Annotated in this window: 56 protein-coding genes, 1 other RNA gene and 1 pseudogene (2 of these 58 cut by a window edge); 37 read left to right on the plus strand and 21 right to left on the minus strand. The window is 42.2% G+C overall.

The window, feature by feature from the left end; genetic code table 11:
• From G511_RS0109210 to G511_RS0109235, 6 genes are all read left to right on the plus strand, one after another.
• Positions 1 to 1549, plus strand: partial view of a nitrite/sulfite reductase gene (locus G511_RS0109210; protein WP_028469378.1) — the 3' portion only. 110 nt of this gene lie to the left of the window's left edge; 1549 of the gene's 1659 nt are visible here — the last part of the coding sequence; its start codon lies off the left edge, out of view; it ends in the stop codon at positions 1547 to 1549.
• Complete coding sequence (locus G511_RS0109215; RefSeq protein ID WP_028469379.1) at positions 1533 to 2024, plus strand: DUF934 domain-containing protein; 492 nt, start codon at positions 1533 to 1535, stop codon at positions 2022 to 2024. The genes G511_RS0109210 and G511_RS0109215 overlap by 17 nt, the downstream gene beginning before the upstream one ends.
• 57 nt (positions 2025 to 2081) lie before the next feature.
• Positions 2082 to 2705, plus strand: a complete 624-nt coding sequence (locus G511_RS0109220) for a phosphoadenosine phosphosulfate reductase domain-containing protein (protein WP_028469380.1) — start codon at positions 2082 to 2084, stop codon at positions 2703 to 2705.
• 103 nt (positions 2706 to 2808) lie between these two features.
• Positions 2809 to 4245, plus strand: a complete 1437-nt coding sequence (gene cysG, locus G511_RS0109225) for a siroheme synthase CysG (protein ID WP_028469381.1) — start codon at positions 2809 to 2811, stop codon at positions 4243 to 4245.
• 258 nt (positions 4246 to 4503) lie between these two features.
• Positions 4504 to 4746, plus strand: coding sequence for a CDGSH iron-sulfur domain-containing protein (locus tag G511_RS0109230; RefSeq protein WP_028469382.1), 243 nt, complete (start codon positions 4504 to 4506; stop codon positions 4744 to 4746).
• A 71-nt stretch (positions 4747 to 4817) separates the two neighbouring features.
• Positions 4818 to 6029, plus strand: a complete 1212-nt coding sequence (locus G511_RS0109235; protein WP_028469383.1) for a bifunctional alpha/beta hydrolase/OsmC family protein — start codon at positions 4818 to 4820, stop codon at positions 6027 to 6029.
• An 89-nt stretch (positions 6030 to 6118) separates the two neighbouring features.
• Here G511_RS0109235 and aqpZ read toward each other — a convergent pair whose 3' ends face one another.
• The 4 genes from aqpZ to G511_RS0109260 form a co-directional block, all read right to left on the minus strand.
• Positions 6119 to 6808 (minus strand): aquaporin Z, encoded by a 690-nt coding sequence (gene aqpZ / locus G511_RS0109240; RefSeq protein WP_028469384.1) that lies wholly within the window; start codon positions 6806 to 6808, stop codon positions 6119 to 6121.
• 68 nt (positions 6809 to 6876) lie between these two features.
• Positions 6877 to 7305, minus strand: coding sequence for an SRPBCC family protein (locus tag G511_RS0109245; protein WP_028469385.1), 429 nt, complete (start codon positions 7303 to 7305; stop codon positions 6877 to 6879).
• 167 nt (positions 7306 to 7472) lie between these two features.
• Positions 7473 to 7715: a DUF6868 family protein gene (locus G511_RS0109250; protein WP_028469386.1), complete on the minus strand. Its 243-nt coding sequence runs from the start codon at positions 7713 to 7715 to the stop codon at positions 7473 to 7475.
• A 270-nt stretch (positions 7716 to 7985) separates the two neighbouring features.
• Complete coding sequence (locus G511_RS0109260; protein ID WP_028469387.1) at positions 7986 to 8309, minus strand: hypothetical protein; 324 nt, start codon at positions 8307 to 8309, stop codon at positions 7986 to 7988.
• 592 nt (positions 8310 to 8901) lie between these two features.
• Between G511_RS0109260 and G511_RS22350 the strand changes: the two genes are divergently transcribed.
• Positions 8902 to 9276: a thioredoxin family protein gene (locus G511_RS22350; protein WP_051221798.1), complete on the plus strand. Its 375-nt coding sequence runs from the start codon at positions 8902 to 8904 to the stop codon at positions 9274 to 9276.
• A gap of 58 nt (positions 9277 to 9334) precedes the next feature.
• Here G511_RS22350 and nhaD read toward each other — a convergent pair whose 3' ends face one another.
• Positions 9335 to 10579, minus strand: a complete 1245-nt coding sequence (gene nhaD, locus G511_RS0109270; protein ID WP_036551753.1) for a sodium:proton antiporter NhaD — start codon at positions 10577 to 10579, stop codon at positions 9335 to 9337.
• A 134-nt stretch (positions 10580 to 10713) separates the two neighbouring features.
• Here nhaD and G511_RS24200 point away from each other — a divergent pair, with 134 nt between their 5' ends.
• From G511_RS24200 to G511_RS0109300, 7 genes are all read left to right on the plus strand, one after another.
• Positions 10714 to 10989: a GIY-YIG nuclease family protein gene (locus G511_RS24200; protein WP_084629055.1), complete on the plus strand. Its 276-nt coding sequence runs from the start codon at positions 10714 to 10716 to the stop codon at positions 10987 to 10989.
• Positions 10990 to 11114: 125 nt separating this feature from the next.
• A complete protein-coding gene (locus tag G511_RS22355) occupies positions 11115 to 11840 on the plus strand; it encodes a ZrgA family zinc uptake protein (protein ID WP_051221800.1) in 726 nt (241 codons plus the stop codon).
• Between the two features lie 61 nt (positions 11841 to 11901).
• On the plus strand, positions 11902 to 12606 hold the full coding sequence (locus G511_RS0109280) for an ATP-binding cassette domain-containing protein (RefSeq protein ID WP_036551755.1): 705 nt from the start codon (positions 11902 to 11904) through the stop codon (positions 12604 to 12606).
• On the plus strand, positions 12596 to 13852 hold the full coding sequence (locus G511_RS0109285; RefSeq protein ID WP_028469390.1) for an ABC transporter permease: 1257 nt from the start codon (positions 12596 to 12598) through the stop codon (positions 13850 to 13852). Before G511_RS0109280 ends, G511_RS0109285 begins: the two co-directional genes overlap by 11 nt.
• Before the next feature lie 89 nt (positions 13853 to 13941).
• Positions 13942 to 14487 (plus strand): DUF3299 domain-containing protein, encoded by a 546-nt coding sequence (locus tag G511_RS0109290; protein ID WP_036551757.1) that lies wholly within the window; start codon positions 13942 to 13944, stop codon positions 14485 to 14487.
• A 196-nt stretch (positions 14488 to 14683) separates the two neighbouring features.
• The gene (locus tag G511_RS0109295; RefSeq protein ID WP_028469392.1) at positions 14684 to 15832 is read left to right on the plus strand and encodes a pyridoxal phosphate-dependent aminotransferase; all 1149 of its coding nucleotides are present in this window, start codon (positions 14684 to 14686) and stop codon (positions 15830 to 15832) included.
• Between the two features lie 10 nt (positions 15833 to 15842).
• The gene (locus G511_RS0109300; protein ID WP_028469393.1) at positions 15843 to 16628 is read left to right on the plus strand and encodes an amidohydrolase; all 786 of its coding nucleotides are present in this window, start codon (positions 15843 to 15845) and stop codon (positions 16626 to 16628) included.
• Positions 16629 to 16643: 15 nt separating this feature from the next.
• Here the strand turns inward: G511_RS0109300 and G511_RS0109305 are convergent, their stop codons facing one another.
• The 3 genes from G511_RS0109305 to G511_RS0109315 all read right to left on the minus strand — a co-directional run bounded on the left by G511_RS0109305 (position 16644) and on the right by G511_RS0109315 (position 18516).
• Positions 16644 to 17585 (minus strand): ChaN family lipoprotein, encoded by a 942-nt coding sequence (locus G511_RS0109305; RefSeq protein ID WP_169565750.1) that lies wholly within the window; start codon positions 17583 to 17585, stop codon positions 16644 to 16646.
• A 79-nt stretch (positions 17586 to 17664) separates the two neighbouring features.
• A complete protein-coding gene (gene hpf / locus G511_RS0109310) occupies positions 17665 to 18039 on the minus strand; it encodes a ribosome hibernation-promoting factor, HPF/YfiA family (RefSeq protein WP_028469395.1) in 375 nt (124 codons plus the stop codon).
• Between the two features lie 156 nt (positions 18040 to 18195).
• Positions 18196 to 18516 (minus strand): hypothetical protein, encoded by a 321-nt coding sequence (locus G511_RS0109315; RefSeq protein WP_028469396.1) that lies wholly within the window; start codon positions 18514 to 18516, stop codon positions 18196 to 18198.
• A 129-nt stretch (positions 18517 to 18645) separates the two neighbouring features.
• Between G511_RS0109315 and G511_RS0109320 the strand changes: the two genes are divergently transcribed.
• Positions 18646 to 19119, plus strand: coding sequence for a DUF2947 domain-containing protein (locus tag G511_RS0109320; protein WP_028469397.1), 474 nt, complete (start codon positions 18646 to 18648; stop codon positions 19117 to 19119).
• A 70-nt stretch (positions 19120 to 19189) separates the two neighbouring features.
• Here G511_RS0109320 and G511_RS0109325 read toward each other — a convergent pair whose 3' ends face one another.
• On the minus strand, positions 19190 to 19561 hold the full coding sequence (locus G511_RS0109325; protein WP_028469398.1) for a SpoIIAA family protein: 372 nt from the start codon (positions 19559 to 19561) through the stop codon (positions 19190 to 19192).
• Between the two features lie 319 nt (positions 19562 to 19880).
• Between G511_RS0109325 and G511_RS22360 the strand changes: the two genes are divergently transcribed.
• The gene (locus tag G511_RS22360) at positions 19881 to 20783 is read left to right on the plus strand and encodes a DNA ligase (RefSeq protein WP_051221802.1); all 903 of its coding nucleotides are present in this window, start codon (positions 19881 to 19883) and stop codon (positions 20781 to 20783) included.
• Here the strand turns inward: G511_RS22360 and G511_RS0109335 are convergent.
• The 6 genes from G511_RS0109335 to G511_RS0109360 all read right to left on the minus strand — a co-directional run bounded on the left by G511_RS0109335 (position 20780) and on the right by G511_RS0109360 (position 29449).
• Positions 20780 to 21412 (minus strand): DNA-J related domain-containing protein, encoded by a 633-nt coding sequence (locus G511_RS0109335; RefSeq protein ID WP_028469399.1) that lies wholly within the window; start codon positions 21410 to 21412, stop codon positions 20780 to 20782. The genes G511_RS22360 and G511_RS0109335 overlap by 4 nt on opposite strands.
• A 41-nt stretch (positions 21413 to 21453) precedes the next feature.
• The gene (locus G511_RS22365; RefSeq protein WP_036551759.1) at positions 21454 to 23181 is read right to left on the minus strand and encodes a diguanylate cyclase; all 1728 of its coding nucleotides are present in this window, start codon (positions 23179 to 23181) and stop codon (positions 21454 to 21456) included.
• Positions 23182 to 23353: 172 nt separating this feature from the next.
• The gene (locus G511_RS0109345; RefSeq protein WP_028469400.1) at positions 23354 to 25456 is read right to left on the minus strand and encodes a patatin-like phospholipase family protein; all 2103 of its coding nucleotides are present in this window, start codon (positions 25454 to 25456) and stop codon (positions 23354 to 23356) included.
• A 112-nt stretch (positions 25457 to 25568) separates the two neighbouring features.
• The gene (locus G511_RS0109350; RefSeq protein ID WP_028469401.1) at positions 25569 to 26822 is read right to left on the minus strand and encodes a cytochrome P450; all 1254 of its coding nucleotides are present in this window, start codon (positions 26820 to 26822) and stop codon (positions 25569 to 25571) included.
• A gap of 29 nt (positions 26823 to 26851) precedes the next feature.
• Positions 26852 to 28915 (minus strand): di-heme-cytochrome C peroxidase, encoded by a 2064-nt coding sequence (locus tag G511_RS0109355; protein WP_036551760.1) that lies wholly within the window; start codon positions 28913 to 28915, stop codon positions 26852 to 26854.
• 180 nt (positions 28916 to 29095) lie between these two features.
• Positions 29096 to 29449, minus strand: coding sequence for a DUF1304 domain-containing protein (locus tag G511_RS0109360; RefSeq protein ID WP_211224886.1), 354 nt, complete (start codon positions 29447 to 29449; stop codon positions 29096 to 29098).
• Between the two features lie 271 nt (positions 29450 to 29720).
• On the opposite strand from G511_RS0109360, the gene G511_RS0109365 reads away from it, so the two are divergent.
• Together G511_RS0109365 and G511_RS0109370 are read left to right on the plus strand one after the other, a co-directional pair.
• The gene (locus tag G511_RS0109365) at positions 29721 to 30218 is read left to right on the plus strand and encodes a DUF3465 domain-containing protein (protein ID WP_028469404.1); all 498 of its coding nucleotides are present in this window, start codon (positions 29721 to 29723) and stop codon (positions 30216 to 30218) included.
• Between the two features lie 78 nt (positions 30219 to 30296).
• Entirely contained in the window at positions 30297 to 30770 is a 474-nt protein-coding gene (locus G511_RS0109370; protein ID WP_028469405.1) for a peroxiredoxin, read from the plus strand.
• Positions 30771 to 30863: 93 nt separating this feature from the next.
• Here the strand turns inward: G511_RS0109370 and G511_RS0109375 are convergent, their stop codons facing one another.
• Together G511_RS0109375 and G511_RS0109380 are read right to left on the minus strand one after the other, a co-directional pair.
• Entirely contained in the window at positions 30864 to 31442 is a 579-nt protein-coding gene (locus tag G511_RS0109375) for a YceI family protein (RefSeq protein ID WP_084629058.1), read from the minus strand.
• Complete coding sequence (locus tag G511_RS0109380; RefSeq protein WP_028469407.1) at positions 31439 to 32008, minus strand: cytochrome b; 570 nt, start codon at positions 32006 to 32008, stop codon at positions 31439 to 31441. Before G511_RS0109380 ends, G511_RS0109375 begins: the two co-directional genes overlap by 4 nt.
• 165 nt (positions 32009 to 32173) lie before the next feature.
• Between G511_RS0109380 and G511_RS0109385 the strand changes: the two genes are divergently transcribed.
• The 6 genes from G511_RS0109385 (at position 32174) to G511_RS0109400 (ending at position 36931) form a co-directional block, all read left to right on the plus strand.
• Positions 32174 to 33100: a LysR family transcriptional regulator gene (locus G511_RS0109385; protein ID WP_028469408.1), complete on the plus strand. Its 927-nt coding sequence runs from the start codon at positions 32174 to 32176 to the stop codon at positions 33098 to 33100.
• Positions 33101 to 33203: 103 nt separating this feature from the next.
• An RNA gene (gene ffs / locus G511_RS24205) (signal recognition particle sRNA small type) lies at positions 33204 to 33300 on the plus strand.
• 189 nt (positions 33301 to 33489) lie between these two features.
• Positions 33490 to 34035, plus strand: coding sequence for a TnsA endonuclease N-terminal domain-containing protein (locus G511_RS0109390; protein ID WP_211224887.1), 546 nt, complete (start codon positions 33490 to 33492; stop codon positions 34033 to 34035).
• Positions 34036 to 34037: 2 nt separating this feature from the next.
• Entirely contained in the window at positions 34038 to 34490 is a 453-nt protein-coding gene (locus G511_RS23820) for a hypothetical protein (protein WP_051221803.1), read from the plus strand.
• A complete protein-coding gene (locus G511_RS22370; protein ID WP_051221805.1) occupies positions 34491 to 35924 on the plus strand; it encodes a Mu transposase C-terminal domain-containing protein in 1434 nt (477 codons plus the stop codon).
• Complete coding sequence (locus G511_RS0109400; protein ID WP_028469410.1) at positions 35924 to 36931, plus strand: TniB family NTP-binding protein; 1008 nt, start codon at positions 35924 to 35926, stop codon at positions 36929 to 36931. Before G511_RS22370 ends, G511_RS0109400 begins: the two co-directional genes overlap by 1 nt.
• Positions 36932 to 36955: 24 nt before the next feature.
• On the opposite strand, the gene G511_RS24940 is transcribed toward G511_RS0109400, so the two are convergent.
• From G511_RS24940 to G511_RS0109410, 3 genes and pseudogenes are all read right to left on the minus strand, one after another.
• Positions 36956 to 37159, minus strand: a complete 204-nt coding sequence (locus G511_RS24940; RefSeq protein WP_028469411.1) for a hypothetical protein — start codon at positions 37157 to 37159, stop codon at positions 36956 to 36958.
• 284 nt (positions 37160 to 37443) lie between these two features.
• Positions 37444 to 37624: pseudogene (locus G511_RS24210) on the minus strand (transposase domain-containing protein); the annotation flags it as partial.
• A gap of 26 nt (positions 37625 to 37650) precedes the next feature.
• The gene (locus G511_RS0109410; RefSeq protein ID WP_028469412.1) at positions 37651 to 38379 is read right to left on the minus strand and encodes a hypothetical protein; all 729 of its coding nucleotides are present in this window, start codon (positions 38377 to 38379) and stop codon (positions 37651 to 37653) included.
• Between the two features lie 421 nt (positions 38380 to 38800).
• Between G511_RS0109410 and G511_RS0109415 the strand changes: the two genes are divergently transcribed.
• From G511_RS0109415 to G511_RS0109435, 5 genes are all read left to right on the plus strand, one after another.
• Positions 38801 to 41671: an ATP-dependent helicase gene (locus G511_RS0109415; RefSeq protein WP_028469413.1), complete on the plus strand. Its 2871-nt coding sequence runs from the start codon at positions 38801 to 38803 to the stop codon at positions 41669 to 41671.
• Positions 41671 to 43563, plus strand: a complete 1893-nt coding sequence (locus G511_RS0109420; protein ID WP_051221808.1) for a site-specific DNA-methyltransferase — start codon at positions 41671 to 41673, stop codon at positions 43561 to 43563. The genes G511_RS0109415 and G511_RS0109420 overlap by 1 nt, the downstream gene beginning before the upstream one ends.
• Positions 43556 to 46306, plus strand: a complete 2751-nt coding sequence (locus G511_RS0109425; RefSeq protein WP_028469415.1) for a DEAD/DEAH box helicase family protein — start codon at positions 43556 to 43558, stop codon at positions 46304 to 46306. Before G511_RS0109420 ends, G511_RS0109425 begins: the two co-directional genes overlap by 8 nt.
• A gap of 764 nt (positions 46307 to 47070) precedes the next feature.
• Entirely contained in the window at positions 47071 to 47886 is an 816-nt protein-coding gene (locus G511_RS22375; protein WP_051221809.1) for an HNH endonuclease, read from the plus strand.
• Between the two features lie 58 nt (positions 47887 to 47944).
• Positions 47945 to 48352, plus strand: a complete 408-nt coding sequence (locus G511_RS0109435) for a hypothetical protein (RefSeq protein ID WP_028469416.1) — start codon at positions 47945 to 47947, stop codon at positions 48350 to 48352.
• A 6-nt stretch (positions 48353 to 48358) separates the two neighbouring features.
• Here the strand turns inward: G511_RS0109435 and G511_RS24215 are convergent, their stop codons facing one another.
• The gene (locus tag G511_RS24215; protein ID WP_084629060.1) at positions 48359 to 48547 is read right to left on the minus strand and encodes a hypothetical protein; all 189 of its coding nucleotides are present in this window, start codon (positions 48545 to 48547) and stop codon (positions 48359 to 48361) included.
• Between the two features lie 74 nt (positions 48548 to 48621).
• Here G511_RS24215 and G511_RS0109445 point away from each other — a divergent pair, with 74 nt between their 5' ends.
• The 8 genes from G511_RS0109445 to G511_RS22380 form a co-directional block, all read left to right on the plus strand.
• Positions 48622 to 48993 (plus strand): hypothetical protein, encoded by a 372-nt coding sequence (locus tag G511_RS0109445; RefSeq protein ID WP_028469417.1) that lies wholly within the window; start codon positions 48622 to 48624, stop codon positions 48991 to 48993.
• 545 nt (positions 48994 to 49538) lie between these two features.
• Positions 49539 to 49832 (plus strand): helix-turn-helix transcriptional regulator, encoded by a 294-nt coding sequence (locus tag G511_RS0109450; RefSeq protein ID WP_028469418.1) that lies wholly within the window; start codon positions 49539 to 49541, stop codon positions 49830 to 49832.
• 68 nt (positions 49833 to 49900) lie between these two features.
• Positions 49901 to 51139: a TniQ family protein gene (locus G511_RS0109455; RefSeq protein WP_028469419.1), complete on the plus strand. Its 1239-nt coding sequence runs from the start codon at positions 49901 to 49903 to the stop codon at positions 51137 to 51139.
• Positions 51140 to 51144: 5 nt separating this feature from the next.
• A complete protein-coding gene (locus G511_RS0109460; protein WP_156905187.1) occupies positions 51145 to 52170 on the plus strand; it encodes a hypothetical protein in 1026 nt (341 codons plus the stop codon).
• A 6-nt stretch (positions 52171 to 52176) separates the two neighbouring features.
• Positions 52177 to 53226, plus strand: a complete 1050-nt coding sequence (locus G511_RS0109465; protein WP_028469421.1) for a type I-F CRISPR-associated protein Csy2 — start codon at positions 52177 to 52179, stop codon at positions 53224 to 53226.
• A 10-nt stretch (positions 53227 to 53236) separates the two neighbouring features.
• Entirely contained in the window at positions 53237 to 54271 is a 1035-nt protein-coding gene (csy3, locus tag G511_RS0109470) for a type I-F CRISPR-associated protein Csy3 (RefSeq protein ID WP_028469422.1), read from the plus strand.
• The gene (gene cas6f, locus G511_RS0109475; protein ID WP_028469423.1) at positions 54268 to 54873 is read left to right on the plus strand and encodes a type I-F CRISPR-associated endoribonuclease Cas6/Csy4; all 606 of its coding nucleotides are present in this window, start codon (positions 54268 to 54270) and stop codon (positions 54871 to 54873) included. The genes csy3 and cas6f overlap by 4 nt, the downstream gene beginning before the upstream one ends.
• 1269 nt (positions 54874 to 56142) lie before the next feature.
• Positions 56143 to 57671, plus strand: partial view of a type I secretion system permease/ATPase gene (locus tag G511_RS22380; protein WP_281170414.1) — the 5' portion only. The gene runs 694 nt beyond the window's last position; the window shows 1529 of its 2223 coding nt (coding positions 1-1529); the start codon lies at positions 56143 to 56145; the stop codon falls past the right edge of the window.

The following is a 57671-nucleotide window of genomic DNA, read 5'->3' on the forward strand; positions in this document are numbered from 1 at the left end:
TGTCTTGCGATTGATGAATGGTCTTTATATTCAACGGTTTGCACCGATGCTGCGTGTAGCGATTCCTTATGGATTGATGTCTTCGGAACAGTTGCGCAAATTAGCTCATATTGCTCGTACATATGATAAAGGCTATGGACACTTCACAACCCGTACAAACCTTCAGTTTAACTGGCCTAAGCTTGAAGAAGTACCTGATATCTTGGCTGAATTGGCTCAAGTGCAGATGCACGCTATTCAGACGTCGGGTAACTGTATTCGTAATACGACAACGGACCCGTATTCCGGAGTCTATGCTAATGAATTAGAAGACCCACGTGCTTACTGTGAAATCATTCGTCAATGGTCGACACTGCATCCTGAGTTTGCTTACTTACCACGTAAATTTAAAATTGCAGTGACGGGTAGTACCGAAGACCGTGCCGCATCTCAGGTGCATGATATTGGTTTGCATCTAGTAAAAAATGATGCCGGTGAGATTGGTTTTGAAGTACTAGTCGGCGGTGGTTTAGGTCGTACACCTGTTATTGGTAAGGTGGTTCGTGACTTCTTGCCTAAAGAGCATTTGCTTTCGTATTTAGATGCTATCTTGCGTGTTTATAACCTTAATGGTCGTCGAGATAACAAGTACAAAGCGCGTATCAAGATCCTAGTCAATGCTCTGGGCGTCGAAGAGTTTAGCCGCTTGGTTGAAGAAGAGTGGGAATACTCTCGCGACGGTGAGTTAACGTTAACCAGTGCTGAAATTGAGCGCGCTAAAGGTTTCTTTACACCGTTTGATTATGATGTGAATGCAGCCGCAGATACGTCGTTTGATCAAAAAATTGCTGAAGATCGTGCCTTTAAAACCTGGTATGAGCGTAATACAGTCGACCATCGTGTTGAAGGGTATCGTATCGCGATTGTATCTTTAAAGCCGCATCTAAAACCGGCGGGTGATATCACTGATGCGCAGATGGACCTCGTGGCTGATCTGGCTGAAAAATACAGCTTTGGTGAAATTCGCTCCACTCATGATCAGAACTTGGTACTGGCTGATGTGAAAAAAGCAGATTTGTATAGCGTGTGGCAAGGGTTGGAGGCTAGCAACCTGGCTCGTCCAAATATTGGCACATTGGCGGATATGATCGTTTGCCCAGGGTTTGATTTCTGTGCATTAGCAAATGCCAAAACATTGAACATTGCAGATCAGATTAATGAGCGGTTTGACGATCTAGATCACCTCTATGATTTGGGTGATATTCAGTTGAACATGTCGGGTTGTATTAATGCTTGTGGCCATCACCATGTTGCAGATATCGGTATTTTAGGTGTCGATAAGAAAGGTGAAGATTGGTACCAGATTACTCTGGGTGGTTCTTCACGTGAAGATGCTGTATTAGGCAAAGTATTAGGTAAGTCAGTTGCTGCTGATGATGTTGCTAATACGCTCGAAAAAATTCTGGACGTGTTTGTAGAGCACCGCCAGGAAGAAGAATTGTTCCGCGATACCTATAAGCGTATCGGTATGGACCCGTTTAAGGAGAATGTTTATGCCCTTGCTCATTAATAAAAAGATCGTTGCTAACGATAATTGGCAGTCGATTGATGTAGAAAGCCTAGAGCAGGCTCAAGCGCTTCCTAGTGGCGATATCATCGTACCGCTGTCTTTTTACCTTGAAAACCGTGACGACCTTCTGGGTCGTGATGGCCAGCTAGGTATACAAGTAAATGGGGATGATGATCTTCAGGCTTTGTATGCTGAACAGGACAATATTGCTTTGGTTGCCGTTGAGTTTCCAATCTTTCGTGATGGGCGTGGTTTTAGTATCGCTAAACATCTTGTTAGAACAGGCTTTAACGGCGAAATTCGAGCGATAGGTGATGTAGCACGCGATCGTTTAGCATTGATGCAAAGCTCAGGCTTTAATGCATTTTTAATCCCTGAAGATCGTTTTTCTGAAGAAGATCTTAACGCATTTACTGAAGTAAGCGTGAATTATCAGGGAACGGCGGCTGACCCACGGCCTATTTTTCGCCGCTAATTCTATTGACAGAGCTAAAGCCTACGGGTTTTAGCTCACAAAGGAGAGAGAATAACGATGAGTATTGATTTGGTTGCTGCGAATAAGGCGTTAGAAGGTAAGTCACCACAAGAGATAGTTGCATGGGCTATTGCTCAGTCTGATAATCCTCTAGTGACGACTAATTTTCGCCCTTACGAATCTGTCATTTTACATATGGCGGTGCAAGCTAAGCCGGATATTAAAGTCTTGTGGGTTGATTCAGGTTATAACACGTCTGCCACTTATCGGTTTGCAGAAAAAATGATTCAGGACTTTAACCTCAATGTCGAAACGTATATTCCTCAACAGACATCTGCTCGTCGGAATGTGTTGATGAAAGGTATTCCTGATATTGATGATCCTTTACATGATGAGTTTACCCGCCAAGTTAAGCTAGAGCCGTTTCAACGCGCATTAGCGCAGATGAGCCCAGATTTGTGGTTGAATGCTATTCGTAAAGATCAGACCGAGTTTCGCCAGTCCTTGGAAATTGTGTCTGTTAGTAAAGATGGCATTATTAAGGTTGCACCCTTGTTCAATTGGAGTGAGGCCGACCTAGAGGCATATTTGCTTGAGCATAACTTGCCAAATGAGCATGACTATTTTGATCCGACTAAAGCGCTAGAAACACGTGAGTGCGGTTTGCACACTCAGCTATAAATTGCTTTGTTAATATAAGAATTCAAGCAGTGGGCCCGATCTAATCAGTGGTTTTTGACCGGATTATGTTAATCTGGGTTCATGAACTGACTGGGGGCTCATTGTGGATTTTTTACCTCTCTTTTTTAATCTAAAGTCTCGCCAAGTATTACTCATTGGTGGCGGTGATATCGCTTTACGCAAAGCCCGTCTACTGAAGCGTGCCGGTGTTTATCTCACGGTAGTATCGCATGCCGTGGATGATGAGCTCAAAGCACTGTTGGTTAATGCTAACGATCAGATAGTCATTGGTGAATACCATGCAGCGTTATTAGAAGGCAAAACATTAGTGGTTGCTGCTACTGATGACAAAGGCCTGCATGAGCGTGTTCATTATGATGCAGTGGCGCTAAATATCCCTGTGAATGTCGTTGATACTCCCTCCCTTTGTACCTTTATTTTTCCTGCTATTGTTGACCGCTCACCTATTGTTATTGGTATCTCTTCAGGTGGTGAGTCGCCCGTTTTGGCTCGGTTGCTAAGGGCGCGGCTAGAAACACTGATCCCTAATGGTTATAGCCGCCTCGGCTCATTAGTCGGACGCTTTCGTAATCAGGTAAAAGCGACATTTGGTTCGGTTAATGAGCGCCGCCGTTTTTGGGAGCATGTGTTAGAAGGACAGATTGCAGAAAAGGTTTTTTCTGGGCGTAACGAGGAAGCCGAAACATTACTAAAAGCTGCCATTGATAAAGGTGAAAACAGTCATCAAGTAGGCGAAGTATACTTGGTTGGAGCGGGGCCCGGTGACCCTGAGCTATTAACGTTTAAAGCGTTGCGCTTGATGCAGCAAGCGGATGTGGTGTTTTATGACAACTTGGTATCGGCAGAAGTGCTGGACCTATGCCGTCGTGATGCCGACTTGATCTATGTTGGCAAAAAGCGTGATGATCATGCGGTTCCTCAAGAGGGGATTAATGCACTATTAGTGCAGCATGCGCAGCAAGGTAAACGTGTTGTTCGCTTAAAAGGTGGAGATCCATTCATTTTTGGTCGAGGTGGAGAAGAGCTAGAAACTCTGAAATCACACGGCATTCCATTTCAGGTGGTGCCGGGGATAACCGCTGCGAGTGCTTGTTCAACTTATGCCGGTATACCGCTAACACACCGCGGTTATGCGCAGTCGGTTAAGTTTGTAACAGGGCAGCTTAAAAACCGTAAAGATAAACTGAATTTCTCTGAGTTAGTGCACCCTAACCAAACCGTTGTGTTTTATATGGGGTTGCATACATTGCCAACTCTTGCCGAAAGCTTAATCGAGCATGGTAAGCCTGCCGATACGCCAGTCGCTATTGTGTCTAAGGGAACAGCACCTGATCAAAAGGTTCTGACGGGTACCTTGGCTGACATTGCTGCTAAGCAAGAGGAAGCGAAGCTAGTAGCACCAGCGCTTATCATTGTAGGTGAAGTGGTGGCTTTGCAAGAGCAGTTAGCATGGTTTGGCGACAACGTTGAACAAGAAGGTTTAACGCACGCCTTAGGAATGCTTAAAGAAGAGAAGTAAGAGTTCTTTATAATTGACTTAATACGTTCAGTTCTCATGATTTACTCAGGATAACTGCTCAGTTAATAACTCTTGGTTGCCATTGTTTATAGCTGCTAGTAATCGTTAAGCCGAATCCATGTGATTCGGCTTTTTTATGCCCACTTGAGAGAGCCATCGTGTTTTTTAGAGGTCAATGTATTAGTCGCACACACATGCGTATGGTATTAATGAATGGTAACGAATAGCTATCTTCATTAATTGTAAGGAAGAGAAGTCATGAGTGATAAAGCCGTTATTGCGCAAAAAACCCCGTATGCAACCGATGTAGTCGCAGGTGAACGTTATCGTTGGTGCGCTTGTGGTTTAAGTAACCGCCAGCCTTTATGTGATGGCTCACATAAAGGTACTGACTTTAAACCTGTGTCATTCACGGCGGAAAAAACAGAGACAATATACCTATGTGGCTGTAAGCAAACAGTAAATGCTCCGGTGTGTGATGGGTCGCATAAGGCTCTATAAGTGTGCACGGTTAAAGGTATTTGTAGCTGATATTTGCATTGTATTGAAATGATTTTAAGGAGAGTTTTTGTATGCGTGTAAAGGTTCAGTTTGAGAGTAATGGGCAGATGCTAGCTGGGATGCTGGAAACACCTGACACAGATATACGTTGTTATGCTTTATTTGCTCATTGCTTCACTTGTGGAAAAGATATAGCAGCGGCCTCTCATATTGCACGGGCTCTGATGGCAAAAGGCATTGCTGTGCTTCGATTTGATTTTACGGGGTTGGGTAATAGCGATGGCGATTTTGCAAATACGCACTTTTCATCAAACATTCAAGACCTATTGGCCGCCGCAGATTTCTTGCGTCAGGAGTATCAAGCACCAACAATATTGATTGGGCATAGCTTAGGAGGTGCGGCAGTATTAGCGATGGCTGCAAAGGTTAAAGAAGTTCAGGCAGTCGTGACTATCGGTGCACCACACCATGCAAAACATGTCGTGCATAACTTTTCAGCTTCAATTGATAAGATTATTGAAAATGGCGAAGCAGAAGTGTGTTTAGGCGCTCGAAAATTTCTTATTAAGAAACAGTTTTTAGATGATATTGATACACACGCTGACCATGATATAGGCAAGTTAAAAAAGGCATTGTTAGTGATGCACTCGCCGACGGATGCCACGGTGCCTATTTCTGAGGCAGAAAAAATTTATCGTAATGCCAAGCATCCAAAAAGTTTCGTTAGCTTGGATAGTGCTGACCATTTGCTAACTAAGCGTGCTGATTCTGAGTATGTTGCAGAAACCATAGCAGGTTGGGCTAGTCGCTACATTCCTAAAGTAGTACAGCACCGAGTCCCGGTTAAAAAAGGGCACGTCATTGTGGAAGAAAAGAACCATGTTTTCACCCAGCATGTGAGCAGCGATAGCCACTATTGGTTGGCAGATGAGCCGACAGCAGTAGGCGGGGCAAACAGTGGTCCTGATCCGTATGAGCATTTATTGGCAGGGCTAGGCGCTTGTACCTCTATGACAGTTCGAATGTATGCGAGTAGAAAAAAGCTGGCGTTACAGCATGTGCGTGTTGAGTTGAGTCATAGTCGTGATTACCACCGCGATTGTGAAGGATGTGATGTAACGCCGCAGTCGATGGAAGTTATCGAGCGAAAATTAACCTTAGTGGGTAACTTAACGCAAGAGCAGCGACAGCGTTTGCTAGAGATAGCGGATAAGTGCCCAGTACATAAAACATTACACAGTAATCTTCAGGTTGTTACTCAGTTGTTACCCGCAGAGTCATGAGTATTTAATAAACTGTTCCAGATGAAAGGGTCAGGCTAGGTCTATAGCCTGTACCCTTACGGTCTGCATCACTTGCTAAGCAATTGATATTACTTATCTTCGCTGCCGATGTAACGATAGACGCCCGCACCCAAGATGGCACCAATCACTGGCGCTATCCAGAATAGCCATAATTGAGAAATAGCCCAATCACCAACATACAGAGCAACACCTGTACTACGTGCAGGGTTTACAGAAGTGTTAGTGACAGGAATACTAATGAGATGGATTAAGGTTAGACATAGTCCAATTGCGATAGGTGCTAAGCCCTTTGGTGCGCGCTCATCCGTTGCACCCATGATGACGAGCAAGAACATCATCGTCATTACCACTTCAGTAATAAAAGCAGACAGTAGTGAGTAGCCACCAGGTGAGTGTTCTGCGTAGCCATTAGAAGCAAACCCTGCGCTGACATCAAATCCCGCTTGTCCACTAGCAATCAAGAATAAAGCCCCACCGGCAACTAAACCACCAATGACTTGCGCTGCAATATAGGGAAGTAACTGGTTGGCTGGAAAACGCCCGCCTGCCCATAGTCCTATAGAGACCGCTGGATTAAGGTGACAGCCAGAAATATGCCCGATAGCAAAGGCCATCGTTAACACAGTTAACCCAAAAGCGAATGATACGCCGAGTAGGCCGATGCCTACATCAGGAAAAGCAGCAGCCAGTACCGCGCTACCGCAACCACCCAGTACTAGCCAAAATGTTCCGAAAGATTCCGCAATATACTTTTTCATAACAACCTCCTTGATTGTGGAGGTAGTGTTGCGCCAAGTGCCTGAACCTCTACTGAAATATTAGTCTTCTAAGCTAAGTAAGCTTTTAAAGAGGCTAAAAGTCCTGCGTAAATAGGATTGCAAAACTCACTTACATCGCTGCTATTATCTGAATCAAAGCTTGATGACCATTCAATAAAGGTTTCGCCTGAGTCTGTGATAGGCGATAACTTCACGGCACCAAAATAGTTCTGCACACAATCTTTAGCGACAGGGCCTGGGCCATCATCAATACGGTATGTGAAAGTGAATTCATCATTGTCGATAGACAAAAGCGTTTCATGAAATGCATCATTAAGAATGCGCCGCGCACCGACCTCATTGCTTTGTTTATCTCCCACTTTCTCAGTAGAGGTAACAACAGCCGTTCCCCAGGGTAAGTCATGAAAGTTATTTACGGTATCCCAAACTTTTTCTATGGGTGCATTGATAACAGTTGAGTTGTAACATTTTCCCATGGTGTTCACCTTATCATCATTTTATTATTGATTGTGTTGGGTTTGTTGTATCTGAAATCTAGCATGGTAGGGAGGCGAGCTACTGTTGACCTGAAGTGTTAAAAAGCACCTTCTTTAGTGCTTTCTATTAGGTGAATGGGGCATCTTTATTTTGTTCAGGCAGCTTCTTAGGTGAGTATTAACAGCGCTAAATAAGGAACTAGGCTGAAGATAATAAAAAGTAGTTTAAATAACCCTAGGAAAGCGTAAAAAACTATGTCGAATTGCTGGCGAGAAAGGGCAAAAAAATGGCGTTGGGTGCGGTAGGCAAGATCTGGCGCAAGCATAAATATACTTGTCCATAGAACAAGAAGTGCGCCATTAATAACCGAACACCACATGAAAAAGTCTTTTAGTGTTTCTATTTCCATTTATACATCACTCTTTTTTCCAAATAGGCGTTTCAGCTTATCTTTGGCTATAAATAAGATAATCCCGAAAATACTAACGAGTAATGTTTCCCAAAACTCTAATAGTTTGTTCCAGAATACACTCAGTAACTCTATCGATTTCTCTGTGAATTCCCCCAAATTCCGTTGAGATTTTTACTGTATGGTCCTTCGGTTTTTAAAAATCGTTGGAAAAAGAGCACATCATCTCCAAATAATCCGTAGCTCATAATATTCCCCTTGTTATCGTTTTTACTTCTCTTTTGTAGTTTCGGTTTTTCCGGACAGTTGCCCTAAAACATATCCAGCTATACCGCTCAGAATCGCACCGGTAATATTTCCGTCTAATCGTCCTGCCAAGCTAAGCACTACGGTGGCGGCAATTACACCGATGACCGTAACGGTTTTGAAAAATGATGAACTTTTTAAGATATCCATGATTTTCTCATCAGACTTAGCAACCGCGTTCCAGAACATACCCCACATTGTGACTATGCCTATGGTTGCCAGTACTGATAGACCAACAATGTATTCAGCTTTTAACTCCATGGTTTGTTCAATGATTTCAGTTTCCATTAGCCTGCTCCATTTAAGGCATTATTAAAGACATTTCTGAGTCGATAGATAGATGAAAAAGGGCAGCGTTTTAGTAGCGTTTTATCAAAAGAATAAAGAAGGTTAGTTGACCTAATGAAAGAGTAGATATGGTTGAATAGTATTGAGTAAAGGGAGGGTATTATTTTATTTACGCTAGAGCGCGGTCGGTTTTTCTGTAAATAACACACATGCGCATAAGATTGCGTAGAGTATGTATAAGTATCAATTGATAGAGGTACTTTTAGCTGGCACATAATAAAACCTACCGCATTATTATTGGTATAGGTGGCTTTAGTTCTTTATGCACGGAGGCCGTCAGGTATTACTACTTTTAGAAGGAATCCGAGTCCATAAAATTTCCTTTGTATAAATCTATACTCTGATTCAATAGCTTATGCAAACGTTCGTTTTATGCTGGTATTGGCTTAGAATTAGGTTTTTTACGGTGAGTCATACAAAAGTCTTTGTTTGTGTTAATGAACTTACTAACTATGGATATTCAATAATATGTTTATGATATGAAGTTATAATTATTTGATGAGTAAGTCGTTTTTAGGTGTGATGATAAATAATGTTAAAAATGAATCACGAGGTTTCAGTGAGTAAAAATCAAACAAGATGTGACGATCAAAGTCTTAGTTTTGCTTTAGATAAAGGAGCGCACCTTGTGATGTTTGGTGCAGAGCACTGTGGAGTGTGCCAAGTGATCTGGCCACAATTGCTAGTTGCGCTGGATGAGCGCTGGTCAAGTTTGAAACTGCACTATATTGACTGTGGAAAACATCAAGAAAATTGTGCGCAGCATGGTGTTTATTCTTTGCCTGTTGTCAGGCTGTATTTTGATGGACGGCTGTATCTAGAGAAAATGCAGGTGTTTAGTCTGGGGCCATTTATTGCTGATATAAATGCATTATGCGAGCAATATAGTGTGCAAAACGATAGGTAGTAATCGGCAGTAAGGTAGTCCTGCTGCCGATTATTATTTATAAAGTTATTACGCCGCTTTAGTTAAATAACACAGTACCCACACCAAAGCTCCCTGCAAAGCCTAAAGAGTAGGCGAGCAGTAAGAAAAAGCTGTATTTCATATAACTAATAAATGTCACTTCTTTAATCTTACTCATCGCCACAATGCCCGCTGCAGAGCCAATGATAAGCAGTGAGCCGCCAACGCCAACACCGTAAGTTAGCGATAACCAGCTAGCGGGAGTCATTTCTAAATTAGCTTTTAATAGAGCAGCAGTAAGCGGTACGTTATCCACGAGTGAAGAGAGCAGCCCCATTACATAGTTTGCTTGTATTGGAGGCAGAATCTCGTAGATTTTTACGAGATGATCAAGCACTCCTATCTCTTTTAACATCCCGACTAACAACAATATTCCTAAGAAAAACAACAGAGTATCAAACTCAATAACGCGTATGTAATCGAGCATGTTTTCTCGGTCATCAGCGGTGTGGAAGAAACGCCCGATCAAGAACATGATGGATAAACCGAAGAGGAAAGTAAGTACCGGAGGAACCCCGGCGATAATGTTAAGCACAATAGTGCTAAGAATGGTGAATAGGAAAAGTATCGCGATACTCATACCAACACGATCGTAATGACGCTCACCTCCATCAATGATTAGTTCGCCTTTTAGGCCAAAAGAGAGCAGCCCAGCAAGAAAAATAACACTAACAAAAGAGGGAAGTGCTAACCAGAGTAGATCCTGAATGGCAACTTTATCTGCGAGGAATATCATCAGTGTGGTGACATCACCCGTTATAAGAGAGACACCGCCAGAGTTCACGGCAAATACAACCATCACTGCAAATTTTAATGTTTTATTGGGTGGTAGCTTTAATGACAGTACCAAGGCAACAGACACCAGCGTGGCGGTGATATTGTCAGATAACGATGAGAATGCAAAAGCGAAGATTGCCACCATAAACAGCAGTGTTTTTTCACCTACCTTCGAGGGCAGAAACTTGTAAATCATTGTTTCAATAAGGCCCTGATGGTTAAGAAAGGCAACAAAGGTCATAGCGGCCATCAGGAAAAGCCATAAACTGGCTATCTCTAGTAGGTTCTCGTTTAACATGCCCTGGATCTGTTTTGGGGTGACATCGTCAGCAGGAAAGAGGAAAAGAACTAGCCACGATAGCGTGCCAAGAAACAGCGTGGTTTTGGCTTTGTTTAGGTGAATCACATCTTCAAGCACAATCATAAAGAAAGCAATGACAGCCAGAATGATCAGAAAAGTGTGCATTAGCACGACTCCACAAAATTTAAGAAAGCAATATTTTAGGGGCTGGTTACTGTGTATGCATTGTTTTTTTCGACTTAAACTTTATATTATTCCCTTCTTTACGTTTTGAAGTTCAGTGTGAGAGTCTAGATTCATTGTCTACTTTATCCAATAGTCCAACGTGGTACATCTATATCCTACGTTGTGCGGATGGCAGCTTGTACACAGGGATTACGACAGATTGTGATAGGCGCTTAAAAGAGCATAATGAAAGCAATACATTAGGCGCTAAATATACACGCCCTAGAAGACCTGTAGTTCTGGTATGGTCTGAAGCAGTAGTTAGCCGTTCCTTGGCGAGTAAACGCGAATATCAGATTAAACAGTATTCCCGAGTGAAAAAGTTAGCGCTCATCAACAGTTTTAATTGAGCTAAATTCCTCAAGACTTGACCATAGGTTTAAGCTTTTTGCTTCTTTGTATTTGAATGTTTTTGACTTGACGTAAAATATTTAAATGTTATGTTATAACGTATTTTTTCTAAATGGGCACAGTCATGAAACTTAAACCTTTGGTCGTAGCTACCACTTTAACTTCTTTTACGTTGCTAGGGGCTTCTTCATTCTTGTATGCAAGTGATGCTCATGAGCACGGTATTGCTGAGTTAAACGTTGCATTTGAAGCTAAGCAGCTAGAGATCATGTTTTTATCGCCGGCAGCTAATTTGGTTGGTTTCGAACATTCGCCTGAAACTGAACAGCAAGAGAAGCTGATTGTTGACGCTGTGCACGCGTTGAAGCAAGGGTACGAAATAATCCGCTTACCTAAAGAGGCAGTATGTTTGTTAAAAGAAGCAGACGTTGAGCAGTCTTTACTTGAAGCGCACTCTTCTGGGCATGAAGAGCATGAGCATGAAAAAGAGCATGAACATGAAGAAGAACATGAGCATGAAAAAGAGCATGAAAAAGAGCATGAGCATGAAAAAGAGCATGAGCATGAAGAAGAGCATGAGCATGAAGAAGAGCATGAGCATGAAAAAGAGCATGAGCATGAAGAAGAACATGAGCATGAAGAAGAACATGAACATGAATCAGGGCATTCAGATTTTACAGTACACTACCAGTTTGTCTGCGCTAAGCCAGAGATGTTAACAGGCTTTACAACGGGGCTTTTTGAGCAGTTTCCTATGATTGAATCGATCAGATATAAGATGGTGAGTCATGAAGGGCAACAAGGTGGTGAACTTTTACCTTCTGAAGGAGACATACGCATTAAACAATAGCGCTATTTAATTAATAGTCGTTTTTTTTAGGTCAGTAATAAGCTCAGCATTAGGCACAGCTATGGCAAAGGTGTTATTAGATAAAGTTAAGTACTCTTGGATAAAAGATGCACCTCTTTTAGATATTGCTACATGTGATATTCAAAGTGGGGAGCGTGTATTTATACAGGGGCCATCAGGCAGTGGGAAAAGTACACTACTTAACTTACTGACGGGCTTATTACTGCCAGACTCTGGTGTGATTAATATTGCAGGCAGTGACATTTCATCATTGTCAGCTGTAAAAAGAGATTGTTTTCGGGCCGATCATATTGGTTTTGTTTTCCAGCAGTTTAACCTGCTTCCTTATCTCTCGTTAATAGACAATGTCATGTTGGCATGTCGTTTTTCTAGGGTACGTACACAACGAGCACTGAAACATCACGGCAGTGTACGAAAAGCTGCTGAGCAGTTATTGGTTGAACTAGGGCTGGAGAAACAGCTTCGCCAACGGGTGACGGTTGCTGAACTGTCTGTTGGTCAGCAGCAACGCGTGGCGGTAGCGCGAGCTTTAATAGGTTCTCCTGAGTTGTTGATAGCTGATGAGCCTACATCTGCACTAGACGCAGCGTCGCGTGACACTTTTACTGAGCTATTAATAGCAGAAGCTTCTCGGTACAACAGCACATTATTGTTGGTAAGCCATGACGAAGCATTGGGTCAGCACTTTAATAGAACAATTCTACTACAACATATAAATAGTGCAGGAGTCTTCCATGCTGCTTAGTGTTGCGCTGTCGAGTAGTTGGAGCCGCCGCCATACTTTATTTTTTATTGTACTGACGATTGCCCTCAGTGTGACGCTCTTAATGGGCGTAGAAAAAATTCGTGCAGAAGTGCGTGACAGTTTTAACCGTTCTGTTTCTGGTACCGATTTGATTGTGGGAGCCAGAGGGGGTGAGTTACAGCTTATCTTGTACTCCATTTTTCATATTGGTCAAGCCTCCAATAATATGAGTTGGGCAAGTTTTGAGCTGATAAAAAATAACAAACATGTTGCGTGGGCAGAGCCTATCTCTCTTGGTGATTCACATAAAGGTTTTAGAGTTGTAGGGACGTCAGCAAGCTTCTTTGAACATTATAAAGTGGGGCAGCAGACAAGGTTAGAGTTTCAACATGGAAGGGCTTTTAGCGACTTGTTTGATGCGGTTGTTGGTGCGGATGTTGCCAGGCAGCTTGGGTATCAACTAGGTGAGCGTATTACCCTCTCCCATGGTGTCGGTAAGACAAGCTTTTCTGAACACGATGATCGTCCTTTTAGTATCATAGGTGTATTAGAACCAACTGGAACTCCCATTGACCAGTCGGTGTTTGTTAGCTCTCAAGCAATTGAAGCGATTCATGTTGGCTGGCAAGCGGGTAGTCGTATTCGTGGCCAGCAAATATCAGAAGATGAAATAAGAAGTAAAAGCCTACAGCCTAAAGAGTTAACGGCTGTTTTAGTCGCAATGAAATCAAAATTAGGTACCTTTCACCTACAGCGTCAGATTAATAACTATAAAGTGGAACCTCTTCAAGCGGTATTACCAGGTGTTGCGTTGCAGCAAATGTGGCAGTTGATTCGTGTTGCTGAGAACGCACTGTTACTAGTCTCTGCATGTGTAGTACTGGCTGGGTTTATGGGTATGTTGGCTGTGCTGCTCACAAGCTTAGGAGCACGACGCAAAGAGATGGCTATTCTACGTTCAATTGGTGCTAGGCCTTGGCATATTGTTGCTTTGCTTGTATTTGAGTCTTCATTGGTGAGCATAGTGGGAACTTTGATAGGGGTATTGATGTCTGTATTCTTGTTGATGTTCGCACGACCATTGCTTGAAGTACAATTTGGTTTATTTATCCAGTCCGCTGGATTGTCTTTGGATGACTTGCCGATGTTATTCTGTGTTGTGTTGGCTGGGGCACTAACGGGGTTATGGCCAGGTTATCGGGCTTATCAGATGACAGCTGCAGACGGGCTTACGGCTCGATATTAAATAAGCTTATTTGATCATTTATTACTTCATATCACTGCTGATTGAGTGTTCGTATTTCTAGTTTTTCTAAAGTAGGGTTGGTTTTTAGCATGCCGGTAAGCAGGTCTTTAATAAGTGTTTTTGCACTGTATGTACTCTTTTCGATTAAAGCCATGGCGGGTGATGTGTTGCTTAACGGAGAAAAGGTAGAGCAGCTAGACTGGGAGCAATTGATGCCTGCCGATTATAGCTTGGATGGTTTTTTTGATGACCGAGATATAGGTGCGTGGGATGACTTGGATCCCAAAACTGCTCTATTAATGGATGAGTTACAACAGGTCTTGCAATCGGCCCCTATCGTCCCTGAAATGGATGGAAGAATGATTAAGATACCTGGTTTTGTTGTGCCTGTAGAAGGTGAAAATCAAAATGTGTTTAAGTTTTTTTTAGTGCCGTACTTTGGCGCATGTATTCATGTACCGCCTCCGCCATCGAACCAAATTATTTATGCTGACTACGAACCCGGCGTTAAGTTAGAAAGCCTTTATGATGCTGTATGGTTGACGGGTAAGCTAAGAACAAAGACTTTTAGCCATGAGCTGGCATCATCAGGGTACACAATGGATGTTTATCGCATAGAGCCTTATAACGAATAATAATTAAATAGCTATTTATAAAGAATACCCCACAGTAAAAATAGCCGTCTTGTGCAATATCTCAATTGTTACTGTCGTCGTAGAACTTTGTTAAAGTGTGTCACAAGGTAGCGTGTGAAATATCACGCCAATAATACATTTAGACAGATGTTTTCGCGCTAGCGTTTCCTGTTTATTCCATGCTGAGTTTCCTCATATGAAATACCCGACAACAAAGTTGCCTAAAGTTGGTACGACTATTTTTACTGTTATGTCACAGATGGCAGCAGAGCATAATGCGATTAATTTATCGCAGGGCTTCCCAGATTTTGATGGGCCTAAAAAGCTATTAGACGCAGTAGGCCATTACATTACACAAGGCGCTAACCAGTATGCCCCGATGACAGGTATGCCAGTACTACGTGAAGAGATTGCTAAAAAAGTAACTACCTTATATGGAGCTACAGTATCGGCTGAGAGCGAAATAACAGTAACCTCAGGCGCGACGGAAGCCTTATTTGCGGCAATATCGTCGGTCGTGCAGCAAGGTGATGAAGTAATCGTGTTTGACCCCGCTTATGATAGTTACGAGCCGGCAATCGAGCTTAACGGTGGCGTTGCCGTACATCTACAGCTACAACCGCCTAGTTTTCATATCGACTGGCAGCACCTCAAGGATGCAATTACTGCCAGAACACGCATGATTATCATCAACACGCCACATAACCCGACAGGCTCTATTCTATCGGCTCAAGATCTTGAACAGCTGGCTGAGCTGGTGCGTGACACTGACATTCTGTTATTAGGTGATGAAGTCTATGAGCATATTGTTTTTGATGGCCAGAAACACCACAGCCTATTGAGCCATCCTGAGTTGTATCAGCGTAGCTTTGTCGTGTCTTCTTTTGGCAAGACCTACCATACGACGGGATGGAAAATTGGTTATTGTGTCGCTCCTGCTATTTTATCGGCAGAGCTTCGTAAAGTGCATCAGTACCTGACATTCTCAACCTCAACACCGATGCAGTTAGCGCTCGCTGATATTATGCGCGATGAACCTTCCCACTATCATGACCTTCCTCGTTTTTATCAACATAAACGCGACTTGTTCAATGCCTTGATTAAACCCAGTAAGTTTTCATTTGCGCCAGGTGAAGGGACTTACTTCCAATTGGTAGATTACAGCGCCATTAGCGATATGGGTGACGTTGCGTTTTGTCAGTGGTTGATTAAAGAGGTAGGCGTCGCGGCAATACCTGTTTCTGTTTTTTGCCAAACACCACCGCAGATGAAACTAGTGCGATTCTGTTTTGCAAAAGATGATGCAACATTGAGGCAAGCAGCAGAACGTTTGATTGCGATCTAGGAGAGTTCTAATGGTAAAGCTTGATGATTTACGTGTGTCATTGGTGCAAACCGAACTCATATGGCAGGCTCCCGAAAAAAACCGTCATATGTTGGCAAAAAAGATAGAGTCATTAAAAGGAAAGACTGACCTAGTCATCTTACCTGAGATGTTCACAACTTGCTTTATGATGAACCCTGAAGAGCACTCGGAACCCATGCTTGGTGAAACATTAGCGTGGATGAAATCGCAGGCTATATTGTTGGGGGCTGCCATATGCGGCTCAGTCGCGATACAAGAGAGTGATACTTACATTAATAGAATGTTACTTGTCTCTCCTACAGGGGAGGTGCAGTTTTACGATAAAACTCATCTTTTCAGAATGGGCAATGAGCACCAGCATTATAGGGCGGGCGAGGAGCGAGCCATCTTTGAGTATGCGGGGTGGCGGATATTACCGACTATCTGTTATGACCTGCGCTTTCCCGTGTTTATGCGTTGCCAAAATGATTATGACCTAGCAATTTGTGTTGCTAACTGGCCTGCTCCACGACGTAATCCGTGGCGTACATTGCTTCAAGCACGCGCTATTGAAAATCAATGTTATATGTTGGGTGTTAATCGTGTGGGTGAAGACGGCGTTGGGCTGCACTACAGTGGTGATTCATTAGCAGTGAACTTTAAAGGTGAACTGATATTGGATAAGCCGCAAGGGGAAAGCTTTGTTAAAACGGTGCTACTTCATCTTAGTGAAGTGCAGCAGTTTCGCGAAGTGTTTCCTGCATGGCAGGATGCTGATGAGTTTACAATGAGCTAAGAAAAAGCATAAGTTTTATGGCTTATGCTTTTCGCGAAGGCTTTCGCAGTAGTCTTTATCTACTTGCTTTGGCGTAAACCAGATGTAATCAGCCTCACTTAGTGAGACGTAATCTTCTGGCTGAGATTGATTTGTTCTAACTTCTGCTAGCAATACTGTTTTTGTGGTTTGCTTTGTCACTTGGCGCAGGTGTAACGGTACGCCCATATTTTTTTGTGTATGAAAGCTTCCAGCGATAAGAATGGTAGGCTCTTGGTTTGTTAGCATTGCATTGGACATACTGGCATCGCGTGCTAGTTGAATTGTCATCATCGGTGCTAGTTTTGCTTTTGACATGAGTTGGCAGTGGCTTTCGAATACCTGATTTAAGATCTGTTTTTTAGCGACTTCTGGGATGTTTTTAAGAGTCTTAAAGGGAGTTTCGTTGAATAAAGTATCATTATTTTTTTGCTGATAAATTTGCTTTATTGTGGCCCGATTTATATTCCCAGCACTAATGTTAGCGCCTTTAGAAAGACTGCGTTGAATCAATGGAGCGTAATCTTTCCAAGGCCAACTTTTATCATTCCAAGCAAGTTTTGTATGTATTTGTGATTTGCTGTCAGTTGGTGTCAGTAATGCGATTTTGCTTTGCTGCTTATCGGTGAGCATTTCGAATACAACGTGTGTGTGGGGTTTGTTGAGCAGTGATTCGAGCAGCTGTAACTCAAGTCGATGATGGTCTTCATTGTCATGCTTTTCGCCGATCAATACATAGCGAGATTTTTGTAAGTCGGTTATTAACGCCTTTTCTGTAATGAATGCTTTATCATCTAAGCTATAGATTTTTCCTACAAGAGAGTGATTTTGTAGAAGAGGAGCAGACCACTCAGAATTAGCTTGGCTGAACAGGGGTGTTAAAAATAAGAAAAATGCTACACATTGAAAAAGGTGTGTTTTGGTGGTTTTTTTAAGCATATTAAGCTCGTTTATGCAGCTTATTAGACACATTAAAAAAGGCCCCTCAGGGCCTTTAGTATCTAATAATGGGTTACTTTCAGGCCTGATAGACCTCTTCATCATCGTCGATATCATCATCGTTGACGGATTCTTCACCAATTAAAGTAGTATGTTTAGGTGTGCCTTTTTTATGCACCTGTTTGTCGTGTAGTTTGGCTAGCTGACGATCTATTTTTTGAGCGAGTGCATCTAATGCAACAAAAAGATTATCATCAGATGCTTTAGCGTTAATTTCTCTGCCAGCAGCGTGTAGAGTGGCTTCAACCTCTTCCAGGCGGTCTGTTTTATCAAGAGTGACCTGAGCACTAGAAATAACATCGTAACGTTCTTGGCTGTGTTCTAACCAAGATTCAATTTTTTCGCGAAGAGCTGGTGAAACTTTATCATGGCGGTTAGTGATGTTGATGATCATATAATTTCCTTACTACGTAAATTGCAACAACCAAAGGCTGCGTATAAATCAACATTGAAAACGTAACTTACCGGGGTCCTTTTTCTTTAGTATTTATGAACTTTGTGGATTCACTATAGCTCTGATTTTACAAAAAAGGAAAGAGATTTTTTAGCTTTATTCTTCGACCCACACTTCACGTACAGGTTCGCCAAAATCATCGTAGATTATTTTCTTTCTTGGGCGTTTAGAATGAACTAAAGTTGGTTTTTCAACTTTAGAACGCCGCCGAGAATCGATTGCACTGAGTGCTTCAGGCACAGGCGTACGTTCTTGTTTTGGATGTCCAAAAACAAAGCTATTGCGGTGGTAGGCGCCATCTTCTAAGCCACTGGCTCCACTGTCGACTTCTTTAACTTTACCGCCATTCTTTAAAAATGCTTGAACCTGATCTTCAAGCTCTTGGCGGGTTTGTGCTTTGGTTGGGCGTTTATTCATGGAGCACATTATGCCTGATCGCGTTGTGTGATGTAATGTCTTGGAGAGATAAGCGTGTAAGAGTACACAGGTGTGTCTTACATCGCTAGCCGGTATACTCTGCTTATATTGTTTGAGTAGAGTTGGAAGATGAATTATACCCCTATAAATGAGTACCGTTATCTATGGTTTTATCAGCATAAAGATATGCCAGTTCCTGAAGATGACCTTGTCCAGATCAAGCCGTTGAGCAGTGCGCGTGCAAGCGAGATTTGGGCGCTGAACATTAGTACAGACAGCTTAGATGCAAGTGCATTAGCAAAAGATGATTGGGCAAGTAAAGCGGATACTTGGTTAGAGAAAGGTTTTTGGCAAGGGGCATGGGATAGTGACGTTGAAGCCTTGCCTGAGGTGCTTGCAGAGTTTATTCAATGGGAAGGAAGCAGCATTGTGTATTTTTGTTATGCGGGTGAGCATATCGTTGAAACGACATGGGATGTCTTTAGAAGACATTGGAAAAATTTTTTATTTTTAGATGATGGGCCGCTACTGATTGGCAAAAAACGCAAAGAGGCTGTGCAGTTTCAGCAAAATGGTTCTTTTGCTGTGGGTAAGCGCCCTTAAGCAAGATAAGTTGCATCGTCGCTAAATCGTTATGTGAATATTTACGATTTAGCGGCGATGGCTATCTGTTTTAAGCCTTTGCGTCATCTACCCAATGTAATGCTTGAAGAAACTGACGCTCTTCAAAGTGCTGAGTTTCGCCCTTAATTAAATTGTTACCTAACTTTGTTGCCCACTCTATCCAGTCAGGGCCTCCAACAAGGGCTACACGTAAAAAATCTTCAGTATGTGAAAGACCTAGTTTCGCATCTTCCCATATGGCGCCTGCTTCCATGCCGGTAAAGGATGGATCAAGATAAATGACGACACGTAATGGTCCATAAGTGGGTAGCTTTTCTTCAATTAGTGGAACCAGAACATCTTTATAGTCGTCAGCCGTCAGTGAATCTGATGCTTGAACAACAATTAGGTCTCCAGCCGTGTCAGGCAAAATGGATAGCATAGGTAGTCTCTACATTGTTGGGATCTATTTTACAGTGTATTTTGCGCCAAAAAACTATCAAGAAACAGCTTAAACAGTAAATCACTGTGGTTTTGATAGTAATTCATTGAAGCATTTTTTTAGCAAACCATGTCACTTTCAAGTAGTCCTCGCTCTGTTTTATTGTACGTGGCCGAGCCAGAGCAAAAAACTAAATCTGTATTATAGTTAAATAAGACAGTCTTATAGGATAATTAAAGAAGGTCGCTAGATAAAATAGTTCAGTAAGAAAGAAGCGAGTGTCGTTTCTTCAGTCGGATTAATAACCAAGGATGGTTTTATGAATTCCCCTTTTATTAAGCATGTTGCAAAGCTGCGCTGCGCCTCTCATGTTTTATCATCAATAACGTGTTTTGCGTTAAGTACTTATGCCTTGCAAGTAAATGCCACTGATTTAAATGCTTTACCACCGTTACAATTGGCAGAAAGCCTTGATCATGCAAACTTACAGGTTGATTTAAATGGTTACTGGTATGCTGAAAAATTAGATGGGGTCCGCGGTTATTGGGATGGGAAACGCCTATTAACCCGTCAGGGCAACCTTATTCATGCCCCCGAATGGTTTATACAGTCTTTGCCAAATATAGCAATGGAGGGTGAGCTATGGATTGGCAGGCAACAATTTGATCGAGTTTCTGGCATAGCAAGACAACATAAAGCAACGGACTTAGACTGGCGCTCTGTTAGCTTCTATCTATTCGATTTGCCGCACTATCCAGGGACTTTCGAGCAGCGCAGAACTGTATTGGAGGAATGGGTTAATTCTATTAATGAGTCACACATTAACGCCGTTGCAGTCTCTGCTTTTAAGTCACAAATAGCACTTGAAGAGCAGCTATTGAGCTGGACCAAAAAAGGGGCTGAAGGAATCATGCTTTATCGGGGAGCTGGGCTGTACCAAGCTAAGCGTACTTATGACCTGCTTAAGTTGAAAAGTTATGAAGATGCTGAGGCTCGTGTAATTGAAATACTACCAGGTAAAGGCAAGTATCAAGGAATGTTAGGGGCTTTACTGGTTGAGGATAGTAATGGAGTAAGGTTTAGAGTAGGCAGTGGTTTCAGTGATGCAGAACGAAAAACACCACCAGAAGTTGGCAGTGTAATCACCTATCGTTTTAATGGAAAAACCCGTTACGGCAAGCCTAGGTTTGCTCGCTTTGAGCGTATTCGTAATGACTTTTAACGTACCGGCAATAAAATTTCGTAAGCTTCACGAATAGCAATAAAGCTATCCGGGTCACCACCTTTATCGGGGTGGTGTTTGGCAGCTAATAAGCGAAATTGTTGCTTGATGGTTGCAGGGGAAGGGACATTATCGGATATCTCTAATGTGTTCAGAGCTGTTACACGTTGCTCGGGGTTTAAAAAACGCTCCCAGAAGCTGTTTAATAACTGTTTCACAGAGGCTTCATCGGCACTGTTGTAGTGAGACCAATCCAAGTAATAAGACCTGAGTGCTTCATTCCTACTTTGTTCGGGTAGTGTTTCTTTGATGTTGTTCGCTGTGCTGCCTTCTAACCTAGTGTGGGCCGTACTTTTTATCTGGTTTGTTTCAACACGGCCTGTGTCAAGGTGAATGCGCAGCGCTGAAATCTCAAGATATAAAGTCTCTTCTTCCCAAAGTGAAACCTGTAGTTGATAAAGCGCATTCATCGTTAAAAAATGTTTCTGAAACAGAGCAACATCGAGGTTGCTATCAAGTGCGTCAAAAAGACCTGCAGACTCAATGGCTTGAATTAATGTGTATTCGTTAAACCCCTGTGGGTACTTTCTGAGCGTGGCTAAAATAATAGCTGTAATAGGGTTATGCATATTTTTCCGTTTAACATTGCTATCAATATTTATTTAGATATTTAGCAAGAAGTGGCCCGCCGGTCTTTTATTGTTATTTGAAAGCACTCGGTGCGGTTACGGCCATTTTCTTTTGCGTAATAAAGTGCTTGATCAGCTGCTTCAAATAACTGGTGATGCGAGGCGAAGTTATTGTCTTCATATGTAGCCACACCAACACTTACTGTTAAGTTGTGTTGCTGAGCGTTGTCGCTTTCGATTTTAGACCGAATGCGTTCGCCTATGGTATGTGCTTGCTCGGCTGAGGTGTTGGGTAGTATGACTGCGAACTCTTCACCGCCATAGCGGTTCGGAATGGTATTTTTGCGTGCGGTACTTTGCAGTTTCTTACCAACAAATTTTAGTGCCTCATCTCCTTGCTTATGACCATATTTATCATTGTATTGTTTGAAGTTATCGACGTCGATAATCAATAACGACAACAGGCCTTCTTTATGGTTTTGCATGTTATCAAACTCCTTGGAGAAGCGCTCGTCAAAAGACCTTCGGTTGGGCAGGCTAGTTAGGGAGTCCATATAACTGCCTTTTTTATACTCGTTAACTTTGCTGCTCATGGCTAACGATAGTAAAACCATTTCTATTAAAGACCCAATTTGTTGCCCATTTTGAGTCCATGTATTGTGTGGCAATATCCCAAAAGATTTGAGCATATAAACAAAAATACCAATTAATAGAGTGCTCCATGCTACGAGATAATACCTGGCTGGTTTTGACCCTCTAGAAAAAGCGATGAAGCCCATAGTTATTAACTGGATCGTGCACAAAATGGTAATGATCGACATTGGGATAATGATTAATCGATAGGGCACAAATGGAGAGATAAGCAGAGGTATTACGTTGACTATGATTAGACCAGAAGTGATGTGGTTTGATATTGGTGAAATATCTTTGATTGATAGTATTGAGCGGGAAAATTGTAACGACCAGATCAAAGAGAGTGATAGCAAAATAATTAAACTTTGATTCGCCAGCCAAGGGTTTTCAGGCCAGAAATACTGGAAAGCTAAGCCATTCATCACAGCAAAAAACAGTCCGTAACTAGCGAGGTAAAGCAGGTAATAGATGAATGTTCGGTCTTTTATAGCGATAAACAGTAACAGATTGTAAAACACCAGAATAATAAAGCCGCCATAGTAGATGCCTGTGATCAGGTGGTTACTACTGACCGTATCGAAGAGACTTATTTCAGATTGTAAATCAAGACCGATGTTCATTGGCCCGCTCGATTCAAAGCGCATGAAAATGGTTGTTTCAGCGTTAGAGGGCAAATCAACAGGGAATAGGAATTCCATAAAGTTGATAGGGCGAGTAGCGAACTCTCTACGGTCCCCTGTTGAATAGCTAAGCCAAATACTATCGTTCTGCTGGCTATGAAAATCTACGTAGTCTATTAATGGATAGTTTTGTCGAACAGTTACTCTTTGTGCTTTGTCATTGTTATTCACTATCCGTAGCTTTACCCACCATGCCGAATCACTAAACCCAAAGTTTGCTGCTTTGTTTAGAGGCTTAAATTGTTGTGCCGCTGCTGGTTTTGAAAAATCTTCATATGTTAGTTTCTTAGTGGCATCTTCATATATATTAATAAACGGCGTTAGATCTATGGCCGAGTCCATGGTGTTAACGGTCAGTACTTTTTCGGTTTGGTCGGCCAGTGCCGAATTTACAAATGAGTTAATCACGAGTAACACAATGGTTAGCTTAAAAATGCTAGGGAAGCTCTTAATCATATTTGCCCTTTGACTACTCAAAAATAATGACGGTTAAATAATTGGATGCTTTTTGCTATTGGCTTTTTTGAAACTTAAAGCGCTACTTTTCATCAATTTTCATGATGTAGTGTAGAACAGTTTCAACCCCTACTTTCTGTATGGGGTTGAATGCATTCCCGCTTTGGCAGCGTTACAGTAAGTCTTTTACTTTATTATCATTTAACATCTGCCAGCCTAGGTAGTAGCCTAGTTCACGGTATGCTTCAAACTGCTGCTCTGTAAAAAACTGATCGACAGTGGATTGGTGAGGAAAGGTAGGGTGGAGCCTTTTATAGCTGAGAACATCAGGACTAAGCCCATCGATCAGGGTTGGTTTGATGTAAATTAAGTGGCCTATTTTTCTCTCTTCATCGTTGTCTTCTTTTGGGTATTCAATTTTCGCAATAGCAAAGCAGCGTTCAGCAAAGTGGTAATGCTGTTTGTTTGTTTCACTCTGTTCTGTATCAGAGCCTGGAGTGATTGCCTCAAAAGGGTAGTCATCTAGAAAAATGGTATTAATACCAAAATCAACACGCGCTTTTTCTATGGCATTAGCTAGGTCGCTAAATTGATATTGTGCATCGGCGCCAGCATCGGTCACAACGATAATATCGAGGCGTCGTCTAAATAACTCATAAATAGCAAGATTCTCAAAATGACCGCCGTCAGAAAGTTCTACCGCACGGTCATTTTCGTTCAGCCCGCTGTTAAGTGAGACACCACCCTTTATACCGGGGTATATATAGTTTGGTGGAAGCCAGCTCTTATCAGTTTTTGGGTTATCTGCCCAAAAGCCAAGTCGTAAGTTGAGCAGGGACATTAATGTAGAAACAAACTGATTAGTGGTAATACCTTTACCGGCTACACCCGCATTGGGGTTAGCGGCAGCGCCTGAGATTGCCATTGCTGTGGGAAGAGTGACGCCACTACGAAAAGTGTTATACATATATGCTTTGGTTTGGCGCCAGCCCGTAGCATCACTGCCGCTATAAAGAGGTGATATGGTAAAACTATCGCCTTTTCTTCCTCGGTACTTTGCATTGTGAGAATCTGTTAGTACGATATTGCAGTTGATTAAATGATAGGGTCGCTGGTTCGGAGCCTGACACATATTTTGGACTTTGCCTGTGTTTGCCTTGAGTGCTAGTCCCCAATGTCCGGTCTTTAAACTCTCAGGATCAGGCATAAAGGTTTCCATCAAGCGGTTACGATACATGTAATTCAGGCCAAAAAAGTTCACATTGCAGACTAAACCGAAAAGTAGTGAGCCCGCAGCAATGGAGTAAACCCAGTCTTCACAGTGCAGATTAACGTAGAGGGCCGCAACATAGGCGCCATAGAGCATGCCAAATAATAAGAGCATTGCGCCAATAATAATTTGAAATGAGGACGTTCCTTGAGCTGTCGAGTTCATTTGTTTGCGCCGATAACACAAGATCAATATCGCACCAAAAAGCATGGCGAGTGAGGCAGTACTTGCCCCTGCAATATTAGAGGCAGTGTCTGATTCCTCTTCCACGGCCATTACTAGTTTGGCGATGATTGAGACATTGTCGTGTATGTACGGCATTGAACCGATGACGAGTAACAGAATCATTATATTGATTAACCGGCCTAACCATTTTTGTATAAAAACGGAAAATTGATATCGGGTGCCTTTAAAAAATGAGTAAAGAGAATAGAACGTTGATGTAGCGACCCACAGAGTAGCAAGTACACCAAGTGCATACAGGCAGCCAGTAAATAGCTTTTTCTCAGGTACGGCGTACAAGGCAATACTCATGATGCTTGTTGCCAGGGAAAAATAGATAGCTAATGAAACCAGCATTGTTCTTAAAAGGGTGGCTATCAGGGACTGGGAGCTTAAGCCGTGTCCTGGGATTAAATAATTACCGTGTTGTCGGATAAAGTCGAGAATGGCATTTTTGCTATTCCGTTTGCCTCCTTCTCGTTTTCTACCAAAAGGGAAGTTATCAGGTCGGGTTCCATAGTGTTCGCCACTATCGTCTTTTTGGCTGAGAAACCAGGTAAGAGAAGCTCCTAGGTATCCACCACCAGAGACAGTGGATAGGTAGTCCATTTTTTCCAGCTGTTTATCAGAGACCAAGGACTGTAAAACCCCCATAGCAAATGAAGCTGAACGAATTCCTCCGCCCGAGAATGATAACCCCATTCGTTTTTGGTCTGGTTCTTTACCAATATGCGCCGATTCTTGATTGAGGATGTCATTGATGTTTTTAGTATATGGCGCCATATTTTTTAGATCTCGTTCTCAGTAGTGAGAAAGTAGCCCTGAAACGTCCTGTTTTTAGGGCTATGTATGTGAAGAAGGTTTACTTAAATCTTTTGTAATGTACTAACGCTATCTAATTAATAGAGTCGAACTCGATAGAATAGCTCTCAGGAAATGGACCTCCTTTAAAGTCCATCATCGACACTGGTCGAACATTGGGTAGTTTCAATATGCGTTTAACAATCTCGGGAATCTGTACTCGGCTGAGTTGATCACCAAGACAGGTATGCATACCATGTCCCATATGTAGGTAATGATAGGCTGGTCTGTCGATGCAAAATTGTGAGGCCGCTGGAATTTGCTGGCCGTCTCGCATTGCGGAGCGAGTTGAGACGAATACTAATGAACCTGCTTTTATAGTGGCGCTTCGTAATGTGCCGCTCGCAATTTTATAGTCACGAACACAACGACGAACCACAAAAGGGTTTATAGGGTTAAAACGCAAAGCTTCCCAACAGTATTGATAGAGAAGGTGGTTGTCGTCAGTTTTTGCTGCCGCGATAGCTTGCTCTAATACCTTTGGACGTTGAAACAGCTGATCCAGAATTTGTACAACCGCTTGTGAAGTGGTTTCTACCCCTCCGACTAAAGTACCCATGATATTGGCCATGATTCGCTCATCGTCAAAGTGAATCGCTTCAGGGAAGTGTGATTTTAGTAAGCGTGACAAGATGTCATCCATTTCTGGGTTTTTCAGTAGTGCCTCGCGCCGTTCTGGTATCAATGTACGTAGGTAGGCTTTCATCTCATGACCTGCATCGATATTGTTCTGATGTATCACTGGGTCATTATCTAAGTTATGAAACATGTCTAGTTGGGTCGCTAGTGACCAACGGAACATGGATTCCATATCAGGGCCTGGAAAGCCAAAGTACTCACCGGTTAACTTCAGTGGAACCCATCGAGAAACTGTATTAACGACTTCAATCTTTTGATTTTGTATTTGTCTCTCGACCGCTTCATTCACTAAATAGGCGACTTTTTGTCGGATCAAAGGCAGGTCTTCACGTTGCATAAGGGATTTCATAATCCCTTTGTCGCGTTGATTAATGGTGGTGCAGTCGCGACCCAGCATAAAGGGACCAACGCAAGGGTCGATCATTGGGCCGTAGGTTACATTGAATATGTCTGGAAGGTTTAAAGCTTCTTGAACGTCGTTAAATCGGGTAATAAAAACCGGGCCATTGCTTGGCATTACTAAGTTTGGTCGCGTATTTCTTATAACCCCGAAAAGTAAATCCGGCTTATTTTCGATCATATAGCCAAGAAGCCTAGCGACTAATCCTTTTTTTTGTGGGCTCTTTGCTTGTGTATCAGTCGTTGTCATTTTTACAGCCTGTATTTTCGTAAAGCAGATTAAAGGGTTTTGAGATATTCGATTAACGCAAGACGTTCTTCGAGCGTAAACTCAGGTCCAATGACCCCTTTTTCTTGCTGATCCCAGCCTTTACTATTGTTCCAGACACTTGAAAACTCATGCCCTCTATTGCTGTTGCCAGGTACCGCTGTATCGAGAATGAAAAAACCTTCGCGGTTGTATTTCTCTCCTTTATGTTTTTGTGAGTTTTTACTTTGTTTGATGCCAACTTTTAGCGGGTCAAATGCAATATTACCGAGTTGCACTAATTTTGGTCTTTCATTGGGTGGTGAAAGTAAATCCATCAATGAAGGTATTGAGCCATTGTGTAAAAAGGGCGCAGTAGCCCAGATGCCGTTTAAGGGTCTGGCTTTGTAGCCGCCGCTGACTCTCAAACAGTTTGGACGACCTTTGGTGTAATAAGCTTGATCCTGCTCTGCAATGTAGTTTTCTTCAAACCAGGCTTCATTAGCTTGTTGAACTATGCCACCCAGAGCTAGCCCAAAATTAATACTTGATCCATCGCTGATAGGAACATTAACTAGCTGCTCTTTTTTATACTCACTTTTTTTAGTGTCCAATGAGAAGGTAGGCAGCGTGGGTGCTGGAGCGCAAATGTCAGTATCAATACCCATTCCTTTTGTGCCTGTTAAGGTGTCAGTACCACTATTACCAGCAGTATTAACTGTTCTATTTGCAATAACATTTCCTTGAGCGGGATCTGTTCCAATCTGATCGTGAGGGATGAGCTTCAAGTTAAGTACTGAGTCAGATGTTTGCTGTTTTACGCCATCGACAACGTACTTAATGGGTGCCATGTATTTTGGTTGCCAGATTTCTTCGGAGCTTATAGGTACTAAGTGGCAGCCTTGGCAAACTTGTTGATAAAGCTTTGCACCATGTGCTGCTTTCTTCTGGTCAATTGCCGGGAAACTGTCAGGCCATTTAGGTGATAGTAATCCAGTGAATTCGCGCTTTGGAAGTGGAGCATCACCACTGAGTGCCTGCTCTATCCACCACAGATTATTGATCGGGATGGTAGAAGAGAATCTTTTTTCACCTTTGGGTGAGCTGGTATCTATATTGGCATTAACACCCATTGCTTCACCGGTATTACGCACAAGAGGTTGCATGATAGAACCGTCATATTGAACCCAATTAAACCAGGAGGCGGTCCATATATGCGGGTAGGTGACGGGGGCATCAATGGCAACATAGTTTTCGTAGCGTTGTGGATCTAAAGCAAAAACCTGATTGCCGATTCTGTTCAATGCATCTAATCGTGTATAGCCTTCAACTATATCTACTGCATTAGGTGTGCTTGCTAATTGGGCTATCAGACCTTCTAGTTCTTGGCTAAGGCTTAAGACATTAGCGTCATTGTAAGCGTCATCTTTTAGAACGTTTTTGGCAAAGCGCTCGAAGCGGCCATTAAAAACAGGGAGTTTAGAAGAGACCAATGTTTGGCCCAGCGCTGCTCCAAGTGCTTGAGTTAACTGCCCAAGATCGGTTGCAGCAGGCCCTCCTTCAATAACATATTCCGTATCCCTATATGTAAGATGGGCGGTATGACAGGCTGCACAGTTAAATCCAACAGCTGTTGTTGGGCTCTTTATACCAGGCAGTGTTTGGTAAGGGGTACTGGCAATGCCAATAGGCAGGCCATGAGGGTTTAAATCGTTGATTTGTCCTTCAATAAAGCCAAACCTTAATAGGTATTCGTTATCTGTGAATTTCCCTTGTGAAGTAAAGGGGGAAAGAAATACATTACTTGCAGGCTCTTCAAGAGCCAATAGCCAGCTCAGCGGTATCGGTAGGGTTCGAGTGCCCTGGCTTATATGGTGATATTTTTTTGAAACGGCTTGATCCCAGTTTTGGTCAAGCCATACACGATTTGACGTCTTGGGTACTTGCGGCAAATGAGGAGGTGTTAATCCCTGAATGACCGAGCCAATTTTGGGGCCGGTGATAAAGCTAAGAAATAAAATGATACCAATAAAAACAACAAACCAGATGATTCTTGAAACCAACTGACGGCGTGTAGCCTGTTTGACGGTGCTCATGTATTACCCTTTCAATTTTTTATTTTTTCAACGATATCGACAAGTTACGCTGAGTTCTTTGAGAAACTGGCTTAGGAGAGTATAGACTAAAACGGTTGTTTTAAAGTCTGGGATTAAGTTTTTGTTAAGCAATGGGTGAAGCGCGGAGAGGGTAGTTATGGTTATTAGGGGAGGTGATAGCTACATGTTTAACAGCACAAGGGTCAGCCCTAATGCGGCTGGTGCTGCTTGAATAGCTATAATTCTGCGACTAGCGGTTGCTCCACCATATAGGCCAGCAATAACGATACAGCTTAGAAAGAACACCTTAACATCGGTACCATTGCTTCCAAGAATAAGCCCCCAAATAAGCCCTGCAGCTAAAAATCCGTTGTATAACCCTTGGTTTGCAGCCAGTATTTTTGTAGCACAGGCTTGCTCTTTTGTCTGCTTAAATACACGCAAGCCAGTCGGCTTATCCCAAAGAAACATCTCGAGCACTAAAAAATAAATGTGAAACAATGCAACGATACCTATAACAATATTAGCTAGCATGATCACAGATAATCCTTTTGGTTATTGGGTTTTCTTTCAGTTGCTGGGCTTAACAGTGCACGTGAAAATAGATATTCGCTATATATTACGTACTTATGTTTGTTCGGATTAATATAGCTCAATACTGAAATTTTTTATTACGAGGTAATAAAAAATGATGTGCTTGAATGTATTCAGCTTAAAGAAAGACGCTGTTGCTACATTACTGCAACATTGAGGGAAGGTACAATGAGTACATTTAACGTTAATAGTAATAATTAAGGATAAGTTTGTGAAAATACCCTTGAGCCCTAAGTTACGTATCCTGCTCATTATTGTGTTGGGTGTGGTGTGGGTTGCTAACGAATACAAGCCGGGCGGCCAGGCAAGCTCGGTAGCAACGTCAGCATCTCAGTCTAGAACATCTGCAGCGCGAACATCAAATGTAGAGAGTGGCTCGCAGAGTGATATCGCAGAAGCTTTTAGAAATAAGCAAAGTGATCTCATTGTCACAGAAAGCGGTAAAGTATTAAAAGTACTGCCCGATGATACAAAAGGTTCTAGGCATCAACGTATATTAGTTAAAGTTAGCTCGGGTAAAACGGTGCTTATTGCACATAATATTGACTTGGCACCTCGGCTTAACACGTTAAGATCAGGTGACACTATTCGCTTCAAAGGTGAGTATGAATGGAATGAAAAGGGCGGTGTAGTGCATTGGACGCACCATGATCCAGCTAAACGACATGTTGGTGGATGGATTGAATTCGATGGGCGTCGCTACGAATAAAGAAAGCCTTTAGGGATTGGCCCTGTTTGTTTGTGTAAAATCGGATTAAACTGAGTGCCTGACTTTGTGGAGATTATCATGATTCAATTAGGAAGCTCAATTCCAGCAGTACCTGTAACGCTGGTGACAAAGGACGGTCAGGATACTGTAACGGCAGATGCATTATTCGCCGGTAAAAAAGTAGTTTTGTTTGCTGTGCCGGGAGCCTTTACGCCAACATGCTCTGCGCATCATCTTCCAGGCTTTGTTGTACTGGCTGATGACATTAAAGCAAAAGGTGTAGACCTGATCGCGTGTATCTCAGTGAATGATGCATTTGTTATGCGTGCCTGGGGCGAACAGCAAAATGCTGAAGCAATTACTATGATTGCTGATGGTGCTGGTGCATTGACTAAAGCGCTAGGCTTAGAAATGGAAACTGGTGACTTTGGCGGATTACGTTCGCAGCGTTATGCCATGATTATTGATAACGGTGTTGTAAAACAGTTAAATGTTGAGGCGCCAAAGCAGTTTGAAGCAAGCAAGGCAGAAACCATTCTTGCTGCGCTGTAGTTTTTGACTATACAAACTAAAAAGGCACCTTTAATAGGTGCCTTTTTTATGCGCTGCTAATTATGAACTAGCAGTAAGTGTTTAATGGCTCGCTTATTGACGGATGCCTTCAACAGATAGGTTTAGATAGACGGTTTCAGATGCTGGGCCTAGGTTATAGTCGATACCAAAATCTTTAAGTTTAATCTCAGTTGAACCTTCAAAGCCTGCACGGAATCCGCCCCAAGGGTCATCACCTTGACCAATTTTGCTAACAGCTAGCACGACAGGCTTAGTTACACCGTGTAGAGTTAAGTCACCTGTCATAGAAGCAGTGCCGTCACCATTATCGCTGTACTTCGTGCTAACAAATTTAGCTTTTGGAAACTCACTCACATCTAAGAAGTCACCACTGCGAAGATGCTTATCGCGCTCAGCATGGTTAGAGTCAAGGCTTGTTGTATCGATCTCTACAGATACCGTTGAATTATTAGGCTGAGCTTCGTCATAACTAAACTGGCCTTCAAATTTATTGAAACGACCATTCAACCAGCTATAGCCTAAATGCTGAATACGAAACTCGATAGCCGCGTGAGCGCCTTTTGTGTCAATAACATAATCAGCAGCGTATAGAGGTGAAGAAGCGAGTACTAAGCCACCGAGTGCAAGTGATGTTTTAAGCAATGTGTTCATGAATTCTCCTTGGTGCCCAACATTCTATTGAGTGTTGAGTCTTTATCGATTAGGTGATGTTTAAAGGCTGCAATGGCATGCAATGCCACTAATGAAATAAATAGAGTTGCAAGAATGAAATGGATCTCTCCAGCAACATCCTCTTGGTTTTCAACAAGTTCAGGTAAAGCTGGGACGCTAAACCAACCAAATACGCTAATGGCACGGCCATCCGCTGTAGAAATAAGATAACCAGAGATCAAAACAACCACTAATAACAGGTATAGCCCTGCGTGGCCTAACTTGGTTACTCGCTTGATCAAATCTGAGTGCGAAGCAATATGTGCGGGGCGAGGGTTAATAGCACGCCAGCTAAGACGAACAACCAGTGTAATAGCGAGTAAAATCCCGATGCTTTTATGCCAATTAGGAACAGTCCGATATTCAGGGTCATAATAAGTTAGGGAGTCGATATATAGGCCAAGTGGGTACATACCAATAATAGCTAAAGCCATGACCCAGTGAAGCCCGATAGTGCCCCAGCCATAGTGTGTTGTTTTATTACGAAAGTCTTTAATCAACGCCATGCGTTCCTCAATTGTATGGGTGCTCTGCCTTAAGTTAGGTCAGACTCAGCAAATTATATTTAGTTCTCAGTAATGCTAAATCTATTCTTCATAGCAGAACATTTTGATGGATACAGTGTAATAGCGCATAATGAATTCACCTAATGCATTGTGGTGATTATAAGTATGCGTAAAGTGAATTTAAGGTCAGTGGATCTCAATCTGTTAGTGGTGCTAGAGGCATTACTTGAAGAAAAGCAGGTTACAAAAGCAGCAGAGAAATTACATATGAGCCAACCGGCCGTGAGTAGAGCTTTGCAGCGGCTGAGAGACACTTTTGCAGACCCTCTCCTGGTTAGGAGTGTAGATGGCTATGATTTATCTGTGCGGGCGACTCAGATTGTGGGCGAGTTAAAAACAGTGCTGCTAAGTGTTAGCCAGATCATATCAGAGCCTGAATTTAGCCCAAAGACCTCAAAACAGATCGTTAAAATAGCCGGGCCTGATCTTGAAACAGCGTTGTATGTGCCGGATTTATTGGCAGTGATGAGCCAGCAAGCACCAGAAATGCAGGTTGAATTAGACTCTAGACCAGCGGATTACTTTGAAATGCTCTCAAGAGGGGATATTCACTTTGCGATATCGGGTGTTCCTCCTCAAATAGGCGAAGATCAATTTCATCGTGCACTTTTGGATGTTACCGACATCGCATTGATCATGGGGCAACATCACCCTTTAGCAAACCAGACAATCACATTAGATGAGTACTTGTCTGCACGCCATGCCTATATATCGATTACCGGGAAAGGGCCGGCTATGATGGATAGGCGGCTACGGGAGATGGGGAAAAAACGCAACACGGTGCTGCGCCTTAGTAGTTTTATGTCTGTTCCTGACTTTTGTGAGAAAACAGACTTGATATTCATGCTGCCTACCAACCTGATAAAGAAAATATCATTAGGTAGAGCCGTAGTGAGCCGTACACTTCCTGAAGAACTAATAGCAGAGCCGTTTCCTTTTTATCTTTATTGGCATGCAAGAGACCATTACGACCCCATGCATCGCTGGATAAAAGAAGCTGTATTGCAGCAAGCAGGACAGCACTCTGTATAGAATTTTAGAAAATTGCGAGATTGTTTTGCAATACAAAAACAGACTGGTATACTGCGCGCCTGTTCTACAAAGGAACAGAATGATAGGCCTGCTATGGTAACTCTGCCGGTCCTCTCGCAATGATAAATCGTTAACCTGGTCAGGCCTGGAAGGGAGCAGCCACAGCGATGGATTCATGTGCCGGGATGTGGCTGGTGGAGTTATCACCAATCCCCCCCCCTTTTTGTCGTTTGCACCGAAAGTCTGCATAAATTGAACAGAAGTCTGCATAAGTTATATTTTTGTAGTGAAACTACGAAGATGGTGGCAGTGCTATGTATCGACGTAACCTTAAACATTCCCGTGTAAAAAACCTTTTTAAGTTTGCCAGTCTTAAAATGGATAGCGTCATGACCGTTGAATCCGCCCTGGAGTTCGACACCTGCTTTCACTTTGAATATTCACCCGATGTTATTTCTTTCGAAGCTCAGCCAGAAGGCTTCTACTATGGTTTTTTGGGTAAAGAATTGCCCTATACGCCTGACTTCCTTGTAGTTGATAAAGTGCACGGAACACGTTTTATTGAAGTGAAGCCAATTGCTAAAGCAGCTAATTCTGAGTTTAGAGCAAAGTTTATATGTCGTCAGGAACGGGCGGCGGCACTGGGTATTCCGGTGATATTAGTGACTGAGCGCCAGATCCGCCTAAATCCTATTTTGAATAACCTTAAATTATTACATCGCTATGCAGGCCTCCAGTCATTTACGGATCTGCACTTTCTTATTTTAGAGTTGGTAAAAAAATCGGGTATCGTTAGTGTTCGTAACTTGATATCCAGCACTCGCGCTATGGAAGGTGATGTGCTTGCTTCCACGGTCACCTGGCTCTCTTTAGGGCGGTTGAAAACGGACTTATCATCTTCTGATTTAGGATTAGATTCATTGGTTTGGTGTTAGATATGGCCACGCCTGATTTGTTTTCAAATAGCGCTGGTTTATTTGAAGATGAATTTTCACAAAATACGCCAGACATCCCTCTTTTTGAAGACCCCCCTGCAAAAACATTTCCTCGTGATTTAGATACTTACTCTGATGATTTACGCGACGAAGCGCTTAGGCGCTTATCATATATTCAGTGGGTAAGTAAAAGATTGGAAGGGGGATGGACTGAGAAAAATCTAACGCCATTGTTACATGCGGCTGAAGACAAGTTACAAGTGCCGTTGCCTTCATGGCGCACGCTTGCTGGTTGGCGAAAGCTATATGTATCTTCAGGACGTTCTGTTGAAGCGCTAATTCCTAAACACCACAAGAAAGGTAGCCGTCTTGAAAAAAATACAGGAGATAAACTTTATTACTTGCAAGCGGTTAACCAAAAGTATTTACGCCCAGAACGTCCCTCAATCGCGTAAGTGTATGAATACTATAGAGACCTGATTACGCTAGCGAATAAAGGTGTTGTTGAAGGAAAAGTTATACCCGTCAGCCAGAGAGCATTTTATAATCGAATTAATAAGTTACCACCTTATGATGTCGCACTTAAACGCTATGATAAACAATATGCAGATCGAAAATTTCATCCGGTTGGCGCTCACATTGCCTTAACGCGAGTGATGGAAAGAGTTGAAATCGATCACACGCCCTTAGATCTTATTCTATTAGATGACAAACTGAATATTCCACTGGGTAGACCTTATTTAACCCTACTCATCGATGGCTACAGTCGTTGTGTCGTCGGCTTCTATCTTGGATATCGTGAACCTAGTTATGATTCAGTTTGTAAGGCGCTGTTAAATGCTTGTTTGGATAAAAGCTATGTCAAAAAAAAGTTTCCTCATGTCGTGCACTACTGGGAGTGTTCAGGAAAAATAGAAACATTGGTCGTTGATAATGGTGCAGAATTTTGGAGTAATAATTTAGAGCAGGTATGCCGAGTGGTTGGGATTGATATCCAATATAACCCGGTAGCTCATCCTTGGCTGAAGCCGCTGGTAGAAAGATTTTTTGGAATTATTAATACGAAGTTTCTTATTTCAATGCCAGGAAAAACGTTCTCTAAAATAGATGATTTAAAGGATTATGACCCTAAGAAAGACGCCGTTATTCACTTTTCAGCCTTCATGGATATGTTTTATAAGTGGATCATTGATGTTTACCACCGATCTGCTAACGCTCGCGAGACGCACATTCCTTATTTATCGTGGCAGAGAGGCGTTGTAGAACTCCCTCCTGCTCAATATACGGGAGAAACAGCGGAGCGGCTCATTATTGAATTAGGTCAAACTTTTGAGCTGATATTGCGAAAAGGAGGCTTACATCTTAAAGGGATTCGTTATGAAAATGATGAACTGGTGGAATACAGGCGAAGCACACCATTCCCAACAGGGGAAAAGAACTTAAAGCTCTTAGTGAAGCTAAACACTATGGATATGAGTTGTATCTATGTGTATCTGAAGGATCAAGATCGCTATATTAAAGTCCCTAGCGTAGATCCGGATAACTACACAAAAGGATTAACACTACTTCAGCACCAGACAAACATGAGGCTGGTTCGCCATCAAATTCGTAGCAACGTTAATCTCGAAAGCTTAGCTGAAGCCAGCCTGTATTTAAATGGGCGGGTAAAGTCAGAGGTAGATAATGCTCAAAGCAGGCCTAAGAGGCCGAATAAAAGTATCGGCGGTATGAAAAGCTTAGCCAAGCATCAAAATGTGGGTAGTGACTCGGTATCCTCGGTCGTTCCCAGTAAAGTGCCCGTGATTGAAAAAGTAGAAAAACAAAAGCCTGAATCTGATGGTTTACTCGATAACTGGGACGATATGGTTTCGGATTTGGATCCGTATTAATGAAAACTCTCAGCGAAGAGCAGAGAGCGGGCTTACTCGCGTTTAACGATTGCTTTGTTGAGCATCCGGCCCTAACAACCATCATCGAAGATTTTGAGCGCTTACGCTTTAACCGAACCCTGGGTGGAGAGCAGCAGAGTATGCTCCTAACAGGCGATACAGGTTCAGGAAAAACGCAGCTTATCAATCACTACAGTAAGCGTTTCTTTAGTCAGCAACGGCGTAACGTATTAACCAAGCCTATTCTGGTGAGTCGTATCCCGAGCAAGTTAACGCTTGAGCATACAATCATTCAGCTATTAATGGACTTAGGGCAGTTTGGAACAGAATACCGTACAGGACGTAGTCATGAGCTAGGGCTCACAGAGTCGCTCGTGCGATGTTTGCAGTTGTGTGAGACAGAACTGATTATTATTAACGAATTCCAGGAGTTGATTGAGTTTAAATCAGCGCAATATAAGCAGTTAATTGCTAATCGTCTTAAGTACATCAGTGAAGAAACTCAAATTCCCATTGTGCTGGTCGGTATGCCCTGGGCTGAATTGATAGCAGAAGAGCCGCAATGGGCTTCCCGATTGATTTGTAGGCGCCAAATACCCTACTTTAAATTGTCTCAAGGGCCGGAGGACTTTGTACGATTCTTAAAAGGTTTAGCTATACGAATGCCTTTTGATTTGCCGCCAAAGCTAGAAGAAAAACATACAACACTAGCGCTTTTTGCAGCCTGCAGAGGGGAGGTTCGTAAGCTAAAGCACTTATTGAATGAGGCTGTTAAAATGGCTCTATTTGATGGAGCTAACACTTTGGCCAAAGAACATCTCGCTAATGCCTATCAGCTTTTTTATCCAAGTATGTCGAATCCTTTCTTGCAAGCGATCAGTGATCTAAGGTTCACAGAGGTTGCGAGTTACTCGCGTTACGAACCGAATGCGCTTTCTGATGATGAGGCTCTCATTGCTACAAGATTTACGGATCAGATGTCGCTTACGCAGTTGTTGAAAAAGTAACAGGGTATTTGATGTTAAAGAAGATCATTCAACGATTTCACCATTACCTGGCCATTCTTTTCCTATCACTTTTGAAACTGAAATATTTCCTGACTCTACTAAAATAAAGGCATCTATACATATGAAGCCTGGTGCGTCTGATTCATGTTCATTTGATCTTAGCGCAAGTAATAAATTCTTATACCTTGCGATGAGGATATTGATAATGCACCTGGCGACAATACCCATGTTAAAGGATCATTTGAGTTAGATAAAAGCCGAGGTACAATTCAGTTCTCAGGTTATGCTGTTAAATCCGATGTTTTCCAAACTAACTTCAATAACACCCCTGTCTTATCGTTGAAGTTAAGGATACTTAAATACATAAATATCAAACAACCTAACAGGGTTACAACATCGTGGTCCTTTTTAGGACTACATGATCAACACTCACTCACTTATCAATATAATTAAAACTCCATTTATGCACCATGTCAGTTCCCTCAGAGCGCCTTTTCGTAAGCGGCCGGTTATCACACCTTGCTAATAACCGCTGGCGTCCAGTTGTGCGGTAGCAACTCACCAAAGGCATTTCTCGTCAACACATCTTTCAGGTAGGCATATGGATCGTGCCCATTCAGTTTTGCAGACGGGATATACGTCATCACCTCAGCCGCTCGTTGACCACTTCTCAGTGAACGCGAACAACCAGTTGGATAGTCAAACAGCCCTACCTCGAGTTACCAGTCATTGAATAAAAGCTCTTTACACTCAGCGATGCTCACATCAATCAAACAGGGTTTGATCACTTTAGAAATATAAACGTAATTTTTATAGTCATATACGAAAGAAGACAGCATGACAAAGTACCTTTCCCGTTTTTTCAGTATTTTTCTTTCAATTATGGAACCACGAATTAGGCATGATATAGATTTATTTTCGTACCATAACCTGATAACGAAAAATTTATCCCCGTTTAATATTGCATATTTCTTGTAAATTGAATGTATGAGAAACCAACCAACCCTATTCACCTCTCCCTTTACAACAAGATCACTTGAGCACTCGCGGTTAGTCTTTCCATTAATTTGTTTTTTTAAAGATCCTCTTTTAATTAAGCAGTTTTTTTCAAACAAAGGTTTAACGCCACAACGCTTGTAGTGCTCATACAGCTTCTTATTAATTCCTTTTTGAGTTTGATGTTTAACCCAGCAGCCGTGTATATCCCACTGTGGTGGCGGTATATCATCAGCTAAGAAGCAACCACCCTTCTCAGCCCTCACAAAGTACACTTTCTTAGCACACCATATACATGTGGTTAAACCCAAAGTAGATTTTCGTGGCTTGTCATCTGAAGAGTGATCAATAAAACTCGGTGTATACCATGATGGTGTGTTTATTGAAGGCTGCGTTCCTTCAATAAACACCCTCCTACCATCTCGTAGCGTTACCCAATGACCAGAAGGCATTCATAGCTCCCTTTTGTTCCAATCCGTAGCCGTACACATTAAAACCAATTACCTCTGAAACCAACAACATTTCAATAGCAAAAAAGTAAACAACATAATCTGATTACCTTTAATAAAGTTAATATATAGTTATGAATAATCAAAATATAATTTTAATTATCACCCTTTGTCGTAAACTCTTTCAATTGTCATGTAGACCCCTTTGATTTGTATTATGATAATGCCGGCTATTCATAACACCGCTACTAAAGCTATTGATAAGCCTCACCTTTAACGAATGACCGCCATATGGAGTTGCAAGCCTTTCGCTATTCAGTTGTGTCCGAACATAGCTATGCTAAAAATATCCGTCACAAGGTGCTGAAAAACAGCGGTTATTGAAGTTCGTTTTTCCCACGCTGTAAACAATGGAAGTTAATAGATGTCATTAGCCAACCCCCAACAGTCGGAAGCTATCAACCATACCCAGGGTCCGCTGTTGATCATAGCGGGTCCAGGCTCCGGTAAGACCTTTACCCTCGTAGAGAGAATTATCAATTTAATTCAAAACCATGGTGTAGAATCTGAAGCTTTATTTGTTGTGACCTTTACCGAAAAGGCAGCACAAGAGCTAACAACAAGAATATCGAATCGCTTGTTAGAGCTGAATATTGATTTCAATCTCAACGAAATGTTCTTAGGTACCTTTCACTCTATTTGTTTAAGAATCATCGAAGACTATCGAGAGTACACACGCCTTAAGCGCAGCTTCGTACTGATGGATCAATTCGATCAACAATACTTCCTGTACCAAAACCTTCGTGAATTCCGTGAAATAGAAAAGTCTTCTCAAATTTTAGGTGAAGACCGAACACCTATGTGGGCTAAGTCTGAAAGCTTACTCCAATGGATAAACAAAGTTACTGAAGAAGCGATTGATCACCAAAGGCTAATCGACTCGAACGATACTGCTCTGATAGCTCTAGGGGAATGCTATGACCTTTATCAGCGTAAGCTCGATGAGCATAACGCTTTAGACTTCTCAACAATTCAGCTCGAAGCTTTAAATCTGTTACGTAATAACCCTGTGGTTCTTGAATCACTGAAAGGTCGAATTCAGTATCTAATGGTCGATGAGTATCAGGATACCAATACCATTCAAGAGATGATCCTCATGCTCTTGATGGGTGAAGATCAAAATCTCTGTGTGGTGGGCGATGACGACCAAGCCTTATATCGTTTTCGTGGTGCAACTATACGTAATATTTTACAGTTCCCAGATAACTTCGAGAACAATAAATGTAAGCAAATAGCGCTGGTCACAAACTACCGCTCTCACCCTGATATCATTCGTTTCTATAATCGATGGATGAGTGATCAGGTATGGGAAGTAAATAACCAACGCTATCGCTATACCAAGCAGATCAAGCCCAGAGAAGAAGAATTCGAAGCTGGCCCTACAGTCATTACTGCAATATCAGAAGTAGGCGATACTTGGGCCGATGAGGTCTATTCATTACTCATTAACTTGAAGACTGATGGAAAGCTGACTGATTGGAATCAGGTTGCTTTCCTATTTAGATCAGTAAAAAGCGATAACGTAAAAGCCCTTGCTCAAGGATTGGAAGAACGAGGTATTCCCGTTTACTCCCCGAGAGCTAACTTGTTTTTTGAACGAGATGAAATACGCTTAATGCTGGGTGCGTTGATGTTGGTATTCCCGCAGTTTCGTTCTATTCGAGCCCCTAAGGAAGGGGTCGAGCTAGCGATATGGAACTACTACGATCAGCAGTGCCTCCAACCCTTCATGGAAGAGGTTGCTAAGCCTGAGCAGAGTGATTTGCTAGCATGGTGCCAAGTTCACGCTAGGCGTCATTTAGGACTAAGTAAGAACGCTGACTATGCATTTAGCGGTTTGTTCTATGAGTTATTACAGTTTCCCTTATTTGCTAACTACCTCGATACAGAAGCGGGCAACCCTAGGGCTCAACGCAACCTTGCGACTATGTCGCAGTTATTGGCTAAGTTTGAATACTTACATCATATAAGTGTATTAAGTCCAAAGTATCTAGAAGGTAACCTTCGAGGTCTCTTCAATCAGTTCTTTAAGTTTTTAAAAGATGGCGGCATCGACGAATATGAAGATGCCTCAGAGTACGCACCGTCTGGCCATGTATCATTCTTAACTATTCACCAATCCAAAGGGCTAGAGTTCCCCGTGGTGATGGTAGGCTCGCTAGGCTCATCGCCTCGTAAACAATACAAAGACCTAGATGAAGTCCTTGAACAGGGTTATCTAAACCGTGAGTCGTTTGAACCGCTGGAGTCGACTAAATTCTTTGATTTTTGGCGCTTGTACTACACCGCCTTTTCAAGAGCGCAGAACTTGCTAGTGCTTACCGATCAGGAACGACAAGGCACGGGTAGAACACCGTCGAAGCACTTTACTCACTATGTTGATGAGTTGCCCTCGTGGCGCGACTGCAAAGAGAGTATTAATCAGTTAAGTCTAGAGCTAGTGAAAGATGTTAATATCAAAAATGAGTATGCCTTTACATCTCATATCACTCTTTTCGAAACCTGTGCTGAGCAATACCGCTTCTTTAAAGATCTTGAGTTTCAGCCGATTAAAGCGAGTCCTATGCTATTCGGTACATTGGTGCATGAGACCTTAGAAGATATTCATAAAGCAGCATTACGAAACGAAGAGCATCTGATAACAAGAGAGAATATCGAAGCGTGGTTTTACGATAACTACCGTAACCTAGCAAATAAGGAACGGATGTATCTTGGTGAATCGACACTAGGGGCGGCGTTGAAACACGTAATGCGCTACGTAGATCGTAGGCAAGACAATTGGTCAAACATCAAAGAGTGTGAAGTCGATATCTCATTAGTAAAAGGTCAGTACATTCTTAAGGGAAGTGTGGATTTGATTGTTGGTGAGAATAACACCGTAGAGGTAATCGATTTTAAGTCAGAGAAAAAGCCCGATATGGAAAAGGATGCTGAGCGCATCAAACACCATAAGCGTCAGCTAGAGGTCTATGCTCATTTGATCGAAGAGCGAACGGGTCACAAAGTAAGCAAAATGCATTTGTATTTTACGGGTGTTGAAAGTGGTATACCGACCATCTCTTTTAGTAAAGATGGATCGTCAATAGATAGTACGGTCAAAGTCTTTGACAATATAGTAAACAGAATAGAAAACAAGAATTTTGAAATGGCAGAGCGACCAGCTAAGACTTGTGTCGACTGCGATATGAAAGCCTATTGTGATAGAAAGAATTGGGAATTTAAGGAAACAGCCTGATGTCAGAGCAGAATACGTTAAACCTGGGTGCAGCAGGTGGTGTGGATAGTGTTGAGAAGTATAAGTTTGAACCAATCAAGGGCTATCCTATGCTTCATTGGCATGGTAAGAGACCGTTTGCATCAACCCAGTATTACCCTGCTCAAAAGAAAGAGGTATACGGCGAAGAAATTAATGGCTGGATAAACAAGGTATTCTGGGGTGACAACCTTCAGGTTATGAGTCACCTTCTTAAAGAGTATAGGGGGGCAGTTGACCTGATTTACATAGATCCTCCTTTTGATTCAAAAGCTGAATATAAGAAAAAGATAAAGCTACGAGGCCGAAAGTTAGAGGGTGGTCAAAATAGCTTTGAAGAGAAACAATACTCAGACATATGGAATAATGATGAGTATCTTCAATTTATGTATGAACGAATTATTTTATCCCGGGAGCTTCTTAAGGATACAGGAACTATGTATCTGCATTGCGATTATAGGCGTTCTCATCACCTACGTTGCATAATGGATGAGGTTTTTGGAAGTGGGAATCTAGTCTCTGAAATTGTTTGGAGGAGATCGACTAGTACTGGTTCGTCAAAGGCAAGGTCAAATAAGTACCCGTCCAATCATGATGTGATTTTAATGTATGGGAAAACTTCAGGTTATAAGTATAGCAAGCAATATGTTCCGTATTCTGAAGAGTACGTGAAGAGGTTTAAGTTTGATGATGGCGATGGTCGAGGTCTGTATAGAGTGGATAACCTTAGCACATATTCCCAGGCTACTTTACAAAAATTGAAAGATGATAATAGGTTGGTTATCCCGAAAACAGAAGGGGCTAACTATGGTTATAAAAGGTATATAAAAGAGACGAAAGGGATAGTGGTTGACGATGTGTTTACTCAAGAAGTGGATGATACATGGTTGGATATAAATTTTGTTAATCCAATGGCTGAGGAGGGTACGGGTTATCCGACGCAGAAGCCAGAAACTTTGCTAGAGAGAATAATAAATACATCAACAGAAGAGGGTGACTTAGTCTTTGACTTCTTTATGGGGTCAGGAACCACTTTGAATGCAGCCTTGAATGCTGGTCGTAGATTTATTGGTGCGGACATTAATTTTTCGTCAGTTCAGATTGCAACGAAAAGAATACTGTCAAGTATCGAGGCGGCGAGTGATGGTAGAGATCTTCTTGGTGATCTTGACTTGAGATACCCGTCTCTTGAGGTGTTTAACGTTAATAACTACGATTTATTTAAGAATCCTTTGGAAGCTAAAGAGTTACTACTTGAGATTCTTGAGGTTGATTCTCTATCAGGTACGGTTTATGACGGTCAGAAGGATGGGTATATGGTCAAGATCCTTCCAGTGAACCGGATAGCTACTCGTGAAGATCTAAATGAGCTGATTTCAAATTTTCCATATAAGGTATTCGAGAAAAGAAAAGAAGATAATCCGACTAAACCGGTGGAATCAATTATGCTGGTGTGTATGGGGCATGAGCCAGATATTAGGGCTCACTTGATACAAGAGTCTGGCTACAAGCTTAACGTAGAAGTTGTAGATGTATTGCGTGATAAATCAGAGGTTGAATTTAAGAGAGAGTCTGAATGCGAAATGAGTTTGGAGGGTGGTGATTTAGAGGTTGTTTCATTTTATCCGATGAATTTAATGCAGAAGTTAAGTATGCAAAAGGAGTCGGTTGGTGAGTGGCGTGAGCTTGTAGAATCAATTGTGATTGACTGGAACTATGGTGGGGCTTCGATGGAGCCGAGTGTGGTTGATGTTCCGGGTAAGAATGATTTTGTTCAAGGCACGTATGAAATTCCAGAAGACGCTGGCACGATAAAGATTAAAATTACTGATGTTCTATCGGAGTCTTATGAGGAGATTATCCAGCATGGCTGATACACCTCAAGACAATTTCGATCTTAACAATGCTTTTTATCTTCATTTGATGATGTTTTACCGGAAGAATAGAGGTCTGGTTCGCAACCATTATCGAAAGTTAAGTAAAGCCTTTCTTGACTACAACGACCCACAAAGGCCTGGTAGTTTTCTGCGTGACCCTCAGTTCGAGGCCCTAGAGATATATGTTTTTCTCAAGGAGTTTTTAAATAACGCTCCTGTATATAAGTTATTCGAAGACTGGTACGCCGACGAAGGGCAATTTAAAGGGAGAGTTTTTGATAACAAGGACCGCCAGAGCGATATGCTCTGGTCGTTATCTGAGAAACAGTATAAGGGCATCTTCAAACAGATGAAGGCGGCTAATAATGGCCGGATATACCCCAACTATATTTTCGCGCTGACTATGGGTACAGGTAAAACCATTTTGATGGCGACCTGTATTTTCTATGAATTCCTGTTGGCCAATAAATACCCAAAAGATAAGCGCTATATCCACAATGCACTGGTATTTGCCCCTGATAAAACCGTATTGCAATCACTGCGAGAGTTGGAGTCGTTCGACCACGGTAAGGTCATCCCGCCTGAATACCTGAATGTCATTACGACAAAATTCCACTATCTCGAAGATGCCGGTGTTTCTCTTAACACTCTGGATGGCTCAAGATTTAATATCGTTGTATCCAATTCTCAAAAGATTATTCTTAAACGTAAGAATGCAGAGCAAACAGCAACCGATAAGTTATTTTCTGCGAGTAAAGAAATTTATAAAAAAGATGACCTTGGTGCCGATATGGCAGCGCTACTTAATCTTGGTGAAAGCGATTCTATTGAAGCTCCTCAGGAAGAAGGTGAACTTGTAACAAATCAGCGCTTTGAAAAATTACGCCGCTTAGAAAATCTCGGTATCTTTGTAGATGAGGCCCATCACGCTTTCGGTGCAAAGCTCGCTAAAGATATGGGTATCAAAGCTGACGCAGCGCAAAATAGCTTGCGTAAAACTATTGATGAGTTAGCTCTGAGTTTACAGAAACGTGGTTCACAACTGGTAGCTTGTCATAACTACACGGGTACACCGTATGTTGGTAAGGATGTATTACCTGAAGTGGTTTATGCCTATGGCCTTAAAGAAGCAATTGATAAGAACTATCTGAAGAAGGTTGTGCTTAACGGCTATAGCAATACCAAGGAACCAGAGTTCCTTGATCTAGCGATAACGGACTTTCTTAAGCAGACCGAAGGTAAGCGCCCTGAAGGGATGCTACCTAAGATGGCGATCTTCGGAACTACGGTTCAGGAAGTTCAAGAAGAAATCCGCCCTGCTGTAGAAGCTATATTAGCTAAGCATGGTATTCCTTCTGATAGAATTTTAGTAAACGTTGGCGATAGCAAAGTCACGACTAATGATGATATTCGAGAGTTCAATAAACTTGATACAAAGAGCTCTGCTAAACAGTTTGTTCTTTTGGTGAATAAGGGTCGAGAAGGCTGGAACTGTCGCTCACTGTTCTCTGTGGCGCTTCACAGAAGCCCTAAGTCTAAGGTTTTCGTATTGCAAGCAACGATGCGCTGCTTGCGATCGATTGGTAATGTTCAAGAAACAGGTCATGTATATCTAACTAACGATAACATGGCGCTATTAGACAAAGAGCTACGAGCTAACTTTAGAATCAGTACTGATGAATTAAAAGCAGTAGGTAAAGATAAGGTCAGGGTCGAAATTCGACCAATACAGCCGATAGAGAAAATAAAACTAAAGCGTATTAAACGCAGCTTTAAAATGAAAGAGAAAGTGCTTAAAGAGGGTGAAGAGCTTGGCCTTGGTAGCATTGATCTATCGCGCTATCGAATCATGCACCAACGCATGGAAGGCCTTAGTCACGATGAATTTACTAATCGGCCTAAGGTTGTTAGTGAGATCTCTTATATCAAAGAGCCTATGGCATTTACGGAATATAACCTAACGGCTGAAATCTCACGTTATCTCAATAAACCTTGCTTGCAGATTAATAAGATTATCAAGTCTACTCAAGAAGACTTTGACGGTGTTCTAACGCTGGTTAATCAGTTTAATGAAGTTCTATACGACCATATCATTCCGCGCCTTTTCAAGCTGCTTTATGATATTGAATCAGAGCAGGAAGAGCAGGAAGAGCAGGAGTACGAAGTAGCTCTAGTTAAAGAGCCGCCTGTATTCCCAGGCTATTATGAAATGAATGCTGCTAAAGACATGATTGTTGGTATTAACTTACCTAAGCCTCAGCGTCTTGGTAATTCCATTGAGGGGACTAACGACATCAGTGGTGGCTATCTCTCGAACAAAGTAGAGAAGAACCCAGCGGTTCAAGAATACTTAGAGAACTCTTTTCACTTGGATAACTATTGCTTTGACTCAATACCAGAGAGAGATTTCTTCTGGCATATCTTGCATTCTAAAACGATTGATAAGATTTGGTTTACTGGCATGCTAACTCATGGACAATCTGAGTTCTATATTCAGTACGTAGATCCTGATACTCATAGAGTAAGAAGTTACTATCCAGATTTTTTGATTCGCAAAAAAGATGGGTCGTTAGTAATGGTTGAGATCAAAGGTGAAAATATGATTGATCATCCTACCGTTAAAGCTAAGCAGGAATATGCTGAAATGATTGCTAAGGCAAGTGATGTTGAAATGTCTTATGAGATCATTCCGGGTCAACAGGCTAAAGATGGAAACTTCGATCGAAGCTTCTTGAACTAAATAACACGTCTCAAATCTACTTATGCAAATAGGATCAGTCAAAAACCGAATTCTATTTGCTATCTACACTAAGAAAATAATTTCCCCAACACCCTTGTGTCAGGCTAGTTGTCACTCATGTGTGGCACAAACTCTCTCTGTTGTGTTTCATAGCAGCGTGAGATTATCCGGCACGGCGTGAGCGGTGCGGGCTTTGTTCAGGAGAATTTAGCGAAGTCACTGGCACCGCATAGGCCATACGTGTTGTTTTCACCAGATTTTGCATAAAGTTACTTCCGAAAAAGGCTAAATGGTAGTTTGTAAAAAACTACCATTAACAGCTGCCAAAGAGCATGAAATAGAAAGATAAAATCAGCAGGCATGCCGCCTTATTTGCTATTGGAATGGGTTCTGCAGCACGTCTGCTCTGTGGTGTGGATTCAGTGGATCAGCGACTTCAATAGCTCGGAGTCGATCAAGCGTTTCGACAAGTTGTGCGTGAAGCAGTCATTGTCAGTAACCCTAAACCTAATGAAAGGCAAATCAAGCACTAAATTATTGATCTTTATAACTAACGAACTATGATTATAAAATAGGGATTAAATGTATCGGGCAGCGGACTGGCTCTTTTTTTTTGTAAAACTCACGCCTGTTTAGATTCACTTATCTCTTTGAATTATAGAAATTATTGCTTATGTAGCTTTACTTGGAATTCAATTAGGGTGCCAAAGTGATAGTAATCCATAGGCTCTTGAAAGCTGTTATATCTCAAGGGAGGTTTTATTGTGGCAGTGAATCAGGTTGAAAGGGCTTGTCGCGCTTGGCCAATACTAGCGAAAAGGGCTGCTAGTCGCTCCACAATTACTTACGGTGAACTTGGCGAGGTTCTCGGAGTACATCATCGTGCTATCCGTTATGTTCTCAGCGTGATTCAAGATTATTGCATTGAGGTACGGCTACCACCACTGACCATACTTATAGTGAACGCATCGGGCTTGCCCGGAACTGGGTTTATTGCGTTTGATTTGGATGACTTTGAGGAAGGACTGGAAAAAGTCTACGATTTCGACTGGAGTGGAGTTGAAAACCCATTTGTTTTTTCCAAATATGGGGATTCATATCAATCTATTGTCACTTCGCTTATCCACGATCCAGATAGCGCCTCAGGTATTTATACACGGATTAAATCGAGAGGTATCAAACAGATTATATTCCGAGATGCGCTGCTCAAAGCATATTCTCGACGCTGTGCATTTACTGAAATTGCCCTACCAGAAGCACTGGAGGCATGTCATATCGTACCTTGGTCGCAAGCATCCCCAGGAGAACGGCTGGATGTGCGAAACGGTATTCTACTCAATAGTTTTCATCACAAGCTGATTGATTGTGGTTACATTACTTTGACGTCGGGTTATCGCATTGTGTACTACGATTCTGATGAGAAAAAGCGGGTTTATTCGAATATTGACAGGGCACTCACTTCGAGGCTACATGGTAAATCAATGCATCTACCTCATAGGCTAATACACCGACCAGCTGAGGAATACATCACAAGACACCACCAAATCATGGGCTGGAAGGCAGAAAATCTTGAGATCTAACAAGTCACATAAGGCTGGCGCGTCGCTTGGTTCAAAGTTATAAATTTTAGAGGGAATTATGCACATCGAATGCCCGTCATGCGAGACAGATAACAAAATTGAACTTGGTGACAATATTGTATGCAGTGAATGTAGAGAATCTTTTGCTGGGTATTCTTACAGGAAGTTTAAAAAACCATTGATAACAGCAACTACGGCATTCGTCATTGGTGCATTTGGCGTATACAAAGCGGATCAAATATTCTTTGAAGATCAAAGATACCCTATTCATGTTGAGTACGAGCTTATAGATAGTTGTGTTAACTCTTCACGCACGTTGATGAATTCCTATCGAAAAATTGATAAGACTCAAGTGTGTGTATGTGCTCTTGGTAAGACAATGGAAGAGGTCAGTTATAAAGAATTACAGAAAAGCGAGTCAGAGTTTCTGACTCGCTTTAGAAATAGCATAGCTAGTTGTAATTAGTTATTTTCATTTAGGCCGGTTGTTACCGCGTCCGCCGCCAGACGGTCTACCTGTTGTGCTAGGTCCATTTGGCGGAGTGGCGGCTGCCGACTGGGCTCTTGCTGCAAAAGATCCTTTAGGCACTGCGCCCCCGTTTGCTTTAGCGGTTGCAGATTGTATGCGGGATGCAGCGGCGTTTGACATTGATTTGGACATGTTAGTCTCCTAGATTAGTGTCTGTTTGTGTCCCCGCTGGGACATTTATAATATTAGAGCGATGAAAAAGACAAATGGGGACAAAGCAAACAACTTTAGAGCTTAAGTATCAGATTAAAGAGTTGGTGACTGAGCTAGGCTGGTCTCAGAATAGGCTTGCTCAAATTGTATACACCGAGATGAATGATTGGGATGACGATGATGCGATTTTAAAATTTCAGGAACGGCTAAAAAAAGAACTTCAGAGAAGTACAACAAAACCTGAGAAGTTACAAAGGTACTTGGAAATAATAGTTAGCCACCCTGAAGCTCAAAAATTGGATATCGTTCTTAACAAGTATGTACCACAAGGCTCAATTACCGCTTCTCTGAGTAGATGCATGGGTGACATATCCCAAGAAATTGACAGCGCTTATAATAAAGCACTGCGCCGGAGTAGCCGATAAACGCGGCGCTTATGTAGTCCTCACAGCGCGTGGATAAGGTTAGCATGACACAGACTCAGAGGGATTATCCGGCCGGAGTAGGCGATGCAGGCCTTATTCAGGGATGTTTAGCTGGGGAGACTGACACACGAGAGTTACCTTCTGCATCATAGACCTTAAATAACCCGCGAAACTTAGCATCAGTAAGCAGTCGTGTTCGCAGATTATCCCCCGAAGTGAACGAATCGACCTGAATTTGGCCGGATTGCATTCGATCAGCTATTCATTCGCTCTGATCAGGGCACGTTAATAACTATTAACGCACTTACAGTCTGAGGTATGTCCTAGCCCGAGAATTTTTTTTAGATCGAATAGTTTATATTTCCAGACGTAAATGTATTCGTCTTAGCAACTTCTTTTTGCCGATCATGTACCAATTAACTTGGCATAAACTAAAAAACCGTTCTTATATATTCGCTCATGAAACAATACTAAGTATTGCTTAGTATCAAATTGCCTGTAATACTAAGAAAATCTTAGCTCCATTCCATTGATAGTTAAGATAAATGAATAGTCCATTGGCACACAGATTGAGGTCTGCTCGACAGGTCGCCAATCTTACACAGCAACAACTTGGTATTCGGCTTGGTATGGATCCCAACACTGCAAGCGCAAGAATGAATCAATATGAGAAGGGTAAGCATGCTCCTGATTATCAAACTGCTAAGCGGATGGCGGATGAGTTAGGTGTACCTGTTGCATATCTCTATTGTGATGATGATCAATTGGCAGAGTTGATTTGTGTTATCGCTAAGCTAAAAGAGTCCGAAAAAGCAGAGTTGTTAGAAAAGCTGAGGTAGAGAGCTGTTATGCATTAACAGTTTCCATATGGGCTGTAGATGGTAACGAATAGTGAATACGAGGTCGTATGCAGCTACTTGTCAGGCCAGAACCTTATGAAGATGAATCGTTAGAGAGCTACTTACTTCGGCTCTCATCGGCTAATTTTCTTGAATCCTACCGGCTACTCAGCGGATCTATTCGGGAGTGGTTATGGGAAAATGACCGCGATGCTGCCGGTGCATTTCCTCTCGCTTTATCTCAAATCAATGTTTACCACGCCAAACAAAGTAGTAGTTTTCGTATACGTGCGATCCGCTTGGTTGAGTCTTTGGCTGGTTTAGACCGGCTACCGTTACTGAAATTAGCGATTCTTAACTCTTCTGATAAATACGGTAATGGCTTGAGTGCTGTTGTCCGTAATGGTGTTTTTATACCTCGTTGTTTTTTACGCAATGACGGTATCCCTGTTTGCCCTCAGTGCTTAGCTGAGTCCGCTTATATTCGCCAGCATTGGCACTTTTTACATTATTCAGCCTGCGTTGAGCATGAATGCGCATTGCTGGAGCGCTGCCCAGCTTGTAAAGCGACGCTGAATTATTTAGATCATGAACAAATTGAAACATGTACCTGTGGCTTCGAGTTGAAGACTGCCGTCGTTGAAAGTGCTAATGATGACTCACTGAAACTGAGCCAAATAGTGGTAGGGCGCACCTCTAACACAGAAAGCGCTTTATCTAGTGAACCATTGCTCTCAATTAGGTACGGCGCGTTGTTGTGGTATTACTTGAGAACAAGCAAAGGATTGGAGACGGATAAAAAGATTGAACCTGCATGCTTTCAGGGTGCGCTTGTGTATTTTAGTCGTTGGCCTGAATCACTCAATAATGAGCTACAAAGCTGTGCTGATACAGCAGAGCAGCGCTTAATAGCGGGCTTCAACAAAACTTCATTTCAACATGTTTTCGGCAATATCATTTTATCTGCTAGTCATTTCCCGAGTGAGCATGTGAGCCAGAACTTTATACTGGATGAAATATTGGCATTCCTTGCTGCACTAGTCTTAGATAACCCAAAAACAAAGCAAGCCAATATAGCTGATGTGTTGCTATCTGTAGCAGAGGTTTCTGTTGTTCTTGCGACATCTCATGAGCAAGTTTACCGCTTATACCAGGAGGGGTTTCTGGAGCTCTCGTTCCGGCTGCCGAGCAAAACTAAACTTGGTACTCATTCCCCTGCATTTTATCTGCGTCAGGTCTTTGAGTTTCGGGCAGCGCATGGTCAACCATCATCACAAACCCAGAACGCCTATCTTTCAGGGTGGTAATGAATATGGATTTTCTCCAGTTACTTAACCTTAACGATCAAGATGAGCGAACTCTAAAGATACGCAAAGCCTTCGCGCCTTACTCGCCGTTAGTGGATGTAACCGGCAACGAGGTTTTAGCCCTGGTGGTTTTTCTGAATCTGACGTTAAAGCGGGATACTGTTGAATACCTGTTAGATGAAAAACTTGCCAAAGCTACGCTAAAAAACCAGAAGCATCTGGATACTTATGTATCAGAAGTACGTTGGTTGCATAGTCATAATTTAAAATATCCTGATACCAGAGTATCTGGGCAGCGTTTGATAGTAGAAGCCCAACCAATAACAGAGGGCGTTATTTCTTCGTCACTATTTCCACAGATGCTTGGTTGGTTTCACAATGCCAGTGCGGTGAATAAAGCGAAGTTGCTTGGATCATCTTTTTTATGGCAGCAGAGGGTGTTTAACCTAGCAAATTTACTTCTTGAAAAAGAACTTGTATGGCAAAAGGCATTTCAAGCCTTAGGAATGACGCAGAGCCAAGTGTATGAGCTAAGAGAGCAAATTCAGCAGACAATAAACGAAAGCCAGGTGCCTTCAGAGGTGAGTGATTTTTCACCGCAGGTACGTTTCCCCTATGAAGGCAACTATATTTCCATTACGCCAGTGGTATCTCATGCAGTACAAGCATCACTTCAGCAGCATAGATTCCAACACGTAGGGCATTTTGCTGATGTTAGTCATGCTCACCCTGCGAGTGTGGGGGATTTGGGTTCATCGCTTGGGGGGCATATTTCTGTATTGAATTGCCCACCACCTGTTTGGCCTTCAAATACAAGCAACCTGCATCATTCAAGGCTGGCCAGAGTCTCGGCAGGAAAAGAAGTTTTTGAAATCGGGGCTATCCGTAATAAAGCTTTTCTGCAGGCCCTAGACGCATTGGCGACAAGTAACAGGCAACAAACACGACAACTAAGAAAGAAGAGTCGAGTTGCTAGCTTACGATTTATTAGAAAGAAATTGGCAGAGTGGATTGCCCCACTTATTGAGTAGAGGGAGGTGTGCCAGGAAAATGCTTACAACATTGATGATTGCGGAATTGGTGTATTAGAACGCCAGTTATTAGAAATCGACTATGACCAATACCCAACGTTGATCTCTGTATTAAACCAGCGTTTACACCAGCAATTACAAAGGGGTAACACAACGTCAAAATATGCTTATCACCCTCAGCTATTGGCGCCTCTGAAAAGTCAGCTCTTATGGCTTTTGAGAAGCTTTGGGAAGGTAGCAACACCACCTGAAGTCCACTCATCTTCGTCACAGTATTTGTATCTCCAAGGGTTGCGTGTGTTTGATGCCAGATCATTAGCAAACCCTTATCTCAATGGTGTTCCTTCACTAACCGCCTTATGGGGCTTTGCGCATAATTTTCAAAGACGAATGAATAAGCTGATGAGCCGTAACCTTCGAGTAAAGGGTGTAGCTTGGTTTATACGTGGTTATTCAGCAAAGCCAACGTCAAAGTTACCTGAGTTTTCTGTTCTGAAAAGAGATGATCAATCCATAAAACGCCCTGGTGTGATTACATCGAGATACTGCGATGTAGTCATGGATGTTGTTCTTGAGCTTGAAAGGAGTGACGAAGAAGTATTGCTCACGAGTGCCGATGTACAGTTTTTACAGGCGGCGCTGCCTTCTGCTTTCGCCGGTGGGTGCTTACAACCCCCATCTTTATATGAGAGCAAGGACTGGTGTAAAGTTTACTCAGATCGGCAGTTATTATTTTCTACATTAGTACGGCTACCAAGAAATGGCTGTTGGGTATGCCCGTCAAAAACGAAGCTAAAGGGCTTTGACGATATATTTGAAAGCTGTAGTCAGGATAGTTTTGAAAAACCAGCAATGGTGGGATATGCGTTACTGGAAGAGCCTTTAGAGCGCTATGGAAGCATTGAGCAGCATCATGCTGTTGCTGAGTCGCTTATTGGTATGGTCAGTTGTAAATCAGCCATTGAGATGCGTTTGAAAGGGGAGAAGGCATTTCTCAACGACTCATTTTGGAATATCTATTCAGAGAAAAGATGTATTCTTATAAAAAAAGCATAAGGTGGGCGTTATGGAGCTCTGCAAGCATCTTAGTTATCAGCGATCGCTGAGCCCTAGTAAAGCGGTCTTTTTTTATAAGACTGATGTGAGTGAGTTTGAACCTTTGCAGGTTGAAACTAATCATATCCAAGGTCAAAAATGTTCCCACTCAGAAGCGTACCAATCGGGAAACCAGCCTAAAAACATCCAACCCCAAGATTTGGCTTATAGCAATCCTGTCACGATAGAGACTTGTTATGTTCCGCCTACTGTTAATGAGCTGTATTGTCGTTTTTCTCTAAGAGTAGAAGCTAACTCTCTTCATCCTTTGGTTTGCAGCGATGAGTCAGTGCATCTTCTTCTGTATGAGTTGGCAGATAAATACAAAGCTGCAGGAGGGTACCTACAGCTTGCTGAGCGCTATTGTAAGAACATATTGTTGGGTGGTTGGTTATGGCGAAACCAACACGCAAGATCTATGCAGATAGAAATACTAACGTCTGATGATCAGTCTTTTGTGATTGAAGATGCCACTACATTAACCTGGGACAATTGGCCAAAAAAAGAAAGCTGCATTCTTAAAGCACTAGCTGCTGGTATGGCGTCTGCTTTAACAGACCCAAGTGTTTTTTGGTTCGCGGATATTACCGCCAAGATACAGACCACGTTTTGCCAAGAGATCATACCTAGCCAATGTTTTACCGACCATGTGGCGAGAGGTGAAGCATCGCGCCAATATGCAAAGGTTGAGTTACCTGATGGAAGAAACGCCGCGAGCTTTAATGCAGAGAAGGTAGGCGCGGCAATTCAGACCATTGATGATTGGTGGGTAGAAGGGTCGGAGAAAAAGCTACGAGTTCACGAATATGGAGCTGACCGCCGCTTTATTATCGCTCAACGCCGCCCGGATAAAGGCAATGATTTTTACTCCCTTATTAGACATTGTGAAGAATATATAACGTTATTGGCAGACCTTAAGAAAGGGAGTTCCATACCTGATAATATCCATTATGTGATGTCAGTTCTTGTAAAAGCAGGCATGTTTCAGAAAGGAAAATCCGGATGAAGCGCTACTTTTTTTGTGTGAAGTATCTTTTGGATGAATCTGATCCACAGTTGCTGGCAGGGCGTTGTGTCACCATTTTGCATGGTTATATGCTTAGGCATTCGATCAGTAATATTGGTGTTAGTTTTCCTCAGTGGAGCTACGAATCATTAGGTTTGTCTATTGCTTTTGTTGGCGATGATTTAGCGCACTTACGTACATTACGAGCCCAGTCGTATTTTCAGATGATGTCTGATGAAGGCTTTTTTGCAATAACTGAGGTTATGCAGGTGCCTGATAATCTGCAAGAAGTACGGTTTATTCGTAATCAATCAGTAGCGAAGCTATTTGCAGGAGAAAAGAGACGTAGATTGGCGAGAGCAAAGCGACGAGCAGAAGAACGTGGTGATGTTTTTGATCCGGAAAGCTTTAAAAGCTGGCGTGAAATAGAGCGTTTTCATAGTGTCCAAGCTGACAGTAAAAGCAATGGACAAGGTTTTATACTGCATATCCAAAAAGAGAACCCTGAGAGTACACTTGAAGATAAGCTTAGTACGGAGTTTAATAATTATGGATTTGCTACGAACGTTAATATTAGAGGAACGGTTCCTGATCTAAGTTAATATGTAGTAAAATCAATAAGTTAATTATTCAGCATTATTTAATGGTCAAAGTTGTGTTTTGCTTCTATCAGGTTGAATAGTAAGGAATAATAAAGATTATTGTTGAGTGTACTGCCGAGTAGGCAGCTGAAAAGTGCAGGCTGGTTCGCCAATTGCAACGCTGTTTGTGTACTGCCGAGTAGGCAGCTGAAAATAGGACTGGAAGAAAGCAACCACATCGGTTTATAAAATACTGCCGGAAGGCAGAACGCTTTTGATGTTTTTTGATACTGTCTGAGAAGGGGACTGGTAGGATTTCTGTATAAATATCAGTTCTCTTGTAAGCTTTTTTTATAAAAATAAGCAGTATCTCATTGCATTACGCTTTTTCTAGCTCGCTAATACTGTTTATTCTTTGATGTGAATTTTATCGATAATAGTATTGAGGTAAGGACTGGAGGTAAGCAAGCACACCGGTCTGTTAAGTGCTGGCGTGAGGTAGTAACTTATTAAATTATCACACGGTAAACGCTGGCTAATATTTAGTTTTTTGTCATTAAGGAATGTGAACCCCCTTAGATAACGATGGAATGCTAATTTTGGACTTCCTCGTACTATGCTGATAAGGTTTATTTGTAGAAATGAAGCGAGATTAGCGATGGACCACTCATTATTTATCGTTATAACAGTATCCGTGTTTGCGGTTGTTGTTTGTGGGTTTGGGCTCGCAGTCCATTACGCTCATAAGCATTACGGCGAACACGATAGCAAATAAACTATTCCTTATTAGGAAACGTAGTAGCTATTTGAAACCAGAAAACTCGATCTTTGAAATTAAGATCATATTTACCAGTATTAAATATTATTTAATCAACTACAGGATTTGAAAGAGAGGCTTATCATGGAGGAGAGTGCATCTGACCATTCTTACGTGAATCAAGGTCAAGTAATGAAGGCCAATCATTAGTCTTTGAAAGAAATCCTCCGCTTCTGTTTAATTCTTAACATCCCCTGTAAATATAAAAGGCTGATGATTCATGGCATTAGACTTAAACTCTTGCCTGTATCGTTTTCTCTTGCTTATAAGTGCCTCAATATGAAGTTACATTGTCACTAATTTAGTGTCTAACAACGCTTGGGAAGTGCAGTGATTTTAATCAATGAAATACAAGCACTTTACGGTGATCCTGATGTATTGATAAACAGACCTTAGTCTGATATCGTCGAAACATCATTTCAGGGATCTGAAATGGCATTATGGATGATAGATTTAATTAAAAGGACGTTGCTTTGTCTTCGAATTCGAATGAGAGGCCTGTTGACACAGGTCTAGCTTGTCTCATTATGGTGGCCCGCTTTTACCAAGTCGCGGCAGACCCTGCACAAATACACCATCAGTTTGGTACTCACGATAAACCTTTAGACGAAACCGCCCTTATTAGAGCGACGCGTCACTTGCGTTTAAAAGCCAAAGCCGTCACTACCTCCCTAGATAAGCTCGAAAAACTGGCCTTGCCTGCCATCGCCGAAGATAAAAGCGGCGGCTACTTTATTTTGGCGCGCGCTGGCGGCGGCAAGGTATTAATTCAGGATCCTTTGTCCAATAAACCCGAAATGCTCACAGAAGAAGATTTTTTATCGCGATGGAGTGGCCGTTTACTAATGGTGACACGCCGTTCGGTGATACCGGGTATGAGCGGCAAGTTTGATATAAGTTGGTTTGTTCCCTCAATCATCAAATACAAAAAAATCCTGGTTCAAGTATTGATAGCGTCTTTCTTTATACAGCTATTTGCCTTGATAACGCCGCTATTTTTCCAGGTAATCATCGATAAAGTACTCGTACACCAAGGGCTGACTACACTCGATGTACTCTGCTTTGGTTTAATCGTGGTGTCTTTGTTTGATGTGATCTTAAACGGGTTGCGTACCTATGTGTTCTCACATACCACGAATCGAGTGGATGTGACGTTAGGCTCAAAGCTTTTTAGCCATTTATTACGGCTGCCCATCTCTTTTTATAACAGCCGACAAGTCGGTAATACGGTTGCTCGGGTACGTGAGCTGGATACCATCCGTGAATTTATTACCGGCTCAGCATTAACCCTCGTGATTGACCTACTCTTTACCGTTATCTTCTTTGTGGTTATGTATTACTATAGCCCTACATTAACCTGGATAGTGCTGGGCTCTATTCCGCTTTATATTATTTTATCGGTTGGCATTACCCCGGTATTACGCAATCGCCTTAATGAAAAGTTTAAACGCGGTGCCGAAAACCAAGCCTTCCTAGTCGAATCAATATCCGGGGTAGAAACACTTAAATCCATGGCCGTAGAACCGCAGATGCAACGCCGTTGGGAAGAACAGATCGCCGCCTATGTCTCTGCCTCATTTAAAGCGACCAACCTAGGTAACATTGCCAGCCAAACCGCCGGTTTTATCAATAAAACAGTCACCGTGCTTATCTTATGGGTAGGCGCCACTCTGGTGATTGCTGGCAGTTTAAGTGTTGGGCAGTTAATCGCCTTTAATATGCTAGCAGGGCGGGTAAGTGCCCCTATCTTACGCTTGGTGCAACTGTGGCAAGATTTCCAGCAGGCAAGTATCTCACTTGATCGATTAGGCGATATCCTCAACACACCCACAGAGCCCGGACATAACCCTAACCGAACCACCTTGCCTGAGTTGCAAGGGCGGGTGACATTCGAGCATATTACCTTTCGTTACCAACCCGACCGGCCCGAGGTATTAAAAGATCTCTCATTAGCCGTTAATGCAGGGGAGATTATCGGTATTGTGGGTCGCTCCGGTTCAGG

The sequence above is a fragment of the Neptunomonas japonica DSM 18939 genome (assembly GCF_000422765.1).
Classification (GTDB): domain Bacteria; phylum Pseudomonadota; class Gammaproteobacteria; order Pseudomonadales; family Balneatricaceae; genus Neptunomonas; species Neptunomonas japonica.

Coding starts and splice junctions, on each gene's coding strand:
- G511_RS0109215 (WP_028469379.1), top strand. CDS start 1,533: ATGCCCTTGCTCATTAATAAAAAGATCGTTGCTAACGATAATTGGCAG.
- G511_RS0109220 (WP_028469380.1), top strand. CDS start 2,082: ATGAGTATTGATTTGGTTGCTGCGAATAAGGCGTTAGAAGGTAAGTCA.
- G511_RS0109230 (WP_028469382.1), top strand. CDS start 4,504: ATGAGTGATAAAGCCGTTATTGCGCAAAAAACCCCGTATGCAACCGAT.
- G511_RS0109235 (WP_028469383.1), top strand. CDS start 4,818: ATGCGTGTAAAGGTTCAGTTTGAGAGTAATGGGCAGATGCTAGCTGGG.
- aqpZ (WP_028469384.1), bottom strand. CDS start 6,808: ATGAAAAAGTATATTGCGGAATCTTTCGGAACATTTTGGCTAGTACTG.
- G511_RS0109245 (WP_028469385.1), bottom strand. CDS start 7,305: ATGGGAAAATGTTACAACTCAACTGTTATCAATGCACCCATAGAAAAA.
- G511_RS0109250 (WP_028469386.1), bottom strand. CDS start 7,715: ATGGAAATAGAAACACTAAAAGACTTTTTCATGTGGTGTTCGGTTATT.
- G511_RS0109260 (WP_028469387.1), bottom strand. CDS start 8,309: ATGGAAACTGAAATCATTGAACAAACCATGGAGTTAAAAGCTGAATAC.
- G511_RS22350 (WP_051221798.1), top strand. CDS start 8,902: ATGTTAAAAATGAATCACGAGGTTTCAGTGAGTAAAAATCAAACAAGA.
- nhaD (WP_036551753.1), bottom strand. CDS start 10,579: ATGCACACTTTTCTGATCATTCTGGCTGTCATTGCTTTCTTTATGATT.
- G511_RS22355 (WP_051221800.1), top strand. CDS start 11,115: ATGAAACTTAAACCTTTGGTCGTAGCTACCACTTTAACTTCTTTTACG.
- G511_RS0109280 (WP_036551755.1), top strand. CDS start 11,902: ATGGCAAAGGTGTTATTAGATAAAGTTAAGTACTCTTGGATAAAAGAT.
- G511_RS0109285 (WP_028469390.1), top strand. CDS start 12,596: ATGCTGCTTAGTGTTGCGCTGTCGAGTAGTTGGAGCCGCCGCCATACT.
- G511_RS0109290 (WP_036551757.1), top strand. CDS start 13,942: ATGCCGGTAAGCAGGTCTTTAATAAGTGTTTTTGCACTGTATGTACTC.
- G511_RS0109295 (WP_028469392.1), top strand. CDS start 14,684: ATGAAATACCCGACAACAAAGTTGCCTAAAGTTGGTACGACTATTTTT.
- G511_RS0109300 (WP_028469393.1), top strand. CDS start 15,843: ATGGTAAAGCTTGATGATTTACGTGTGTCATTGGTGCAAACCGAACTC.
- G511_RS0109305 (WP_169565750.1), bottom strand. CDS start 17,585: ATGCTTAAAAAAACCACCAAAACACACCTTTTTCAATGTGTAGCATTT.
- hpf (WP_028469395.1), bottom strand. CDS start 18,039: ATGATCATCAACATCACTAACCGCCATGATAAAGTTTCACCAGCTCTT.
- G511_RS0109315 (WP_028469396.1), bottom strand. CDS start 18,516: ATGAATAAACGCCCAACCAAAGCACAAACCCGCCAAGAGCTTGAAGAT.
- G511_RS0109320 (WP_028469397.1), top strand. CDS start 18,646: ATGAATTATACCCCTATAAATGAGTACCGTTATCTATGGTTTTATCAG.
- G511_RS0109325 (WP_028469398.1), bottom strand. CDS start 19,561: ATGCTATCCATTTTGCCTGACACGGCTGGAGACCTAATTGTTGTTCAA.
- G511_RS22360 (WP_051221802.1), top strand. CDS start 19,881: ATGAATTCCCCTTTTATTAAGCATGTTGCAAAGCTGCGCTGCGCCTCT.
- G511_RS0109335 (WP_028469399.1), bottom strand. CDS start 21,412: ATGCATAACCCTATTACAGCTATTATTTTAGCCACGCTCAGAAAGTAC.
- G511_RS22365 (WP_036551759.1), bottom strand. CDS start 23,181: ATGATTAAGAGCTTCCCTAGCATTTTTAAGCTAACCATTGTGTTACTC.
- G511_RS0109345 (WP_028469400.1), bottom strand. CDS start 25,456: ATGGCGCCATATACTAAAAACATCAATGACATCCTCAATCAAGAATCG.
- G511_RS0109350 (WP_028469401.1), bottom strand. CDS start 26,822: ATGACAACGACTGATACACAAGCAAAGAGCCCACAAAAAAAAGGATTA.
- G511_RS0109355 (WP_036551760.1), bottom strand. CDS start 28,915: ATGAGCACCGTCAAACAGGCTACACGCCGTCAGTTGGTTTCAAGAATC.
- G511_RS0109360 (WP_211224886.1), bottom strand. CDS start 29,449: ATGCTAGCTAATATTGTTATAGGTATCGTTGCATTGTTTCACATTTAT.
- G511_RS0109370 (WP_028469405.1), top strand. CDS start 30,297: ATGATTCAATTAGGAAGCTCAATTCCAGCAGTACCTGTAACGCTGGTG.
- G511_RS0109375 (WP_084629058.1), bottom strand. CDS start 31,442: ATGAACACATTGCTTAAAACATCACTTGCACTCGGTGGCTTAGTACTC.
- G511_RS0109380 (WP_028469407.1), bottom strand. CDS start 32,008: ATGGCGTTGATTAAAGACTTTCGTAATAAAACAACACACTATGGCTGG.
- G511_RS0109385 (WP_028469408.1), top strand. CDS start 32,174: ATGCGTAAAGTGAATTTAAGGTCAGTGGATCTCAATCTGTTAGTGGTG.
- G511_RS0109390 (WP_211224887.1), top strand. CDS start 33,490: ATGACCGTTGAATCCGCCCTGGAGTTCGACACCTGCTTTCACTTTGAA.
- G511_RS23820 (WP_051221803.1), top strand. CDS start 34,038: ATGGCCACGCCTGATTTGTTTTCAAATAGCGCTGGTTTATTTGAAGAT.
- G511_RS0109400 (WP_028469410.1), top strand. CDS start 35,924: ATGAAAACTCTCAGCGAAGAGCAGAGAGCGGGCTTACTCGCGTTTAAC.
- G511_RS24940 (WP_028469411.1), bottom strand. CDS start 37,159: ATGGGTATTGTCGCCAGGTGCATTATCAATATCCTCATCGCAAGGTAT.
- G511_RS0109410 (WP_028469412.1), bottom strand. CDS start 38,379: ATGCCTTCTGGTCATTGGGTAACGCTACGAGATGGTAGGAGGGTGTTT.
- G511_RS0109415 (WP_028469413.1), top strand. CDS start 38,801: ATGTCATTAGCCAACCCCCAACAGTCGGAAGCTATCAACCATACCCAG.
- G511_RS0109420 (WP_051221808.1), top strand. CDS start 41,671: ATGTCAGAGCAGAATACGTTAAACCTGGGTGCAGCAGGTGGTGTGGAT.
- G511_RS0109425 (WP_028469415.1), top strand. CDS start 43,556: ATGGCTGATACACCTCAAGACAATTTCGATCTTAACAATGCTTTTTAT.
- G511_RS0109435 (WP_028469416.1), top strand. CDS start 47,945: ATGCACATCGAATGCCCGTCATGCGAGACAGATAACAAAATTGAACTT.
- G511_RS24215 (WP_084629060.1), bottom strand. CDS start 48,547: ATGTCCAAATCAATGTCAAACGCCGCTGCATCCCGCATACAATCTGCA.
- G511_RS0109445 (WP_028469417.1), top strand. CDS start 48,622: ATGGGGACAAAGCAAACAACTTTAGAGCTTAAGTATCAGATTAAAGAG.
- G511_RS0109450 (WP_028469418.1), top strand. CDS start 49,539: ATGAATAGTCCATTGGCACACAGATTGAGGTCTGCTCGACAGGTCGCC.
- G511_RS0109455 (WP_028469419.1), top strand. CDS start 49,901: ATGCAGCTACTTGTCAGGCCAGAACCTTATGAAGATGAATCGTTAGAG.
- G511_RS0109460 (WP_156905187.1), top strand. CDS start 51,145: ATGGATTTTCTCCAGTTACTTAACCTTAACGATCAAGATGAGCGAACT.
- csy3 (WP_028469422.1), top strand. CDS start 53,237: ATGGAGCTCTGCAAGCATCTTAGTTATCAGCGATCGCTGAGCCCTAGT.
- cas6f (WP_028469423.1), top strand. CDS start 54,268: ATGAAGCGCTACTTTTTTTGTGTGAAGTATCTTTTGGATGAATCTGAT.